General features: G+C 72.1%; 50 protein-coding genes and 1 pseudogene (2 of these 51 only partly in view). 24 read left to right on the top strand and 27 right to left on the bottom strand.

All coding sequences use genetic code 11. The annotated features are described in order from the left end of the window. Window positions 1–647, bottom strand: the 5' portion of a protein-coding gene (locus ACFUNE_RS15925; RefSeq protein ID WP_383567218.1) for a LysR family transcriptional regulator. 352 nt of this gene lie to the left of the window's left edge; the window shows 647 of its 999 coding nt (coding positions 1–647); it begins with the start codon at window positions 645–647; the stop codon falls past the left edge of the window. 70 nt (window positions 648–717) lie between these two features. Here ACFUNE_RS15925 and ACFUNE_RS15920 point away from each other — a divergent pair, with 70 nt between their 5' ends. Further along, complete coding sequence (locus ACFUNE_RS15920) at window positions 718–1,647, top strand: NAD-dependent epimerase/dehydratase family protein (RefSeq protein ID WP_383567215.1); 930 nt, start codon at window positions 718–720, stop codon at window positions 1,645–1,647. Between the two features lie 117 nt (window positions 1,648–1,764). On the opposite strand, the gene ACFUNE_RS15915 is transcribed toward ACFUNE_RS15920, so the two are convergent. The 6 genes from ACFUNE_RS15915 to ACFUNE_RS15890 form a co-directional block, all read right to left on the bottom strand. Then, window positions 1,765–2,217 (bottom strand): GNAT family N-acetyltransferase, encoded by a 453-nt coding sequence (locus ACFUNE_RS15915; RefSeq protein ID WP_383567213.1) that lies wholly within the window; start codon window positions 2,215–2,217, stop codon window positions 1,765–1,767. Between the two features lie 173 nt (window positions 2,218–2,390). Then, on the bottom strand, window positions 2,391–3,449 hold the full coding sequence (locus tag ACFUNE_RS15910; RefSeq protein WP_383567211.1) for a LacI family DNA-binding transcriptional regulator: 1,059 nt from the start codon (window positions 3,447–3,449) through the stop codon (window positions 2,391–2,393). Next, window positions 3,434–5,158 (bottom strand): glycoside hydrolase family 13 protein, encoded by a 1,725-nt coding sequence (locus tag ACFUNE_RS15905; protein ID WP_383567208.1) that lies wholly within the window; start codon window positions 5,156–5,158, stop codon window positions 3,434–3,436. Before ACFUNE_RS15905 ends, ACFUNE_RS15910 begins: the two co-directional genes overlap by 16 nt. 99 nt (window positions 5,159–5,257) lie before the next feature. Further along, on the bottom strand, window positions 5,258–6,136 hold the full coding sequence (locus ACFUNE_RS15900) for a sugar ABC transporter permease (protein WP_383567206.1): 879 nt from the start codon (window positions 6,134–6,136) through the stop codon (window positions 5,258–5,260). Continuing rightward, complete coding sequence (locus ACFUNE_RS15895) at window positions 6,133–7,149, bottom strand: carbohydrate ABC transporter permease (protein WP_383567203.1); 1,017 nt, start codon at window positions 7,147–7,149, stop codon at window positions 6,133–6,135. Before ACFUNE_RS15895 ends, ACFUNE_RS15900 begins: the two co-directional genes overlap by 4 nt. A 21-nt stretch (window positions 7,150–7,170) precedes the next feature. Further along, a complete protein-coding gene (locus ACFUNE_RS15890) occupies window positions 7,171–8,442 on the bottom strand; it encodes an extracellular solute-binding protein (RefSeq protein ID WP_383567200.1) in 1,272 nt (423 codons plus the stop codon). 360 nt (window positions 8,443–8,802) lie between these two features. Between ACFUNE_RS15890 and ACFUNE_RS15885 the strand changes: the two genes are divergently transcribed. Further along, window positions 8,803–9,846 carry a LacI family DNA-binding transcriptional regulator gene (locus ACFUNE_RS15885; protein ID WP_383567197.1) on the top strand — a complete coding sequence of 348 codons (1,044 nt, stop codon included), beginning with the start codon at window positions 8,803–8,805 and terminating at the stop codon, window positions 9,844–9,846. A gap of 91 nt (window positions 9,847–9,937) precedes the next feature. Beyond that, on the top strand, window positions 9,938–10,888 hold the full coding sequence (locus tag ACFUNE_RS15880) for a phosphatase PAP2 family protein (RefSeq protein WP_383567194.1): 951 nt from the start codon (window positions 9,938–9,940) through the stop codon (window positions 10,886–10,888). A 115-nt stretch (window positions 10,889–11,003) separates the two neighbouring features. On the opposite strand, the gene ACFUNE_RS15875 is transcribed toward ACFUNE_RS15880, so the two are convergent. Beyond that, window positions 11,004–14,000: a bifunctional [glutamine synthetase] adenylyltransferase/[glutamine synthetase]-adenylyl-L-tyrosine phosphorylase gene (locus tag ACFUNE_RS15875; protein ID WP_383567191.1), complete on the bottom strand. Its 2,997-nt coding sequence runs from the start codon at window positions 13,998–14,000 to the stop codon at window positions 11,004–11,006. A gap of 149 nt (window positions 14,001–14,149) precedes the next feature. Between ACFUNE_RS15875 and ACFUNE_RS15870 the strand changes: the two genes are divergently transcribed. Next, window positions 14,150–14,671, top strand: coding sequence for a pyridoxamine 5'-phosphate oxidase family protein (locus tag ACFUNE_RS15870; RefSeq protein ID WP_383567188.1), 522 nt, complete (start codon window positions 14,150–14,152; stop codon window positions 14,669–14,671). Window positions 14,672–14,706: 35 nt separating this feature from the next. Here the strand turns inward: ACFUNE_RS15870 and ACFUNE_RS15865 are convergent, their stop codons facing one another. The 5 genes from ACFUNE_RS15865 to glnA all read right to left on the bottom strand — a co-directional run bounded on the left by ACFUNE_RS15865 (window position 14,707) and on the right by glnA (window position 19,142). Further along, complete coding sequence (locus ACFUNE_RS15865; RefSeq protein ID WP_383567185.1) at window positions 14,707–15,498, bottom strand: putative protein N(5)-glutamine methyltransferase; 792 nt, start codon at window positions 15,496–15,498, stop codon at window positions 14,707–14,709. A gap of 393 nt (window positions 15,499–15,891) precedes the next feature. Further along, on the bottom strand, window positions 15,892–16,317 hold the full coding sequence (locus ACFUNE_RS15860; protein ID WP_383567182.1) for a spore-associated protein A: 426 nt from the start codon (window positions 16,315–16,317) through the stop codon (window positions 15,892–15,894). Between the two features lie 200 nt (window positions 16,318–16,517). Beyond that, window positions 16,518–17,003, bottom strand: coding sequence for a hypothetical protein (locus ACFUNE_RS15855; RefSeq protein WP_383567179.1), 486 nt, complete (start codon window positions 17,001–17,003; stop codon window positions 16,518–16,520). A gap of 311 nt (window positions 17,004–17,314) precedes the next feature. Further along, window positions 17,315–17,530, bottom strand: coding sequence for a DUF6243 family protein (locus ACFUNE_RS15850; RefSeq protein WP_383567176.1), 216 nt, complete (start codon window positions 17,528–17,530; stop codon window positions 17,315–17,317). Between the two features lie 250 nt (window positions 17,531–17,780). Next, window positions 17,781–19,142 carry a type I glutamate--ammonia ligase gene (gene glnA / locus ACFUNE_RS15845; RefSeq protein ID WP_383567173.1) on the bottom strand — a complete coding sequence of 454 codons (1,362 nt, stop codon included), beginning with the start codon at window positions 19,140–19,142 and terminating at the stop codon, window positions 17,781–17,783. A gap of 246 nt (window positions 19,143–19,388) precedes the next feature. On the opposite strand from glnA, the gene ACFUNE_RS15840 reads away from it, so the two are divergent. From ACFUNE_RS15840 to ACFUNE_RS15820, 5 genes are all read left to right on the top strand, one after another. Then, window positions 19,389–20,063 carry a DUF3105 domain-containing protein gene (locus ACFUNE_RS15840; protein WP_383567170.1) on the top strand — a complete coding sequence of 225 codons (675 nt, stop codon included), beginning with the start codon at window positions 19,389–19,391 and terminating at the stop codon, window positions 20,061–20,063. Continuing rightward, window positions 20,060–20,737, top strand: coding sequence for a DUF305 domain-containing protein (locus ACFUNE_RS15835; RefSeq protein WP_383567167.1), 678 nt, complete (start codon window positions 20,060–20,062; stop codon window positions 20,735–20,737). Before ACFUNE_RS15840 ends, ACFUNE_RS15835 begins: the two co-directional genes overlap by 4 nt. Before the next feature lie 123 nt (window positions 20,738–20,860). After that, window positions 20,861–21,286 carry a CBS domain-containing protein gene (locus ACFUNE_RS15830; protein WP_383567164.1) on the top strand — a complete coding sequence of 142 codons (426 nt, stop codon included), beginning with the start codon at window positions 20,861–20,863 and terminating at the stop codon, window positions 21,284–21,286. Window positions 21,287–21,397: 111 nt separating this feature from the next. Continuing rightward, window positions 21,398–22,984, top strand: a complete 1,587-nt coding sequence (locus ACFUNE_RS15825) for a multicopper oxidase family protein (protein ID WP_383567161.1) — start codon at window positions 21,398–21,400, stop codon at window positions 22,982–22,984. A gap of 91 nt (window positions 22,985–23,075) precedes the next feature. After that, window positions 23,076–24,830 (top strand): NAD+ synthase, encoded by a 1,755-nt coding sequence (locus ACFUNE_RS15820; RefSeq protein WP_383567158.1) that lies wholly within the window; start codon window positions 23,076–23,078, stop codon window positions 24,828–24,830. A 54-nt stretch (window positions 24,831–24,884) separates the two neighbouring features. Here ACFUNE_RS15820 and ACFUNE_RS15815 read toward each other — a convergent pair whose 3' ends face one another. Continuing rightward, complete coding sequence (locus ACFUNE_RS15815) at window positions 24,885–25,550, bottom strand: DNA-binding response regulator (protein ID WP_383567155.1); 666 nt, start codon at window positions 25,548–25,550, stop codon at window positions 24,885–24,887. An 86-nt stretch (window positions 25,551–25,636) separates the two neighbouring features. Here ACFUNE_RS15815 and ACFUNE_RS15810 point away from each other — a divergent pair, with 86 nt between their 5' ends. Both ACFUNE_RS15810 and ACFUNE_RS15805 read left to right on the top strand, forming a co-directional pair. Then, entirely contained in the window at window positions 25,637–26,479 is an 843-nt protein-coding gene (locus ACFUNE_RS15810; RefSeq protein WP_383567152.1) for an oxidoreductase, read from the top strand. A 140-nt stretch (window positions 26,480–26,619) separates the two neighbouring features. Further along, window positions 26,620–27,819 (top strand): MFS transporter, encoded by a 1,200-nt coding sequence (locus tag ACFUNE_RS15805; protein WP_383567149.1) that lies wholly within the window; start codon window positions 26,620–26,622, stop codon window positions 27,817–27,819. Between the two features lie 29 nt (window positions 27,820–27,848). Here ACFUNE_RS15805 and ACFUNE_RS15800 read toward each other — a convergent pair whose 3' ends face one another. From ACFUNE_RS15800 to ACFUNE_RS15780, 5 genes and pseudogenes are all read right to left on the bottom strand, one after another. Continuing rightward, a complete protein-coding gene (locus ACFUNE_RS15800; protein WP_383567146.1) occupies window positions 27,849–29,069 on the bottom strand; it encodes an MFS transporter in 1,221 nt (406 codons plus the stop codon). A 400-nt stretch (window positions 29,070–29,469) separates the two neighbouring features. After that, window positions 29,470–30,655, bottom strand: a pseudogene (locus ACFUNE_RS15795) (Cmx/CmrA family chloramphenicol efflux MFS transporter). A 317-nt stretch (window positions 30,656–30,972) separates the two neighbouring features. Beyond that, complete coding sequence (locus ACFUNE_RS15790; protein ID WP_383567143.1) at window positions 30,973–31,995, bottom strand: endonuclease/exonuclease/phosphatase family protein; 1,023 nt, start codon at window positions 31,993–31,995, stop codon at window positions 30,973–30,975. Window positions 31,996–32,162: 167 nt separating this feature from the next. Continuing rightward, the gene (locus ACFUNE_RS15785) at window positions 32,163–32,852 is read right to left on the bottom strand and encodes a TetR/AcrR family transcriptional regulator (protein ID WP_383567140.1); all 690 of its coding nucleotides are present in this window, start codon (window positions 32,850–32,852) and stop codon (window positions 32,163–32,165) included. A 134-nt stretch (window positions 32,853–32,986) separates the two neighbouring features. After that, window positions 32,987–34,594, bottom strand: a complete 1,608-nt coding sequence (locus tag ACFUNE_RS15780) for an MFS transporter (RefSeq protein WP_383567137.1) — start codon at window positions 34,592–34,594, stop codon at window positions 32,987–32,989. Window positions 34,595–34,778: 184 nt separating this feature from the next. On the opposite strand from ACFUNE_RS15780, the gene panB reads away from it, so the two are divergent. The 3 genes from panB (at window position 34,779) to ACFUNE_RS15765 (ending at window position 37,687) form a co-directional block, all read left to right on the top strand. Then, window positions 34,779–35,663, top strand: a complete 885-nt coding sequence (panB, locus tag ACFUNE_RS15775; protein ID WP_383567134.1) for a 3-methyl-2-oxobutanoate hydroxymethyltransferase — start codon at window positions 34,779–34,781, stop codon at window positions 35,661–35,663. A gap of 165 nt (window positions 35,664–35,828) precedes the next feature. Further along, window positions 35,829–36,839 (top strand): ATP-binding cassette domain-containing protein, encoded by a 1,011-nt coding sequence (locus tag ACFUNE_RS15770; protein ID WP_383567131.1) that lies wholly within the window; start codon window positions 35,829–35,831, stop codon window positions 36,837–36,839. Further along, window positions 36,836–37,687, top strand: coding sequence for an ABC transporter permease (locus ACFUNE_RS15765; RefSeq protein WP_383567128.1), 852 nt, complete (start codon window positions 36,836–36,838; stop codon window positions 37,685–37,687). The genes ACFUNE_RS15770 and ACFUNE_RS15765 overlap by 4 nt, the downstream gene beginning before the upstream one ends. Before the next feature lie 4 nt (window positions 37,688–37,691). Here ACFUNE_RS15765 and ACFUNE_RS15760 read toward each other — a convergent pair whose 3' ends face one another. Beyond that, entirely contained in the window at window positions 37,692–40,997 is a 3,306-nt protein-coding gene (locus ACFUNE_RS15760; RefSeq protein ID WP_383567125.1) for a BTAD domain-containing putative transcriptional regulator, read from the bottom strand. Window positions 40,998–41,121: 124 nt separating this feature from the next. Here ACFUNE_RS15760 and ACFUNE_RS15755 point away from each other — a divergent pair, with 124 nt between their 5' ends. Beyond that, window positions 41,122–41,934, top strand: a complete 813-nt coding sequence (locus ACFUNE_RS15755) for a site-2 protease family protein (protein WP_383567122.1) — start codon at window positions 41,122–41,124, stop codon at window positions 41,932–41,934. Here ACFUNE_RS15755 and ACFUNE_RS15750 read toward each other — a convergent pair. Both ACFUNE_RS15750 and npdG read right to left on the bottom strand, forming a co-directional pair. Beyond that, a complete protein-coding gene (locus ACFUNE_RS15750) occupies window positions 41,931–42,116 on the bottom strand; it encodes a hypothetical protein (RefSeq protein ID WP_383567120.1) in 186 nt (61 codons plus the stop codon). The genes ACFUNE_RS15755 and ACFUNE_RS15750 overlap by 4 nt on opposite strands. Before the next feature lie 78 nt (window positions 42,117–42,194). Continuing rightward, entirely contained in the window at window positions 42,195–42,905 is a 711-nt protein-coding gene (npdG, locus tag ACFUNE_RS15745) for an NADPH-dependent F420 reductase (RefSeq protein ID WP_383567117.1), read from the bottom strand. A 150-nt stretch (window positions 42,906–43,055) separates the two neighbouring features. Between npdG and ACFUNE_RS15740 the strand changes: the two genes are divergently transcribed. After that, entirely contained in the window at window positions 43,056–43,658 is a 603-nt protein-coding gene (locus ACFUNE_RS15740) for a hypothetical protein (protein ID WP_383567114.1), read from the top strand. A gap of 44 nt (window positions 43,659–43,702) precedes the next feature. On the opposite strand, the gene ACFUNE_RS15735 is transcribed toward ACFUNE_RS15740, so the two are convergent. Then, complete coding sequence (locus ACFUNE_RS15735; RefSeq protein ID WP_383567111.1) at window positions 43,703–44,320, bottom strand: TetR/AcrR family transcriptional regulator; 618 nt, start codon at window positions 44,318–44,320, stop codon at window positions 43,703–43,705. A gap of 90 nt (window positions 44,321–44,410) precedes the next feature. Between ACFUNE_RS15735 and ACFUNE_RS15730 the strand changes: the two genes are divergently transcribed. Beyond that, window positions 44,411–45,343 carry an aldo/keto reductase gene (locus tag ACFUNE_RS15730; RefSeq protein ID WP_383567108.1) on the top strand — a complete coding sequence of 311 codons (933 nt, stop codon included), beginning with the start codon at window positions 44,411–44,413 and terminating at the stop codon, window positions 45,341–45,343. A gap of 98 nt (window positions 45,344–45,441) precedes the next feature. Here the strand turns inward: ACFUNE_RS15730 and ACFUNE_RS15725 are convergent, their stop codons facing one another. Next, the gene (locus ACFUNE_RS15725; protein ID WP_383567105.1) at window positions 45,442–45,687 is read right to left on the bottom strand and encodes a hypothetical protein; all 246 of its coding nucleotides are present in this window, start codon (window positions 45,685–45,687) and stop codon (window positions 45,442–45,444) included. Between the two features lie 58 nt (window positions 45,688–45,745). Here ACFUNE_RS15725 and map point away from each other — a divergent pair, with 58 nt between their 5' ends. Both map and ACFUNE_RS15715 read left to right on the top strand, forming a co-directional pair. Beyond that, window positions 45,746–46,603 (top strand): type I methionyl aminopeptidase, encoded by an 858-nt coding sequence (gene map / locus ACFUNE_RS15720; RefSeq protein WP_383567102.1) that lies wholly within the window; start codon window positions 45,746–45,748, stop codon window positions 46,601–46,603. A gap of 168 nt (window positions 46,604–46,771) precedes the next feature. Next, on the top strand, window positions 46,772–47,434 hold the full coding sequence (locus ACFUNE_RS15715; protein WP_383567100.1) for a heme oxygenase (biliverdin-producing): 663 nt from the start codon (window positions 46,772–46,774) through the stop codon (window positions 47,432–47,434). On the opposite strand, the gene ACFUNE_RS15710 is transcribed toward ACFUNE_RS15715, so the two are convergent. The 3 genes from ACFUNE_RS15710 to ACFUNE_RS15700 form a co-directional block, all read right to left on the bottom strand. Next, entirely contained in the window at window positions 47,435–48,106 is a 672-nt protein-coding gene (locus ACFUNE_RS15710) for a PhzF family phenazine biosynthesis protein (RefSeq protein WP_383567097.1), read from the bottom strand. Window positions 48,107–48,199: 93 nt separating this feature from the next. Then, window positions 48,200–49,762 (bottom strand): HtaA domain-containing protein, encoded by a 1,563-nt coding sequence (locus ACFUNE_RS15705; RefSeq protein ID WP_383567094.1) that lies wholly within the window; start codon window positions 49,760–49,762, stop codon window positions 48,200–48,202. Between the two features lie 40 nt (window positions 49,763–49,802). Further along, on the bottom strand, window positions 49,803–51,209 hold the full coding sequence (locus tag ACFUNE_RS15700) for an HtaA domain-containing protein (RefSeq protein ID WP_383567091.1): 1,407 nt from the start codon (window positions 51,207–51,209) through the stop codon (window positions 49,803–49,805). A 132-nt stretch (window positions 51,210–51,341) separates the two neighbouring features. Between ACFUNE_RS15700 and ACFUNE_RS15695 the strand changes: the two genes are divergently transcribed. From ACFUNE_RS15695 to efeB, 5 genes are all read left to right on the top strand, one after another. Next, a complete protein-coding gene (locus ACFUNE_RS15695; protein ID WP_383567088.1) occupies window positions 51,342–52,403 on the top strand; it encodes a hemin ABC transporter substrate-binding protein in 1,062 nt (353 codons plus the stop codon). After that, window positions 52,400–53,482: a FecCD family ABC transporter permease gene (locus tag ACFUNE_RS15690; protein ID WP_383567085.1), complete on the top strand. Its 1,083-nt coding sequence runs from the start codon at window positions 52,400–52,402 to the stop codon at window positions 53,480–53,482. Before ACFUNE_RS15695 ends, ACFUNE_RS15690 begins: the two co-directional genes overlap by 4 nt. Further along, the gene (locus ACFUNE_RS15685) at window positions 53,479–54,318 is read left to right on the top strand and encodes a heme ABC transporter ATP-binding protein (protein WP_383567082.1); all 840 of its coding nucleotides are present in this window, start codon (window positions 53,479–53,481) and stop codon (window positions 54,316–54,318) included. The genes ACFUNE_RS15690 and ACFUNE_RS15685 overlap by 4 nt, the downstream gene beginning before the upstream one ends. Window positions 54,319–54,506: 188 nt before the next feature. Next, complete coding sequence (gene efeO / locus ACFUNE_RS15680; protein ID WP_383567079.1) at window positions 54,507–55,643, top strand: iron uptake system protein EfeO; 1,137 nt, start codon at window positions 54,507–54,509, stop codon at window positions 55,641–55,643. A gap of 13 nt (window positions 55,644–55,656) precedes the next feature. Next, on the top strand, window positions 55,657–56,531 hold the 5' portion of the coding sequence (efeB, locus tag ACFUNE_RS15675) for an iron uptake transporter deferrochelatase/peroxidase subunit (RefSeq protein ID WP_383567076.1). The gene runs 394 nt beyond the window's last position; 875 of the gene's 1,269 nt are visible here — the first part of the coding sequence; its start codon is at window positions 55,657–55,659; the stop codon falls past the right edge of the window.

Below are 56,531 nucleotides of genomic sequence, written 5' to 3'. Positions count from 1 at the left end.
CGCTCGGCGTAACGGCGCAGGTACGCCTCCGTCTTGAGGCAGCCGAGCACCCAGGGTTCGGCTGCCAGCTCGGCGATGTCGAGCGACCGGTGTTCGGCGAGTCGATGTCCCTCAGGCATGACGACGTGCAGGGGATCCTCCAGGATCGGGGTCCACTGCAAGCTGGAGCTCGGTCCGGGCCCGACGGGCAGCGGCCCGTCGAAGTGGTAGGCGAGTGCGATGTCCACGGAGCCTTGGCGCACAAGGGGCAGGGTGTTCTCGGGCTCGCCCTCCCTGACATGGAGCACTGCGCCCGGATGGGTGGCCGTGAGCTGGGACAGGGCGCCGGGCAGCAGGTGCCTGCCGCCGCTGGTGAAGGTGGCGACCGTGAGCTGTACGCGCCCCGTGCTGAGCCGCTCGACCTCTCGCCTTGCCTGTGCGAGCTCGGCTGCGACGGACTCGGCGGCCCCGACCATGATCCGGCCGGCCTGAGTGAGGGTGACCCCGCGCGTGCTGCGCGTCACGACCTGGGCACCGAGGCTGCGCTCCATCGCCGCCATGTGCTGGGAGACGGCGGAAGGGGTGAGGCGGAGAGCCGCTGCTGCCCCACTGAAACTGCCGTGCTCCGCCACCGCCCGCAGAACGCGGAGCCGCTGCACATCGATCAACAGTTTTCCTTAAGACGCTTCCAGCAAGCCGACACTTCTGCTGATGACGATAGGTCTCCAGGATGGGCGCATGCAAAGAATCTGCGTCATCGGCGGAAGCCGGTACTTCGGAAGGCTCCTGGTCGAGCGCCTGCACGCGGCGGGCCATCAGGTCACGGTGATCAATCGGGGTTCCACCCGCCCGCCGGCCGGTGTCGAGCACCTCGTCGTCGACCGGGGCGACGAGCCCGCCCTCGTCGCCGCGCTCGGCTCGCGCACCTTCGACGTGACCGTCGACCAGGTCTGCTACACACCGGTACAGGCCGCGATCGCCGTCCGCGCCTTCGCCGGCCGCACCCGGCGCTACGTCATGACGTCCACGATCGAGGTCTACGACCCGGCGGCCACCGGACCGACAGCCCTGCCGGCGCACACCCCGGTGCCGGAGGAGCACGTGGATCCGCGAGCCTGGCCGGTGGCCCCGGACCTGCCATGGGACGACGAGGCATACCTGGAGGCTCACTACGCCGAGGGCAAGCGCCAGGCGGAGGCGGTCTTCACCCGGGACGGCGGCTTCGCGTTCGCCTCTGTGCGCAGCGCTCATGTGCTGGGCGGCGGCGCGCAGGAGTTCACCGGCCGGCTGGCGTACTACTCCGAACGCATCGGCAAGGGTGAAGAGATCGCGGTCCACGCGGAGGCGCTGCCGACTGTGTTCATCCACTACGAGGAGCTGGCGGACCTGCTGCTGTGGGCGGCCACCGCCTCCGACTTCACGGGTCCTGTCAACGCCTGCTCCGACGGCCGGCTCGACGTGCGTGAACTGGCTGCGGTCGTCGCCGCGCAGTCCGGCGGCACGCCCGTCCACCGGACCGTCGCGGCGGGCGGAACGGCTTCGCCGTTCTCCTTCGACCGCCACTACGCCATGAGCAACACCCGGGCCAAGGAGCTGGGCTTCGCCTTCTCCCACGTCGACGACTGGCTGCCCGGCGCCGTCGGCGAGACCGCAGCGGTCACGGCATGAGGAGCCCCACCGCCATGGAGTACCGCGGCACCGCCGGCACCCCCGCCAGCGCCATCGGCCCGGGCGCCGGCCCACGCTCTTCGACACCGCCGACAGCACCACTGCCACGCCACACGCCTAGGGCGTGTCCGCGGGCTCTCCGGCGAGGTCGATGACGAACGCCACGCGGTCGAGTCCGGGTCCGTCGTAGTCCCGCCTCCTGGCCGAGGCCGTGAAGCCGAGCCGGGTGTGGAACGCCCGCGACGCGGTGTTCTCCGGGCTGGTGATGCAGTGCACGTATCGGCGGCCGTGGGACCGGGCGAGTGCGCAGAAGGACCGGTAGAGGGTTCGCCCTATGCCCTGCCCGTGCAGCGCCGGGTCGACGCCGACGAAGTGCACGTAGGCGGTGTCTGGCTCCGTCTGCGACAGGAAGCCGACCAGGAAGGCGGCGATCTCGCCGTCGCCGCGTTCGACGAGGAAGCTGGTGGTGGTGAAGTGCTGGAAGTACAGCCGGGGCAGGAGCAACGCCCGTTCCGCCGCTCCCGCTTCCCCCTTCAGACCGCCCCACCACGTGTCCAGTACGGCGAGCACGCGGGAATGGTCTTCTTCTGCCGGGCGACGAGCCCTCAGGCCGTCGGGGAGGTCATCGATCATCCGCGCATACTGCCAACCCGGGGAGCATCGTTCACGCGGCGACCGGCCGGTGGACAGCGAACGGGGCCGGGTCCCCCCTCCGGACCCGGCCCCGCCGACTGCGCGCCCGTTCAGGCGCTGCGCACCGCCGCTGTGGACCCCCGTACCACCAGCTCCGGCTGGAACACGTACTCCGTGCGCTGCACGGGGCTTCCGGCGATCTCCTCCAGCAGCGCTCCGACGGCCGCCGCCGCCATCGCCTGCACCGGCTGGCGCACCGTGGTCAGGGGCGGGTCGGTGAACGCGATGAGCTGCGAGTCGTCGAATCCGACGACGGAGACGTCGCGCGGGACGTCGAACCCTCTCCCCCGCGCCGCCCGGACCACCCCGAGCGCCATCAGGTCGCTGCCGCAGACGATGCCGGTGCAGCCCGCGTCGAGCAGCGCGCCCGCCGCGACCTGACCGCCCTCGACGCTGAACAGCGTGGAGCAGACCAGCAGTTCGGCTTCCCCGCGGTCCATGTCCAGCAGCGAGACCGCGGCGTCGACGAAGCCCTCGCGCTTGCGCCGGGAGGGCACGTAGCGCTGCGGCCCGATCGCCAGGCCGATCCGCCGGTGGCCGAGCTCCGCGAGGTGGCTGACGGCCATGCGCACGGCGGCCTGGTCGTCGGGCGAGACGAACGGGGCGCTGATGCGCTCGTTGTAGCCGTTGATCAGCACGAACGGCACGCCGCGCTCGGTGAGCGCGGCGTAGCGCGCCGGGTCGGCCGAGGTGTCGGCGTGGAGCCCGGACAGGAAGACGATGCCGCCGACGCCGCGCTCGACGAGCTGTTCGACCAGTTCGTCCTCGGTGGCGCCGCCGGGCAGCTGGGTGCAGAGCACGGGCGTGTAGCCGTGCCCGGCGAGCACCTGCTCCACGGACTGCGCGAAGGCCGGGAAGATCGGGTTGACGAGTTCGGGCGTCACCAGTCCGATCAGTCCGGCGCTGCGCTGCCGCAGCCGTACGGGACGCTCGTAGCCGAGGACGTCGAGCGCCGCGAGCACCCGCTGACGCGTGGTGCCCGCGACGCCCGGCTTCCCGTTGAGCACCCGGCTGACGGTGGCCTCGCTGACCGCGGCCTGACCGGCGATGTCGGAGAGCCGCAGCGCCGGTCCGGTCCTGGGTGCGGGGACGGTCACACCGTCCACCACACCGTGGTGTCCGCGGGCAGCTCGACGGTGTCGCCCTCGACGGTCACCGGGGCGGCGGCCAGCAGCAGGGTGCCGGGGACGGCGACGCGGACGGGTGCGCCCGTGGTGTTGACGGTGCAGACGAAGCCGGGGCGGCCGAGGGCGAGCACGCCCTCGGGGGCGTCCAGCCACTCGACGTCCGTACCGGCGCCGAGCCCCGGGTGCTCACGCCGGGCCGCGATCGCGGCGCGGTACAGCTCCAGCGTGGAGCCCTCCGCACCGGTCTGCGCCTCGACGGACAGCGCGCCCCAGCTGTCGGGCTGCGGCAGCCAGCTGCCACCGCCGCCGAAGCCGTACGAGCTGCCCTCGCGGGTCCACGGGATCGGCACGCGGCAGCCGTCGCGGAAGCCGTCCTGGCCCTCGGCGCGGAAGAACGACGGGTCCTGGCGGGCCTCGTCGGGCAGGTCGGTGACGTCGGGCAGGCCGAGCTCCTCGCCCTGGTAGACGTAGGCGGAGCCGGGCAGGGCCAGCATCAGCAGGGTGGCCGCGCGAGCCCTGCGCAGACCCAGCTCGCGGTCGCCGGGGGTACGGATCTGGGTGCCCAGGCCCGCCGGGTTGGCGAAGCGGGTGGTGTGCCGGGTGACGTCGTGGTTGGAGAGCACCCAGGTGGTGGGGGCGCCCACCGGACGCATCGCGTCGAGCGAGGAGTCGATGACGGCGCGGAGCTCGGCGGCGTCCCAGGCGGTCGACAGGTACTGGAAGTTGAAGGCCTGGTGCATCTCGTCGGGGCGCACGTAGTGGGCGGTGCGCTCGACGGTGGGGGTCCACGCCTCGGCGACGAGGATGCGCCCGCCCGTCAGCCGCCGCCCTTCCGACGAAGGCCCTTCGGCCCCCGTCGTATCGGGGTACTCGTCGAGGATGGTGCGCCAGCTGCGGTAGATCTCGTGCACACCGTCCTGGTCGAAGAACGGCATGACATCGTTGCCCAGCAGCTTCAGCTGGTCGTGCGACCCGAGGTCCGGCAGACCCTCCGCCTTGACGAGCCCGTGGGCGACATCGACACGGAAGCCGTCGACGCCCATGTCGAGCCAGAAGCGCAGGATGGAGCGGAACTCGTCGGCGACGGCCGGGTGCTCCCAGTTGAAGTCGGGCTGCTCGGGCGCGAAGAGGTGGAGGTACCACTCGCCGGGGGTGCCGTCCGGGTCGGTGGTCCGGGTCCACGCGGGGCCGCCGAAGATGGACTCCCAGTCGTTCGGCGGGAGTTCGCCGTCGGTGCCCTTTCCGGGGCGGAAGTGGTAGCGCTCGCGCAGGGCGGAACCGGGGCCCTCGGCCAGGGCGCGCTTGAACCACTCGTGCTGGTCGGAGGAGTGGTTGGGCACCAGGTCGACGATGATGCGCAGCCCCAGGCCGTGGGCCTCGCGGATCAGCGTGTCGGCGTCGAGGAGCGTGCCGAACATCGGGTCGATCGCCCGGTAGTCGGCGACGTCGTAGCCGGCGTCGGCCTGCGGCGAGGCGTAGAAGGGGCTGAGCCAGACGGCGTCGACGCCGAGGTCCCGGAGGTACGGGAGCCGGGCGGTGACGCCCGCGAGGTCGCCCATGCCGTCACCGTTGCCGTCGGCGAAGCTCCGCGGATAGACCTGGTAGATCACCGCGTCCTGCCACCAGCCGGTGCGGTGGCCCGGGGCGTCGTCGGACGTGCCGGTGGAGGGGGCAGCGAGGTGCTGGGTCATGTCGTCCCTGGGGTGTCTGGGTGGGGAGCGGCGCCGGGACCTGGTCAGGGATCCGGCGCCGCCGTGACGTGGCGGTACGGTCGTGCGGGACTGGGTGCGTCAGCCCTTGACGGCTCCGGCGGACATGCCGGTGACCAGGTGCTTCTGCGCGAAGAGGAAGACCAGCGCGGCCGGGATGGCGATGAGCACGGACGCCGCGGTCATCGGGCCCCACTGGGCTCCGTACTGGTTGACGAACTTCTGCAGTCCGCCGGCGAGCGTGAGGTTCTCGTCGCCGACCATGAAGGCGGAGGCGTAGGCCACTTCGCCCCAGGCGGTGATGAAGGAGTAGAAGGCGGTGACGGCGAGACCGGGTTTGGCCAGCGGCAGGATGAGCCGCCAGAACGTCCCGAACGGCGTCAGCCCGTCGACCTGCCCCGACTCGTCGATCTCCATCGGGATCGTGTCGAAGAAGCCCTTCATCATCCAGGCGCAGAACGGCACCGAGATGGTGAGGTAGGTGATGACGAGGCCGGCCGGCTGGTTGAGCAGCCCGATGCTCGCCATGATGTTGTAGATCGGCACGATCAGGACGGCGACCGGGAACATCTGGGTGATCAGCAGCGTCCACATCAGCCCGCGCTTGCCGGGGAAGCGGAAGCGGCTGACGGCGTAGCCCGTGGTGGCGGAGACGAAGACGCCGATGACGGTGGAGAGTCCCGCGACGATCACGGAGTTGCCGAACCAGCTCAGGAACTCGGTGTCCTTGATGAGGTTCGTGTAGTTCTCGAACGTCGTCTCTTTGAAGAAGTCCGTCGTCGTGGCGAACTTGGCGGGCTTCAGCGACGTCAGCAGGACCCACAGCACCGGGAAGACCGCGATCACCGAGGCGATGATCAGGGTGAGGTGCAGGGCCGTGGAGGCGAGCGGCGAGCGGTCGCCGCGGCGGCGGACCTTGCGGGCGCCGTGCCGTGCGGAGCTTGCGGTGGCGGTGGTCACCAGTTGTCTCCCTGCGTGCGGAGCACTCGCCGGTACACCATGGCGAAGAGCATCAGGAGTACGAGGATCAGCACGCCCCAGGTGGAGGACTGCGCGAAGTCGCGCGGGCTGATCTCGAAGGAGAATTTGTACGCCTGGGTGACCAGGATCTGGGTGGCCTCACCGGGTCCGCCGCGGGTCAGCAGGAAGATCACCGGGAACATGTTGAAGGTCCAGATGGTGGAGAGCAGGACCACCGTGGTGGACACCGGGCGCAGTCCGGGCAGCGTGATGTGGCGGAAGCGCTGCCAGGCCGTCGCGCCGTCCATCTCCGCGGCCTCGTACTGCTCCGAGGGGATCGACTGCAGGCCGCCGAGCAGGGCGACCATCATGAAGGGGACGCCGAGCCAGACGTTGACGGCGATGACGGAGAACTTGGCCCAGGTGGGGTCGTTCAGCCACGGTATGCCGTCGATCCCGGCGCCGCCGAGGATCTTGTTGAGCAGCCCGCGGTCCTCGTTGTAGAGGAAGCGCCAGGCGAACACCGAGACGAAGCCGGGGATGGCCCAGGGCAGGATCAGGGCCATGCGGTAGGCGGAGCGTCCGGCGATGCGGCGGTTCAGGATGTTGGCCAGCGCCATGCCCAGGCAGAAGGTGATGCCCACGCAGGAGACCGTCCACACCAGCGTCCAGCCGAGCGTGCCGAGGAACTGGGTACCCGTCAGCGCGTCGACGTAGTTGTCGACGCCCACGAACTCGTAGGTGGCGGGCAGTTCGTTGACACCGATGGACCGTGCGACGTTGCGCTCGTTGGCGTCGGTCAGCGACAGGTAGATGCCGCGGACCAGCGGATACCCGATGATCACGCCGATCACGATCACGACCGGGGCGACCATGGTCCAGGCGTACCAGTGGACCGACAGGGCCCGCCGGAGCTTGCTCGGTGGTGCGGATTTACCAGTACCGCGGCTCCGGCCGCGGGCGACGTCGTCGCCCGCGGCCTTCGCCACCGACTGGCTGGTGTGGACAGCCATCAGCCGGCCTGCCTTCCTGAGTTACTTCCAGCCCTTGAGGAGCTTGCGGTAGGAGTCGCCGGTCGTCGAGGCGGCCTTCTCCGGCGTGGTCTGACCGGTGAGGACCTTGGTGTACTCCGTGACGAGCGGCGCGAAGAGGCTGCCGGTCTCGGGGATCCAGGGGCGCTCGACGGCGGTCTCGACGACGGGCTTGAAGAACTGCACGATCTCGCTGTCCGCGGCCTCCTGCTTGGCGTACGCGGAGGTGCGGGTCGGCAGCAGGTTCAGCTCACCGGCGGTCTGCGCCTGGGTCTCCACCGAGGTCATGTACTCGACGAAGGCGTACGAGGCGTCCAGGTTCTTGGAGCCCGCGTAGACGGCGAGGTTGTGGCCGCCCTGCGGGGCGCCCTGTCCGGCCGTGCCGGCCGGCACCGGGGAGATGCCGAGGTTCGCCTTGTCGGTGAACTCCTTGCCGGTCAGGGTGTCGGCGACGGCCCACGGGCCGTTGATCATCATCGCGACCTTGCCGTCCTTGAACGACGACTGCATGTTCTCCCAGCCGTCGGTGGCGTCGGTCTTGGCGGCACCGGAGTCGACGAGGTCCTTGACCGTCTTGAAGGCCTTGACACCCTCGGGGTTGTTCACCGTGACCGTCTTCGACTCGGCGTCGACCAGGTCGCCGCCCTCGCCGTACAGGAAGGAGAGGAACCAGTACGCGTCGTCGCCGCGGAGGTAGAGGCCGGTCTTGCCGGTCTTGTCCTTGATCGTCTTGGAGACGGTCTTCAGGTCGGCGATGTTCTTGGGGACCTCGACACCGGCCTCCTTGAAGATCTTCTTGTTGTAGAAGATGCCCATGGAGTCGATGACCTGCGGGACCGCGTAGGTCTTGTCCTTGTACTTGGTGGACGCGGCGGCCTGCTCGAGGAAGTCGCCCTGGTCCTTCAGCGCCGCGGTGCCGTCCAGCGGGGCGAGGTAGCCGAGGTCGGCGAACTCGGGGGTCCAGGCGACCTCGGAGCGGATGACGTCCGGGGCGCCGGCGCCGGCCTGCGCGGCGTTCTTGAACTTGTTCTGCGCCTCACCGAAGGGGACGTTGACGTACTTGACGTCGACCTTCGGGTGCTTCTTCTCGAAACCCTCGGCGATCTTCTTGAAGACCTTGTCCTCGCTGCCGACGGTCGAGGTGTCCCACCAGGTCACCGTGCCGGAGAGCTCGCCCGAGCTCTTGCTGCCGCCGGACTCGTCGTCGCTTCCGCAAGCGGTCGCCGCGAGCGCCAGGGTCGCGACCAGGGCGGTGGCCGTTATGCCACGTCGCATCTGAACTCCTTCAACTGCCGTACCGCTCCGTCGCGGCGCCGGGTCGACGTGAACGTAACAAGGATGAAAGACGACCGAAAGACTTTGCGGAAGATTTCTGCAAGCACTGCTGATCGTTACATTGGCGTGTCCTCAAGGTTGCCGTCAAGCCTCTTGACGGAAGCCCTCCCACCCTGCCCATGCCTGGCCAGAGCCCGTATATCGGCGGTACGACGATCCGACCGCAACGACCAGACGGATCCCGCAAGGCCTTGCAAGATATTGCTGCCGGAGGGCCGGCGGGCGGTGGCGGGCGGGGCGGACTGCCCGAATCCCGTGCATGGTGGGCAATCCGACACGCGCCCGGTACAGTCCATTGCCATGACCGCACGGCTTGCCGATATCGCAACTCAGGCGGGGGTCAGCGAAGCGACGGTCAGCCGCGTACTGAACGGCAAGCCCGGTGTCGCTGCGGCCACCCGTGAATCCGTCCTCGCGGCGCTCGACGTCTTGGGCTACGAACGCCCTGTGCGGCTGCGCCGGCGCAGCGCCGGCCTGGTCGGGCTGATCACGCCCGAGCTGGAGAACCCGATCTTCCCCGCGCTGGCCCAGGTCATCGGGCAGGCACTCACCAGGCAGGGCTACACACCGGTGCTGGCGACGCAGACGCCGGGCGGCTCCACCGAGGACGAGCTCACCGAGATGCTCGTCGACCGCGGGGTCTCGGGCATCATCTTCGTCTCCGGCCTGCACGCCGACACCTCGGCCGACATGCAGCGCTACGAGCAACTGCGGGCCCAGGGGGTCCCCTTCGTCCTGGTCAACGGCTTCTCCCCCAAGGTGCAGGCGCCGTTCATCTCCCCCGACGACCGGGCGGCGATGCGGCTCGCGGTGACCCACCTGGTGGCCCTGGGCCACCAGCGCATCGGCCTGGCGGTCGGGCCGAAGCGCTTCGTCCCGGTGCTCCGCAAGATCGAGGGCTTCCACGCCACGATGCGGGAGCAGCTGGACCTCACCGCCGACGCCGTGGAGGAGTTGATCCAGCACTCCCTGTACACCCTGGAGGGCGGCCAGGCCGCCGCCTCGGCGCTGATGGAACGCGGCTGCACCGCCGTGGTGTGCGCCAGCGACATGATGGCGCTCGGCGCGATCCGGGCGGCCCGCAGGCTGTCCATGGACGTGCCGCGCGACCTCTCGGTGGTCGGATACGACGACTCTCCCCTCATAGCCTTCACCGATCCGCCGCTGACCACCATCCGGCAGCCGGTGACGGCGATGGGGCAGGCGGCCGTGCGCACCCTGCTGGAGGAGATCGGCGGCACGCCGGCTCCGCACAGCGAGTTCGTGTTCATGCCCGAACTGGTCGTGCGCGGTTCCACCGCTTCGGGCCCGGGCCCCTCCTCGGCGGCCCGCGCCGGTCGATAAAATTCAGAATGTGCGACCGGAACCCGACCGGAGGATCATCGGGCTGAGGGGGACGTATCTGGCAGACTCTGCGCCTATGGGTGATTCGCACGTGACCACGCAGGAAGACCGCACGGCGGCCACCCCGTCATCCGTGGCGGACGCCCCGTCGGCCTCCGGTTCGACACGAGCCCTCACCCCGTCACGCATGCGCGTCCGACGTCCCTCACTCCGTTCCCTGCGCGCCCCTCGCCGCCCGCGCCTCTGGTTCGAGATCCTGCTGATCGCGGTCAGTTACTGGCTCTACTCGCTCGTGCGCAACGCCGTACCCGAGCAGAAGGCCGCGGCCCTGCGCAACGCCGACTGGATCTGGTCCCTCGAACACACCGTGGGACTCGCCTTCGAGGAGACGGTCAACCAGGCCGTCAATTCGGTGACATGGCTGATCGTGTCGATGAACTACTACTACGCGACGCTGCACTTCGTCGTGACCATCGGTGTGCTCATCTGGCTGTTCCGCCGCCATCCCGGCCGCTACGCGGCCACCCGCCTGGCGCTCTTCGCCACGACCGCGGTGGCCCTGCTCGGCTACTACCTCTTCCCTCTGGCGCCGCCACGCCTGATGAACGGCGGCGCCTTCATCGACACGGTGATGCTGCACCAGACGTGGGGGTCGATGGCCTCGGGCAACTTCAAGCACATGTCGAACCAGTACGCGGCGATGCCGTCCATGCACATCGGCTGGTCCCTGTGGTGCGGTCTGACCATCTGCGCCCTGGCCACCGCCCCCTGGGCGCGGATCCTGGGCGCCCTGTACCCGGTGGCCACGCTCGTCGTGATCGTGTCGACGGCGAACCACTTCTGGCTGGACGCGGTGGGCGGGATGACCTGCCTGGCCTTCGGCGTGGCGGTCTCCTACGCCTGGTACGGATCGCTGCCGCACCGCCTGCCGAAGCGGGTGCAGCTCCCCGGAGCGCGACGCCTGCGCGCCCTGCGGCGATCGCCTGCCCGTGCGCCCGGCCCGAGGGACCGGGCCGGGGCCCCGAGCCCGTCCGGCGAGTGAGGACGGGGCGGGACCCTCACGCCGCCGGTGACGGCGCGGCGCTCGTCCCGCCGGCGGTCGGCCCGCAGTGCTCGTTTCACCGCCGGTCACCCCGCGGCGCTCGTCCCGCCGCCCGTCACCCCGCCGCTCCGTAGAACCGCTCCTCGACGACCGCCCGGGCCCGCCGGGTGATCCGTCGGTAGTCGTCCAGCATGTCCCCCACGTGCCCCGGTTCGTAGCCCAGGTACCGCCCCACCGCCGTCAGCTCGCGCGGGTTCGAGGGGAACGTGTCGCCGGGCCGCCCCCTCACCAGCATGACCGCGTTGCGCACCCGCGAGGCCAGCACCCACGCCTCGTCCAGCGTCTGCGCCTCCTCCGCCGGGATCAGCCCCGCCGCGCACGCCGCCGCCAGTGCCTCCCGCGTACGCGGGGTCCGCAGCCCGGGTTCGGCCCAGCCGTGCTGCATCTGCATCAGCTGCACCGTCCACTCGACGTCGCTCAGCCCGCCGCGCCCCAGCTTGGTGTGGAGCGTCGGATCGGCCCCGCGCGGCATGCGTTCCGACTCCATCCGCGCCTTGAGCCGCCGGATCTCCCGCACCGCGTCGTCCCCCAGCCCTTCCACGGGGTAGCGCAGCGGGTCGATCAGCTCGACGAAGGCGCGGCCGAGGTCCTCGTCCCCGGCCACCGGATCGGCACGCAGCAGGGCCTGGCTCTCCCAGACCAGCGACCAGCGCCGGTAGTAGGCGGCGTACGACTTCAGGGTGCGGACCAGGGGGCCGGTCTTGCCCTCCGGCCGCAGGTCGACGTCGATGAGCAGGGGCGGGTCCGCGGTCGGCAGCTCCAGCAGCCTGCGCATCTCCGTGACGACGGTGTTGGCGGCCCGGGCCGCCTCCTCGTCGCTGACCCCCTCGCGGGGTTCGTGCACGAACAGGACGTCGGCGTCGGAGCCGTAGCCCAGCTCGTGCCCGCCGAAGCGGCCCATGCCGATGACGGCGAACCGGGTCGGCAGGGTGGTGCCCCACCGCTCGCGGACGGCTGCGCGCAGCGCCCCGGAGAGCGTGGCGGCGTTCAGGTCGGTGACCGCGGAGCCGACCCGGTCGGCGAGGGCGCCCGGATCGGGTTCGGCCGGGTTCTCCTCGGTTCCGTACGAGCCGATGAGGTCGGCCGCCGTCGTGCGGAACAGCTCCCGCCGGCGCACCCCGCGCGCCACGGCGACCGCCGCCTCGGCGCCCTGCGCCCTGCCGACCGCGGCCAGGACCTCCTGCTCCAGATGGTTCCGGCTGCGCGGTTTCAGCCCCTCGGGGTCGCCGAGGATGGCGACGGCCTCGGGGGCCCGCATCAGCAGGTCGGGGGCGAGGCGTCCGGCGGACAGGACCCGGGCGAGGTTCTCGGCCGCGGCGCCCTCGTCGCGCAGGAGCCGCAGGTACCACGGGGTCTTGCCGAGCGCGTCGGACACCTGCCGGAAGCCGAGCAGCCCGGCGTCCGGATCGGCGGAGTCCGCGAACCAGCCGAGCAGCACCGGCAGGAGCGTGCGCTGGATCGCGGCCTTGCGGGAGACCCCCGATGACAGGGCCTCCAGGTGCCGCAGCGCGGCGGCGGGATCCGCGTAGCCGAGGGCTTCCAGCCGGACGACGGCGGCCTTGGCGCTGAGCCGGCTCTCGCCCGGCGCGAGCTGGGCGACCGCGTCCAGGAGCGGCCGGTAGAAGAGCTTCTCGTGCAGCCGCCGCACCACGGACGCATGACGGCGCCAGGCCCTGTTGAGCTCGCCCACCGGGTCGGTGCGCAGTCCGAGGGACCGGCCGAGCCTGCGCAGGTCGGCCTCCTCCTCGGGGACGAGGTGGGTACGGCGCAGCCGGTAGAGCTGGATGCGGTGCTCCATGGAGCGCAGGAAGCGGTAGGCCTCGTCCAGCTGCGCGGAGTCCGCCCGTCCGACGTATCCGCCGTCCGCGAGGGCCCGCAGGGCCTCCAGCGTGGAGCCGGAGTGCAGGGTGCTGTCACTGCGGCCGTGGACGAGCTGGAGGAGCTGGACGGCGAATTCGACGTCCCGGAGCCCGCCGGGGCCGAGCTTGAGCTCACGGTCGACGCGGTCGACGGGGATGTTGTCCACGACGCGGCGGCGCATCTTCTGCACGTCGCCGACGAAGTTCTCGCGCTCGGCGGCCTGCCACACCAGCGGGGACAGGGCCTCCGTGTACGCCGCTCCGAGCTCGGGGTCGCCGGCGACCGGCCGGGCCTTGAGCAGCGCCTGGAACTCCCAGGTCTTGGCCCACCGCTGGTAGTAGGCGAGGTGCGAGGACAGGGTCCGCACCAGTGGCCCGTTGCGCCCCTCGGGGCGCAGGTTGGCGTCGACGGGCCAGATGGTGCCTTCGACGGTGGTGTCGGAGCAGATCCGCATCATGTGGGCGGCGAGCCGGGTCGCGGCCTGCATCGCACCGCTCTCCTCGGCGCCGTCGACGGGCTCGCCCACGAAGATCACGTCGACGTCCGACACGTAGTTCAGCTCGTGTCCGCCGCACTTGCCCATCGCGATGACGGCAAGCCGGCACTGCGCGGCGTCGGAGGGCGCGTCGGCGCGGGCCATGGCGAGCGCCGACCTCAGGGTGGCCGTGGCCAGGTCGGCCAGCTCGGCGGCGACCTGGGCGACGTCCGTCGTCCCGCACACGTCGCGGGCCGCGATCGACAGGAGGGACCTGCGGTAGGCGACCCGCAGGGAGTCCGGATCGACCGCGTCACCGAGCATGGTCTCGAACTCGGGAATCCCGGGGTGCAGGTCGGTGGCCTCGTACGTGACCAGCACCTGCCAGTCGCGCGGGTGCCGTGCCAGATGGTCCCCGAGGGCCTCGGAAGCGCCGAGGGCCCCGAGGAGGCGGTCCCGCAGCGGTTTGGCCGTGACGAGCGTGTCCAGCAGGATCTGCCGCTCATCGGCCTCCTCGGCCTCGACGAGCCGTACGAGGCTGTGCAGGGCCAGGTCCGGGTCGGCGGTGGCGCCGAGGGCGTCGAAGAGCACCGGATCGGCGCGTACGGAGGAGAGCTCGGGCAGGTCCAGCAGCCTCTCGGCGGCGGACGGATCGGTGAAACCGTGCCGCAGCAGTCTCGTGAACGTACTGCTCCTGCGTCCCGGCACCGTCGTCATCCCGTGTCTCCTGCCCGCCGATCACACATATCCGCCCTTCGAGCCTAGCCCGTACCGATGAATCCGGAGCGGGCGCGGAGTCCAACCTGCATGGGGACGATCGAGGAGAAGGCCGCGGTCGCCCCGGGAACGTTCCTGGAGGCCGGACCATGCCGGAGCAGAACACCGCCCCCGCGACCCTGCTGGACCCGCACTACAGCAGCGAGGGCGCGACCGCCCGGCCGTGGGCGGAGGCGGTCGCGCTGCTGGAGGGCGCCGAGCTGTACTGGCTGTCCACGGTCCGCCCCGACGGCCGCCCGCACGTCACACCGCTGATCGGGCTCTGGTCGCAGGACGCGCTGCACTTCTGCACCGGGCCGTCGGAACGCAAGGCGCGCAACCTGGCCGACAACCCGGAGGTCGTGCTGACCACCGGCGCCAACCTGCTGAACGAGGGATTCGACGTGGTGGTCGAGGGCCGGGTCGCCCGGGTGACGGACGAGGCGCGGCTGATCGCGCTGGCCGAGGCCTGGGAGGCGAAGTACGGCGCGGAGTGGCACTTCGGCGTCGCGGACGGGATGTTCACCAACGGCGCGGGCGGCCGTGCGGAGGTCTTCGCGGTGACCCCCCGCACGGCCTTCGGCTTCGCCAAGGGCGACCCGTTCGGCCAGACGCGCTGGCGCTTCGCCTGACGGCCGGACGCGTCGGCGCTTCGCCCGACGGACGGCTACCGGGGTGGCCTGGTCCCGATGACGACGGTGGCGTACAGCTCCTCGGAGACGACGACGCGTGCGGTGAGCCCGCTGCTCCCCACCGTCTCCAGGGCGCGCTCGGCCTGCCGCTCGCTCGTCTCGACCAGCAGACTGCCGCCGGGGGCCAGCCACTCGGTCGCCTCCGCGACGACGCGGCGCATCACGTCGAGCCCGTCGCCCCCTCCGTCGAGCGCGACGCGCGGCTCGTGGATGCGCGCCTCCGCGGGGAGCAGCCCGACGTCCTCGGTCGGTACGTACGGCACGTTGGCGAGCAGGACGTCCACCCGTCCGCGCAGCGAGCCGGGCAGCGGGGCGAAGAGATCGCCCTCGTAGACGGTCCCGAGCGCGCCGATATTGCGCCGGGCGCAGCGTACGGCGGCGGGTTCGACATCGGCGGCGTGCAGTTCGACGTCCCGCAGCGACGAGGCGAGCGCCGTGCCCAGCGCCCCGGAGCCACAGCAGAGGTCGACCACGACGGCCGCTCCGGGGGCGAGTGCGGCGGCTTGGCCGACGAGGAACTCCGTACGCCGCCGGGGCACGAAGACACCCGGGTCCACGGCGATCCTCAGCCCGCAGAACTCGGCCCAGCCGAGCACGTGTTCAAGCGGCAGCCCGGCGGCGCGGCGCTCGGCCATGGAGGCGAGTTCGGCGGGGTCCCCCGCCGCGGAGACGAGGAGCTCGGCCTCGTCCTCGGCGAAGACGCAGCCGGCGGCGCGGAGCGTGGAGACGAGGGAGGCGAAGGTGAGCGGTGGGACGAATTCCTGCATGGTGCGGAGCCTTTCGGAAAACCGATGGGCGCTCCGCGATCGCTCAGGCCCGGTCGGCCACACGACGGCGAGGGGTGAGCGCCCAGCCTGCTGAAGCGGTAATGGGTCTCACCTCCTGGGTCGGTCCCGGTCTCGGGACGCGTCACACTACCGGAACGCCGCTGACCGCCGCACCGACGGCTGCCCGCACACTGCGTGCCGGTACCAGCTCACCACCGGGTCCCGCCCGTCACGCGCCGTACCGGCGTGAGCAGCCCGGCTGGGGACTCTTCGCTCCGACGGGCCGCTGACGAGAGGACGGGTGGGTCCGTGCAGCATGCTGCACGGACCCACCCGTCCTCATGGTCCTCGCGGGCGCGGAGCCCTCGGTGTGCCGGTCCACCGGCCCCTGGATCAGCCGCAGTTCGTCGCGTACCGGATGACGTACTGCTCCGGCGCGGGACCGATGGCGCCGGACCAGTCGATGCAGGACCCGTGGCCGTTGATGTACACGGGTCCGGCGTAGCTGGTGTACGTGCCCTGGTCGTCCACCGCCGTGCTTCCCTGCCCGGCGAGCTGGAATCCCGCGTAGATGTAGACACCCGTGCCCGCGGTGTTGCGGATGGTGACGATGCAGTTCTTCCCGGTGGCCGCGCTGTAGGTCAGGTACGTCATCCCCCGGCTGCCGACCGCCCCCGAATTGACGACGGAGTATCCCGATCCGCAGGCGCCGTTGTACGCAGCCGCCGCGGAGGCGGAGGGCGCAGCGACGAGACCGGCTCCCAGGAAGGTCATGGCGAGCGCGCCACCGGTGAACGTACGCCGCACGGAGGGACGCATGAATTCTCCTTCTGGGACGATCGGACGGCACGGGAGCCGAAGATCGAATAGGGAAGATCATCGAAGCATTCGTGAAGCGTTCGCGTCAACAACTACGCGCCCGGGCAGTGAAGTTCGGACATCCTCGCCGTAGCCGGACCGGACGCCTCACGGATCCGCATCGGCCGCGGTATCGCGCCGACCCGCCCTCGCCAGGTGGCTCACCCGCGCCGCGCCGCGCCCTCCGGCCAGACCACGTCCACGGGCACGCCGGTCCGCCTGGCCTCCTCGACCAGGTCGGCCGTCCCACCGCCCCGCCCGGACGGCGGGGCTCCGTCCCACACGGCGACGAGACGGTCCGCACGCCGCAGCAACTCGGCGTTGGCCGCCTCGTACGCGGCGCGGTCGGCACTCTCGTAGGGCAGGGTCAGCACCTCGACGGCCGTCTCGCTGAGGTGGTCGAAGACCGCGGCGTCCTCGGGCTTCACCACCGCGGAACGGTAGTCCAGGGACGGGACGACGACGACCACGCGGCCACCCATGGCGGAGACCTCCTCCGCGAAGAGTGAATCGGCTCCGGCGGCGATGCACGAGACCCCGGTGAGGTCCTCGCTGTAGGGCTTCAGCAGGTCGCGCAGCGCGGCCCGCACGAGCGGCACGCTCTCCTCGGTCAGGTCGATGTGCCCGGTCACGGCCAGCGTGGTCATACGACGCCCCTCCTCGGCTCGGCAACGGCCGCGGGCCGTTGCCGGCGCCCGCGGTGTACGGGTACGGCTGCCCCGATCGCACCCTTGCACGCCCGGGCGGCGTACGACGGGCACCTCACCGGCCGGACACCGGCATGTAGGGCCGGGGCGCGGACGAACACCTCCGCCGCACGTACCGACGGCGGCTGCCAGGTCGGTGGACACGGCTCCGACACCCGTGGACCGCGCGTCGTGGCACAGGGCAGGGCCCGGACCGCGCGTCGCGGTCCGGGCCCTGCCCTGTCACGGTGCCACCCTGCGGCGGCGGTGCGTCAGCTCTGCGCGGCGTCGTCGCCCGTCTGCCCGGCGCTCTCGGCTGCGCCCGCCTTCTCGCGCATCTTGCGCACCAGCTCAGCCTTCTGGTCGGCGGCACCCTGACGGTCGAGGTTGCGGTGCGGGCCGTTGTTCTGCCGCTCGGCGCGGGACAGCCTCTTGCGCTGGCCGCCGCCCATGCCGATGGGGTTGTTGATGTTCTTGCTCACGGTCATGGGTTCTCCAGGAATGATGTGAAGTGATCTACGGATTCATCGGTGGGGGACGGGCGCGGCGACGTCGAAGGACGTCAGCGGGGGCCCATCACGCCCTCACCCGTGAATCGGCGTCTGGAAGAACATGCTCAAGACGGTACCCGGTTCCACGGACCCCGCACACCAAGCCCTCCGGAACGGCTTCGGGCCGACGGTGTCGCACCGCCGGCCCGAAGCCACGTACCAGGGATCTGCACCCTCCGACCTGCGCCTACAGCACCGGCAGCAGGTTCTTCAGCTCGAAGGCCGTGACCTCGCTGCGGTACTCCTCCCACTCCTGCTTCTTGTTGCGCAGGAAGAAGTCGAAGACGTGCTCGCCCAGCGTCTCGGCGACCAGCTCGCTCTTCTCCATCAGTGCGATCGCCTCGCCCAGGTTCTGCGGGAGCGGCTCGATGCCCATCGCGCGGCGCTCCGAGTCGGAGAGGGCCCAGACGTCGTCGTCGGCGCCGGCCGGGAGCTCGTAGCCCTCCTCGATGCCCTTGAGGCCCGCGGCGAGCAGCACCGCGTACGTCAGGTAGGGGTTGGCGCCGGAGTCGATGGAGCGGACCTCGACGCGGGCCGAGCCGGTCTTGCCGGGCTTGTACATCGGGACGCGGATCAGCGCGGAGCGGTTGTTGTGGCCCCAGCAGATGTACGAGGGGGCCTCGCCGCCGGCGCCCGCGGCGCGGCTGGAGCCGCCCCAGATGCGCTTGTACGAGTTGACCCACTGGTTGGTCACGGCGGAGATCTCCGCTGCGTGCTTGAGCAGGCCGGCGATGAAGGAGCGGCCCACCTTGGACAGCTGGTACTCGGCGCCCGACTCGTAGAAGGCGTTGCGGTCGCCCTCGAAGAGGGAGAGGTGGGTGTGCATGCCCGAGCCCGGGTACTCCGAGAACGGCTTCGGCATGAAGGTGGCCTGCACGCCCTGCTCCAGCGCGACCTGCTTCATGACCAGGCGGAAGGTCATGATGTTGTCGGCGGTGGAGAGCGCGTCCGCGTAACGGAGGTCGATCTCCTGCTGGCCGGGGGCGCCCTCGTGGTGGCTGAACTCGACCGAGATGCCCATCGATTCGAGCATGGTGATCGCCTGGCGGCGGAAGTCCATGCCGACGTTCTGCGGGGTGTGGTCGAAGTAGCCGGAGCTGTCGGCCGGGGTGGGGCGGCTGCCGTCGACGGGCTTGTTCTTCAGCAGGAAGAACTCGATCTCCGGGTGGGTGTAGAAGGTGAAGCCGAGGTCGGAGGTCTTCGCCAGGATGCGCTTGAGGACGAAGCGGGGGTCCGCGAAGGAGGGCGAGCCGTCCGGCATCAGGATGTCGCAGAACATCCGCGCGGTCCCCGGGGCCTCCGCGCGCCACGGAAGGATCTGGAACGTGCCGGGGTCCGGCTTCGCGATCATGTCCGACTCGTATACACGGGCGAAGCCCTCGATCGCCGAGCCATCGAAGCCGATGCCCTCGTCGAAGGCCTGCTCCAGCTCGGCCGGGGCCACGGCTACGGACTTGAGGTAACCGAGAACATCGGTGAACCACAGCCGTACGAAGCGGATGTCGCGCTCCTCAAGCGTCCTGAGGACGAATTCCTGCTGCTTGTCCATAGCCACATCCTTGCAGTTCAGACGGTCCGTGCACCACCGCCCGGGGTAGGGGAGACACCTCAGTATCACGACCCGGGATTTCACCCAGATTACGCACACGGTGTGAGAGAGAGCACGCGGCCACCCACTACGATCGGCGCCCATGGTGTGCAAGGACCGCAGCCGCTCCGCCACGGCCCTCCGCGCACGGGTTCACCCCGCTCCGCTCCTGTCCCTCACGACCCCTTGGCAGAAGGACCCGACGTCATGAGCTTCGACCGCAGGACCCGCATAGAGCAGATGCGCAGCGCCGACCGTGCACGCGACCGCCGCAACCGGGTCGTCGCCATAGGCGTGAGCGCCGTCGTGGTCGCCGGCCTGCTGGGATTCGGCTCCTACATGCTCCTGGAGAAGTCCGAGGCGAAGGAGAAGACCGGGGAGAGCCAGGCCCAGGACTCCAAGCAGACCGAGCAGGAGAAGAAGAAGCTCGCCACCGAGCCGATCGAGGGCGAGAAGACGTGGGACGCGGCGAAGCTGACCCGCGACCACGTCACGACCGAGGTGACGTACCCGATGAAGCCGCCGGTCGGCGGGAACCACAATCCGGCCTGGCTGAACTGTGACGGCGTCGTATACGAAAAGGCCGTCCCGGACGTCAACGCGGTGCACGCCCTGGAGCACGGCGCGGTCTGGGTGACCCACAGCGAGAAGGCCTCGGGGGAGGACGTCGGCAAGCTGGCGTCGCGGGTCAAGGGCACCCCGTACTCCCTGATGTCCCCGTACGAGGGACAGGCCGGGGCGATCATGCTCAGCGCCTGGGGCAAGCAGGTCACGGTGGACAGTGCGGACGACCCGCGGGTGGCCCGGTTCTTCGCGAAGTACGTCCAGGGCGCGCAGACTCCCGAGCCCGGCGCCCCCTGCACCGGCGGGGTCGACGGGTGAGCCCGGCGCTCGGCCGGCGTACACGGTGGGTGGCGGGCTCCGCCGTGGCCCTCGCCCTGCTGTTCGCGGGCGCGGCGACGGTCGCCTCCGCCCGGGGGGACGGGGCCCCGCCGGCCTCCCGGACGCCCTCCGCGGAATCCGCGGACGCGGGCTTCGCGCGGGACATGGCCGTCCACCACCAGCAGGCCGTGGAGATGTCCTTCATCGTGCGGGACGGGACGCGGGACGAAGACGTACGGCGTCTCGCGTACGACATCGCCAACACGCAGGCCAACCAGCGGGGCATGCTGCTCGGCTGGCTCGACCTGTGGGAGCTGCCGAAGACCGCCCCGGACGGTCGGGGCCCCATGGCATGGATGCCCGGCCCCCACAGCGGCCACGACATGCGCGGCATGGACGGCATGGACCACGACGGTGCCCTCATGCCCGGCATGGCGACCAGGACCGAGCTGGGACAGCTCCGCGAGGCCCGTGGCAAGCAGGCCGAGATCCTCTTCCTGCAGCTGATGACCGACCACCACAAGGCGGGCGTCGACATGGCCCGCGGCTGCGCCCGGGAGTGCACCGTGCCGGCGGAGAAGCGCCTGGCCCAGGGCATGGTCGAGGCCCAGCAGTCCGAGCTGGACCTGATGGCGGACATGCTCGCGGCCCGGGGCGCCCCGCCCCGCCCCTGAGCGCGGGATCTGCCCGGCGTACGCCCGAACGGGTGACAGCACTCGCGTGCGCCGGGCAGGCCGCCGACGATGGAAGGACTCGGGGCCGTACAGCAGTGCCCACCGGCACGCAGGAGGCAACCCATGACGACGGCCAAGGACATCATGCACACCGGGGCCCAGTGGATCCCCGCCCACGAGACGCTCGACCGTGCCGCCCAGATGATGCGGGACCACAAGGTCGGGGCGCTCCCCGTCTCCGCCGACGGCGAGCAGGACCGGATGGTCGGGATCATCACCGACCGCGACATCGTGATCGGGTGCGTGGCCACGGGGCACGATCCGTCGAAGGTGACGGCGGGCGAGCTCTGTGACGGCACTCCCCGCTGGATCGAGTCGACGGCGGACGTCGGCGCGGTGCTCGAGGAGATGCAGAGCCACCGGATCCGCCGGCTCCCGGTGGTCGAGGACAAGAAGCTGATCGGCATGATCAGCGAGGCGGACCTGGCCCTGCACCTCTCGGACGAGCAGGTCGCCGGCTGGGCGGAGAAGGTCTACGCCCGCGCCTGACCACCACCCCACTCCCCCGCGCCCGGCCCGGTACCCCTCGTACGCACGAGGGCGCCGGGCTGTCGGGTGTCGGGCCGCACGCTTATACCCGACCCGGGTACGGTGCGCAATATGTCTGAAATGCCCAGTCGCCGCACCGTACTCGGCTCCACCCTCGCCCTGGCGGGCACGGCGGCCCTCGCCACCCGGTCCTACGCCGCCCCGCACCGCACCCCCTCCCCCGCACGGGCCGCCGACACCTACGTCGCCCCCGACGGTCCGGAGGTCGTGGACGCCGAGGCCAAGCGGGGCACCGGCCCCCTGCGGAAGGTCTCGCTCACCGCCAGCGCCTCCAGCCTCGACCTGGGCGAGGGCCTCACGGTCCCCACCTGGTCCTACGGCGACCGGCTGCCCGGCCAGGCCGTCCGGGTCACGGCGGGCGACCACCTGGAGCTCACCCTCGCCAACCACCTGACGCAGTCGACCTCCATGCACTGGCACGGCCTCGCGCTGCGCAACGACATGGACGGCGTCCCCGGCCTCACCCAGAAGGCGATCGAACCCGGCGCCGAGTTCACCTACCGCTTCGCCGTCTCCCACCCGGGCACGCACTGGATCCACCCGCACTCGGGCGTCCAGCTCGACCGCGGGCTGTACGCCCCCCTGATCGTCGAGGACCCCAGGGAACCCCTCGCCTACGACAAGGAGTGGGTGGTCGTCCTCGACGACTGGCTCGACGGGGTGGAGGGCTCCACCCCCGACGCGGTCCTCGACGAACTGACCAAGGGCCGGGGCAGCAGCCACGACGCCGCGGGCCACGAGTCGAGGGCGGGCCACAAGGCCAGAGCGGGCCGCCGACGTTCGGCGGCCGCCGACGGCGACGCCCCCTCCCGGCTCATGGTGGGCGCGAGCAGCGATCTGCTGGGCGGGCACGCCGGCGACGTCGCGTATCCGCACTACCTGGTCAACGGCCGCCGGGCGGGCGACCCTTCGGTCTTCGAGGCCAGGCCCGGGGACCGTATCCGGCTGCGCGTCATCAACGCGGGCGGGGACACGGCGTTCCGGCTGGCGCTCGGCGGCCACCGGATGACCGTGACGCACACGGACGGCTACCCCGTGCGGCACACCGAGACCGACACCCTGCTGCTGGCGATGGGCGAGCGGTACGACGTGCTGGTGACGGCCGGGGACGGGGTGTTCCCCCTCACCGCGCTCGCCGAGGGCAAGGACGCGCAGGCGCTGGCCGTGCTCAGGACGGCGTCGGGCGAGATCCCGCCCGCCGACGCCCGGCCCTCCGAGCTGGACGGCGAGCTCGTCACCGCCGACAAGCTGGTGGCGGACGAGTCGGTGGCCCTGGCGGACCGCGAGCCCGACCGGACCGTGCGCATGACGCTGACGGGCTCCATGGACGCGTACGACTGGGGCTTCGACGGCAAGGCGTACGCCCCGACGGCGCGGCAGCCCGTGAAGGCCGGGGAGCGCGTGCGGCTGGTCTTCACCAACCGCACCTCGATGTGGCACCCGATCCACCTGCACGGCCACACGTTCGCCCTGGCGGGTACGGCCCTCGGCGCCCGCAAGGACACCGCGGCGGTCCTCCCGGGCCGCTCGCTGACGGTGGACCTGGACGCCGACAACCCCGGTCTGTGGATGCTGCACTGCCACAACGTCTACCACGCCGAGGCAGGGATGATGACGGTGCTCGGCTACCTCCGCTGAGCGGCCGGGGGCGGCTTCCCCGGGTGACGGCGCGGCAGGCGGACCACGGCTTCCCGGGACATCGCGTCAGTCAGACGATTACACTGGTTCCGTGCCTCAACTACGTCTCGCACTGAACCAGATCGACGCGACCGTCGGTGACATCTCCGGCAACTCCGAGTCGGTCGTCCACTGGACCCGGCACGCCGCCGAGCAGGGCGCCCACCTCGTGGCGTTCCCGGAGATGGTCCTGACCGGCTACCCCGTCGAGGACCTGGCCCTGCGCTCGTCCTTCGTCGAGGCGTCGCGGGAGGCTCTGCGCGCGCTCGCCTCCCGCCTCGCCCGCGAGGGCTTCGGCGAACTGCCCGTCGTCGTCGGCTACCTGGACCGCTCGGAGCACACCGCCGCGCGCTACGGGCAGCCCGCGGGGTCCCCGCGCAACGCCGCGGCGGTGCTGCACCGCGGCCGGATCGCGCTGAACTTCGCCAAGCACCACCTGCCCAACTACGGCGTCTTCGACGAGTTCCGGTACTTCGTGCCCGGCGACTCGATGCCCGTCGTGCGGGTGCACGGCATCGACGTGGCGCTCGCGATCTGCGAGGACCTCTGGCAGGACGGCGGCCGCGTCCCGGCCGCCCGCGCCGCCGGGGCGGGACTGCTGCTGTCCATCAACGCCTCCCCGTACGAGCGCGACAAGGACGACACCCGGCTGGAGCTGGTCCGCAAACGGGCACAGGAGGCCGGCTGCACGACGGCGTACCTGGCGATGATCGGCGGCCAGGACGAGCTCGTCTTCGACGGGGACTCGATCGTCGTCGACTCGGCGGGCGAAGTCATCGCCCGTGCCCCCCAGTTCGCCGAGGGCAGCGTGATCCTCGACCTCGATCTGCCGGCCGCCGCGGCCGGGGCGCCGTCCGGGGTCGTCAACGACGGGCTGCGGATCGACCACGTGGTCCTGAGCGAGGATCCGCTCCCCGCCTACCCGCCGGAGCTCGCCGGCGGCTACGCGGAACGGCTGGACGACGACGAGGAGCTGTACTCGGCTCTGGTGGTGGGCCTGCGCGCGTACGCCGCGAAGAACGGTTTCAGCAGCGTCCTGATCGGGCTCTCGGGCGGCATCGACTCGGCGCTCGTCGCTGCGATCGCCTGCGACGCGCTGGGCGCCCCGCAGGTCTACGGCGTCTCGATGCCGTCGAAGTACTCCTCGGACCACTCCAAGGGCGACGCGGCCGAGCTGGCGAGGCGTACGGGGCTGAACTTCCGCACCGTACCGATCGAGCCGATGTTCGACGCGTACATGGGGTCGCTGGGGCTCACCGGACTGGCCGAGGAGAACCTCCAGTCGCGGCTTCGCGGCACGATGCTGATGGCCCTCTCCAACCAGGAGGGCCAGATCGTGCTGGCCCCGGGCAACAAGTCCGAGCTGGCGGTGGGCTACTCCACGCTGTACGGGGACTCCGTCGGCGCGTACGGACCGATCAAGGACGTGTACAAGACGTCGGTCTTCCGCCTCGCGAGGTGGCGCAACCGCGCCGCCGAGGAGCGCGGGCAGGTCCCGCCCATCCCGGAGGCCTCGATCACCAAGCCGCCGAGTGCCGAACTGCGCCCGGACCAGGTGGACACGGACTCGCTGCCCGACTACGACGTGCTGGACCGGATCCTGGAGCTGTACGTCGACCGGGACCAGGGCCGGGACGCGATCGTGGCGGCCGGCTTCGACGACGCCCTGGTGACGAAGACCCTGCGGATGGTGGACGCGGCGGAGTACAAGCGGCGGCAGTACCCGCCGGGCACGAAGATCTCGCCGAAGGGCTTCGGGAAGGACCGCAGGCTGCCGATCACCAACCAGTGGCGCGAGTCGAGCTGACGCGGGAACCATGGGAGGGAAGCGCAGGCCCGCGCGCTCACGGGACACCACGGGTCAGCGGGACAGCCCCAGTTCACCCGCGCGCAGACCGGCCTGGAAGCGGGAGCCGGCATCGAGGGTGGCCATCAGCTCGGCCACGCGCCGCCGGTAGGTGCGGAGTGAGAGACCGAGCCGCCCGGCCGCCGACCGGTCGGTGAGCCCCGAGCCGAGGGCTTCGAGGATCGTGCGGCCGGCGGCGTCCAGGTGGGGCACGTCGCCGCGCAGCAGGGTGTCGAGGTCGACGGCGCTGTCCCAGATCGCCTCGCAGAGCGAGTGGACGCCGTCGACCAGATTCCTCGACGTCGTCACGGTGAACTCGCGCCCCGAGGGGGTCTCCCCGCCGGCGAGGATCATGATCCGCCGGTCGATGAGGATGGTCTCGTGCGGCAGTGGTGAACCGCTGATGCGGACGAGGGCCCCCTTGCTCCGCACCAGCCCCAGGTGCGCGCGGGCCTCCTCCTCGACGAGCGCGAGCGGACTGAGCAGCTTGCGCACGGTGAAGGCCGGGGAATCCGCCGCGCGCATCCGGCTCACGACCGCTGCCCGGGCCGCCGGCTGGGACCAGGTCCTGAGGTCGCGGGCGGCGCACAGGAAGTCCGTGGAGACGGACTCGAACAGATGGCCGGCGCGGGCGATCAGCTCCGCGTCCCCCCGGACAGAGAACACCTCTTCGTTCCGCACCCCTCCAGTCTGCCAGGCGCCCCTCCGTCTGGCAGCAAGCTGCCAGGAGCTCGCCGGGGACCACGGGGGCGGCCAGCATGGAGCCCATGACGATCAAGACGTACTCCCTCGGCGGGGACCTGACCATCGACCGGCTCGGCTTCGGCGCGATGCGCCTGGCCACGGGCACCCTCCACGGCCCGGCGCGCGCCCCGGAGAACGGCGTCGCGGTCCTGCGGCGCGCCGTGGAGCTGGGCGTGAACCACATCGACACGGCGGGTTTCTACGCAGCCGGCGCGGTGCGGGCCAACGAGCTGATCCGTACGGCGCTGGCCCCCTACCGCGACGACCTGGTGATCGCGACGAAGGTCGGCCCGCTGCCCGGACCGGACGGTGTGCCGAGCGGTCAGGCGGCGCCCGGCCTGCTGCGCGGCCTGGTCGAGGCGGATCTGCGCTCCCTCGGGCTGGACCGGCTCGACCTGGTGTATCTGCGGGTGGGCGGGATGACCGGGCCGGGTGGCGAGTCGGTCTCCGAGCGGTTCGCCGTCCTGGCCGGGCTCCGGGAGGAGGGGCTGATCCGCCACCTGGGCGTCAGCAACGTCGACGCCGCCCAGTTCGCCGAGGCCAGGGCGGTCGCGCCCGTCGTGGCGGTGCAGAACCGGTACGCCGATGACATGGGGATGCTCAAGGAGTGCGAGGAGTCGGGTGCCGCCTTCGTGCCCTACTTCCCGCTCGGCGGTGGCATCGGCCCGCTCGGCTCGGCACGGCGCGACAAGGTCGCCGCGCGTCTCGGCGCCACCTCGGCGCAGGTCGCGCTCGCGGCGCTGCTGGCGGGATCGCCGTCGGTGCTGGCGATCCCGGGCACCGGTTCCCTCGACCACCTGGAGGAGAACCTCGCGGCCGGCGACCTCGTACTGAGCGACGAGGACCTGTCCGAACTCCGCGGCTGACCCGCCGACCGGCCGCCGTCGATCGCCGCACCGGCTCCCCGGGGCCGTAGGGCATCTGCCCGATGCCGCCGCCCCGCCTCAGTCGGCAGCATGGCCGGGAAGGCGCTTCCGCCGGGAGCGCGGGTCCCGGGGAGTGCAGGGTGGCGCTGGGCGCGGTGGTACGGGACCGGACGGCTCTGCTGTGCCTCACGGGGCTCCTGGTGTCCGGCTTCGGTACGTCCGCGATGTGGCTGACCGCCGGGATCTGGGTCAAGTCGCTCACCGGGTCGGACAGTCTGGCCGCCCTGACGGTCTGTGCGATGTGGGCACCGGTCCTCGCGGGCCCCGCCCTCGGAGCGGTCGCCGACCGGGTGCCCCGCCGAGCCCTGCTGGTCACCGTGAACCTGGTGATGGCGGGGTTGGTGGCCTCGCTGCTCCTCGTGGGCCCGGACGACCGGATCGGCGCCCTCTTCGCCGTCCTGCTCGTCTACGGCGCGAGTGGCGTCCTCCTCGACGCGGCGGAGGCGGCCCTGGTCGCGCACGCGGTCGACACGAGGCTGCTGGGTGACTTCAACGGCCTTCGTACGACGGTGAACGAGGGCATGAAGCTGCTCGCGCCCCTCGCGGGCGCCGGGCTCTTCACCCGGTACGGCGCGGGCCCGGTGGTGGTGCTGGACGCGGTGACGTTCGCCCTGGCCGCTCTGGTCTTCGCGCGGCTGCGGGTACGGGAGCCGGCCCGCGGCCGGAAGGCGGCACGGCGGGGCGGCACGGCGGCGGGTGTACGGCTGCTGCGCGGATCGGCGGTCCTGCGGCCCCTGGTGTGCGCCGGGGCGCTGACGATGCTGCTCGCGGGGCTCAACGGGGCGTCGGTGTACGCCGTCGTGGAGGACACCCTGGGCCGTTCACCGGCGTACGCCGGGGTGCTGTACGCCTTCCAGGGCGCGGGCTCCGTGGCGATCGGCCTGCTGGCAGGTCCCCTGCTCCGGCGGCTGCCCGAGCGGACCTTCGCGGCGGCGGGGATCGCGGTGTTCGCGGTGGCGGTCGGGGTGCGGGCGGTCGGCGGCGGGCCGGTGGCACTCGCGGCGAGCGTGGCCATCGGCGCGGGCCTGCCGTGCGTGCTGATCGCCGCGATGACCGCGGTGCAGCGGGAGGCCCCGGACGCGGTGCTCGGCCGCACCGCGGCCGCGGCCAACTCGCTGATGACGGTGCCGAACGCGCTGGCCCTGGCGGGCGGCGCGGGGCTGGTCGCCGTGGTGAGCGTCCAGGTCCTGCTGCCGGCGGCGGCAGTGGCAGGACTGCTCACGGCCGCACGGCTCGGCGGGCGCCGGAGGAAGCACGGAGCCGGGCCGGCTGGGGCGTAGGACGCCCGCCGGCCCGGCTCCGTAGCGCCTCAGCTCTCGTACGCGTGGGCGTCCGCGTGCTCCCGGGTCTCCGCGCGGGCGCCGGACGCCACCACGCGCGAGGTGCCGGGTGCCCGGTCCAGCGTCCCCGCCGTGACCGCCACGGCGAGGCCGGCCACGGCCAGCACCGCGCCGACCAGGGCCGGGGAGGTCCAGCCCCAGCCTGCCGAGATGGCGACCCCGCCGAGCCAGGCCCCGCCCGCGTTGGCGAGGTTGAAGGCGGAGTGGTTGGAGGCGGAAGCGAGGGTGGGGGCGTCCTTGGCCTTGTTCATCACGAGCATCTGCAGCGGCGTGGTCGTCATGAAGCCGATGCCGCCGAGGAGGACCACCATGACCAGGGCCGCCCACTGCACGTGGGCGGTGAAGGGGAAGACGACGAGGACGACGGCCAGGGCCCCGAGCGAACCGTAGAGGGTGGGACGGAGCGCGCGGTCGGTCAGCGGTCCCGCGGCCAGCGCACCGAGGGTCATCCCGATGCCGAACAGTGCGAGGACGAGCGTCACCGAGGACTCGCCGAAGCCCATCGCCTCGGTCGTCATCGACGAGAGGTAGGAGTAGACGGCGAAGACGCCCGCGAAGCCGAGGACGGCGGTGAGCAGGCCGAGTACGACCTGCCGGTTGCCGAGCGCGCTCAGCTCACGGCGTACGTTCTGGTGCGCCTCGACGGGGATCTGCGGCACGAGGCGGGCGAGCGCGGCCATGGCGGCCAGGCCGATCACCGCGACCACCATGAACGTGGCGCGCCAGCCGAGGTGCTGTCCCAGCAGGGTGGCCGCGGGCACACCGACGATGTTGGCCACGGTCAGGCCCAGGAACATCGTGGCCACCGCGCGGGCCTGGCGGCCGTCCGGCACGAGACGGGCGGCGACGACCGCGCCGACGCCGAAGAAGGCGCCGTGCGGCAGTCCCGCAAGCACCCGGCCGGCCAGCAGCCAGCCGAAGTCGGGGGCGAAGGCGGAAGCGAGGTTGCCGACGGTGAAGAGGGCCATCAGCAGCAGGAGCATCCGCTTGCGCGGGATCCTGGAGCCGAGACCGGTGAGCAGCGGGGCACCGAGGACGACGCCGATCGCGTACGCCGAGACGAGGTAACCGGCGGTGGGTACGGACGTTCCCAGATCGTCCGCGACGTTGGGCAGCAGCCCCATCATCACGAACTCGGTGGTGCCGATGCCGAAGGCGCTCACTGCGAGGGCGAGCAGGGCCAGGGGCATGGAGGTGACCTTTCGGGCGGGGGCCGCCCGGACCGTGGGGTCCGGGTGACGGCGGTGTGTGTGCGGGAGCGTCGGCTTCGTTGCCGGAACGGGTTATGTACCCCGTCGGAACAAAGTCTCTCAGACGTTTTATGCCCGGACGTGAACAAGCCGTTGCGCCGGGGTGTGATGTGGGCGTCACTCGGTGGGTCGGACCTCTCCGCGGCCTCCTCAGGACCTCGCACCCGCGCGACCTCTTCTTCCCGCCCCCTGGGCCCTTCCGTGGCCCCGCGGCACACTGTCCTGCCCACCCAACTGGCCACGGGCAGGGCGCTGGTGGCCTTCAGCGCCGTACTGCGGAGCCGGTGCGACGGTGACGGCGCGGAGGGCCCGGCCGCTCCCGCAGGCCGGGCCCTCGCCGTCACCTCTCCGGCGCCGGACGCCCCCGCGCGCCGAGGGACGCCCGGACGGCGCCGGAGGACGCCACCAGCGCTCCCGTGCCCGCGAGGGCCAGGCACATCAGCAGGACGCTCACCCAGACCGGGGCGCGGAAGCCGAAGCCCGCACCGAGGGCGAGGCCGCCCAGCCAGGGGCCCGCCGCTGCGCCCACGTTGAAGGCCGCCGTCGCGAAGGAGCCCGCCAGCGTCGGGGCGTCCGGGGCCGCGCGGAAGACCCGGGTGATCAGCGCCGTACCCGTACCGAAGGCCAACGCCCCCTGGACCAGGACGAGGACGAGCGCCGCCACCGGGTGTCCGGCGGTCAGGGCCAGGGCCACCCAGCCGGCCGCCAGCGCGGCCGTGCCGAACCCGATGACCGCGTCCGGGCGGGCGTCGGCCAGACGTCCCGCCAGGGTGACCCCCGCGAACGAGCCGGCCCCGAACAGCGCGAGCACCACGGGAACCCACCCCGCACCGAACCCGGTGACCCGGGTGACCAGCGGCTCCAGGTAGGAGAACGTGCAGAAGGTCGCCCCCTGCACGAGCGCCATCACCGACAGGGTCAGCAGCAGCCGGGGCCGGGCGAGGGCGCGCAGCTCACTCCTCGCGCTCACCTGCGGTACGCCCTCGGGCAGGCCGCCCGGCACGGCCGCCCACAGAGCGACGGCAGCGGGTACGGAGACGAGGGCCACGGCCCAGAACGCCGAGCGCCAGCACCAGAGTTCACCGAGCACAGCCCCTGCGGGGACCCCCACCACGCACGCGACGGTGACCCCGCCGACGACCACGGCGGTGGCCCGCGCCCGCTGGTGCGGGCCGGCCAGGGCCAGGGCGGTGACCAGCGCCACCGCCCAGAAACCTGCATTGGCCAGCGCCCCGGCGACCCGGGTCGCGAGCAGCACCCCGTAGCTGGAGGTCAGTGCGCCGACGACATGGACGGCGGAGAAGACACCGAGGAGGAACAGCAGCGCCCCGCGCCTGGGCCAGGCGCGGGGCGGTGAGCGGCGCGCCGACCACCATCCCGACCGCGAAGGCCGAGGTCAGCAGCCCGGCGGCGCCGAGCGACACGTGCAGGTCACCGGCGATGCCCGAGAGCAGGCCGGACAGCATGAACTCCGATGTGCCCTGGGCGAAGACCGCCAGGCCGAGCACGTACACAGCGAATGGCATGAGAAGGAGACCCCTTGTGCGGAACCGTCGGAGGAGACGAGCGGTGTGCAGGGGATGCGGGCCGTGCCCGTCGTCACACGCGAGGCGTGAGGACGGCGACACGGCGGAATGCCCGGAGTACTCACGGACATGGGAGCCGGCCCGCACCACCGCCGAGGATCCGGCGGTGGCCGACGGCGCGACGGGAGGGCCCGGTGACCGCTGGGGTCAGAGGCTCTCGGCGTCGGTGACCGGCCACCGGCGAACCGGCGGCCGGAGTCTGTCGGACTCGGGGCTGGACATGGGTGGGAGCGTACCGCGTCGGCCGGCCCGGCGGCTCACAACTGCACGCGGGCCGCGATCGGGAGGTGGTCGCTGTCCGTGGCGGGGAGGGTCCAGGAGGCGAGGGGTTCGACGCCGCGCACCATGATCTGGTCGATCCGCGCCATCGGGAACGACGCCGGCCAGCTGAAGCCGAAGCCGTCGCCCGCGGCGCCCTGGGTGGAACGCATCTGGGCGGTGACCGCCTTCAGGGAGCGGTCGTTCATCGTGCCGTTCAGGTCGCCGAGCAGGACCACCCGCTCGATCGGTTCGTCGGCGATCGCCTCGCCCAGCGCGTCGGCGCTGTCGTCCCGCTGGTTGGCGGTGAAGCCCGCGTTCAGCTTGACCCGTACGGAGGGGAGGTGGGCGACGTACACCTTGACCCGGCCCTCGGGGGTGGTGACGGTGGCGCGCATCGCGCGGGTCCAGCCCAGCTTGATGTCGACGGGGCTGGAGTCCGTCACCGGGTACTTGCTCCACAGGCCCACGGTTCCCTGGACGGAGTGGTGCGGATAGGCGCCGGCGAGCGCGTCCTCGTACGCCGCCACCTTGCCGCCGGGCAGCTCCTGCAGGGCCACGATGTCCGCGCCGGAGCCCGCGACCTGCTGGGCGGTGCCCGCGGGGTCGGGGTTTCCCGCGTTGACGTTGTGCGTGGCGACGGTGAGGTCGCCGCCGGCGCCCGACTTGTCGGCGAACAGCAGGCCGCCGAAGAGGTTGAGCCAGACCGCCACCGGCAGGATCAGCGCGATGAGCGCGGTCGCCGAACGCCGCACCAGGCCGAGGATCAGCAGCACGGGCACGAGCAGGCCGAACCAGGGCAGGAACGTCTCGATGAGGCTGCCCAGGTTGCCGATGGCGTTCGGGATCTCCGCGTGGAAGACCAGCACCACGGTCAGGAGGACCGAGCAGAGCGCCAAAATGATGCCGCGCCGCCAGATGCCCGGGTCCGAGCCGAGTCTGTGACGCAGGGCCCGCAGGCGGGAGCCCGGCTGCGGACCCGCGCCGGCGTTCTCGGTGTCCGTCCTGTACGCCTGCACCATTGCGCTCGTCCTCACTGCCTTGCCGTACACATCACCGCGCTCCCCGACCCTAGGCGATGGGTGACGCCGTTCCCGCCGCCGACGACGGCCTTACTGCCATCAGGACGACGGATGCGGTACGGCGGGTTCCGGGCCGGCGGGTGGTTGTGAGGCTTGTGACAGAACGATCACACAGGAGCGGTCGTCGGTTCCACAGCTGTGACCTGCTGATTCACCGAGCGTGGCGCGAGGCCCTGGAGGAGGGTCCCGATGATGCGGTCGGCGAGGTCCTCCGGCAGGGGGGCGTCCGGGCGGTGGACGGTGCGGACGAGCATGGGCCCCAGGAAGAGGTCGTCCATGAGCTCCACGTCGAGGTCGTCGCGGAGTTCCCCCGCGTCCACCGCCCGCTGCACGGCGGCCAGCATGGCGACGCGCCGCGGGGCGATGACGGTGCTCTGGTACTCGGTCCAGAGCCTGGGGTGTTTCTTCATCTGCACGAACACGTTGTGCAGGAGGGCGGAGGAGCGCTGGGCGAGACCGCGCGTACGCATGGACTCCAGCAGTACGCGCAGGTCGTCCAGGCCGGCGGTGCCGGAGACGGTGGGGTCGGCGGGCTCGATGTCGCGCAGCACGTCGACGAAGAGCTCCTCCTTGCCGTTCCAGCGCCGGTAGATGGTGGCCTTGCCGACGCCGGCGGTCCGGGCGATGCGCTCGATGGAGAGGCCGTCCAGGGTCTCGCCGGCCTCCAGCAGCTCCACGACGGCGTCGAGGATCGCCCGCTCGACGGCCGCGCTCCGGGGGCGGCCCCGACGGGGCTCCGGCCCCTGACCGGGCGGTCGCGCCGGGTCCTGCGCCGGGTTCTGTGCCGCCTGCCGCACCTGGGCCGCCTCTCGCTGCGCCGTCCGCCGTTCACTCTTCGCCGTACGTATCGATTCTCGCCGACCGGCCGGGGGCGGAGCGACTCCCCCGGCCGGAGCGGTGGATCAGCGACTCCCCCGGCCGGAACGGTGGATCAGGACCGGTGGGCCGGTTCCCCCTCGGGCCGGGCCTGATCCGGGACCCCGGGGCCGGCCGGCGGCCTGCCGGGCAGGAACGCGGCCACCACCGCGGCGCCGACCAGTGCGACCGCCGCCGAGCCGAGCGCGGTGACGTGCATGGCACCGATGAACGCGTCGTTCGCCGCCGCGATCAGCGGCTTGCCCGCAGGGCCCATCGTCCGTGCGACACCGAGTGTCGCCTCGATGGACTCGCCCGCGACGTCCCGCGCGGCGGCCGGCACCCCGGCCAGGTGGCCCTCGATGTCACCCCGGTACACCGTGGAGAGGACCGAGCCGAGCACGGCGATCCCGAGCGCCCCGCCGACCTGGCGGAACGTGTTGTTGATGGCGGACCCCGAGCCGGCCCGCTCGCGCGGCAGTGCCTGCATCACGGCGACGGTGACCGGCGGCATGATGTGCGCCATGCCGGTGCCCTGGACGAAGAAGACCAGGCACAGCACCCACAGCGGGGTGTCGGCCCCGAACAGCGCGAACGCCGCGAGGCCCGCGGCGACGAGCAGCATGCCGACGGTGCAGACCGCACGGGCCCCGAAGCGGTCGACGACCAGACGGGCGCGCGGCGAGAAGATCATCTGCGCGGCGGCGAGCGGCAGGATCAGCAGCCCGGACTCCAGCGCGGTGTAGCCGCGCACGCTCTGCAGGTAGAAGGCGGAGAAGAAGGTGACGCCCATCAGCGCGAAGAAGACCAGCGCGATGGCGGCGACGGCGGCGGAGAAGGCGGGCTTGCGGAAGTAGGAGATGTCGATGGACGGGTGGCTGCTGCGCTTCTCGTGCCAGACGAAGCCCACCAGTACCAGCAGGCCGCCGACCAGCGGCGCGAGGACGGTGACGTCGGTGAGGGAGGCGAGCTCGCCGCCGCGGATGATGCCGTAGACCAGCAGGACCAGGCCGACGATCGACAGGACGACCCCGAGCGGGTCGACGCGGCCGGGGTCGGGGTCCCGGGAGTCGGGGACGAGGACGGCCATCGCGATGAGCGCGATGATCACCACGGGCACGTTGACCAGGAAGATCGAGCCCCACCAGAAGTGCTCCAGGAGCGCCCCGCCGGTGATCGGGCCGATCGCGATGCCGAGGCCGACGCCGCCGGCCCAGATACCGATGGCCTTGGGCTGCTCGTCGCGCTCGAAGACGTTCATCAGGACGGCGAGGGTGGCGGGCATGACGAACGCCGCACCGAAGCCCATCAGGGCGCGCCAGGTGATGAGCTCGCCGGGCGAGGAGGAGAAGGCGGCCAGGGCCGAGCCGAGGCCGAAGACGAGGATGCCGGCCAGCAGGACCTTCTTGCGGCCGATGCGGTCGCCCAGGAGCCCGGCGGTGAAGAGCAGCCCGGCGAAGACGAGCGTGTAGGAGTTGATCGCCCACTCGAGCTCGCTCTGGGTGGCGCCGATGCCGGTCGGCGCGGGGCTGGCGATCGTCTTGACCGCGACGTTCAGGATCGAGTTGTCCAGAACGACGATGAGCAGGCTGAACATGAGGACGCCGAGAATGGCCCAGCGGCGGCGGTGGACCGCTTCCGGGACACGGGGCGCGGCGACGGGAGCGCCGGACGGTATGGGCATGGCGACGACTCTAGTGGACTTCCAATACGAGACCGTCTCGTATTGTAAAGACTTTACCCGTCCGCCCCGCACCGTTCACGGCGTCCGGTGGGCCCACTTCACGGGAACGGTCGCGGGATGCCACCATGGAAGGGATCCGGGGACGCCGTCAGGGCGCCTCGAGATGACGAAGGAGCCGTTGGCCATGTCGCTTCAGGCTGCGCAGAATTCCGCCACACCCCCCGCGGGCCCCACTCCCGGCGCCGGTAAGGCCCTCTACGGGGGCACGAGCACCCGCCGCATCACCGTCCACGACATCGCCGCCGCCAGTGAGCGCGGCGAGAAGTGGCCCATGCTCACCGCCTACGACGCGATGACCGCGTCCGTCTTCGACGAGGCCGGCATCCCGGTCATGCTCGTCGGTGACTCCATGGGCAACTGCCACCTCGGCTACGAGACCACCGTGCCCGTCACGATGGACGAGATGACCATCCTCTCGGCCGCCGTCGTACGGGGCACCCGGCGCGCCCTCATCGTGGCCGACCTGCCCTTCGGGGCGTACCAGGAGGGCCCGGTCCAGGCCCTGCGCAACGCCACCAGGCTGATCAAGGACGCCGGCGTGGGCGCGGTCAAGCTGGAGGGCGGCGAGCGCTCCCACGAGCAGATCCGCCTCCTGGTCGAGGCCGGCATCCCGGTCATGGGCCACATCGGCCTGACCCCGCAGTCCGTCAACGCCATGGGCTACCGGGTGCAGGGCCGCGGCGAGGAGGCCGCGCAGCAGCTGCTGCGTGACGCGAAGGCGGTGCAGGACGCGGGAGCGTTCGCCGTCGTCCTGGAGCTCGTGCCGGCCGAGCTGGCCGCGGAGGTCACCCGCACCCTGCACATCCCCACGGTCGGCATCGGCGCCGGCCCCGACACGGACGCGCAGGTGCTGGTCTACACCGACATGGTCGGCCTGACCGGCGGCAAGGTGCCGCGCTTCACCAAGCAGTACGCGAACCTGCGTCAGGTGATGACCGACGCCGCCAGGGCGTACGCCGACGACGTCGTCGGCGGTACGTTCCCGGCCGCGGAGCACACCTTCCACTGACGCCCCTCAGACCACTGCCGCACCACCGACAGCCCGCCGACTTCCCCCATCGGCGGGCTGTCGCCCGTCCGCGGGGACTCCGCCGACAGAACCGCCGCTCCGCTGTCGGCCCGCTGTCAGCGATATGTCGGTGACTTGTCGGTGGCGGCTGGTCTGATGGTGTCCATGACGCAAAACGACAAGAACCTCAGGGGCGGCAAGAACGCCGTCGAGGTACGGGGGCTGGTCAAGCACTACGGCACGACCAAGGCGCTGGACGGCGTGGACCTCGACGTGCGCGAGGGCACCGTCCTCGGCGTGCTCGGTCCCAACGGTGCCGGAAAGACCACCCTCGTACGCTGCCTGTCCACCCTGATCCTGCCCGACGCCGGGCACGCGGTCGTGGCGGGCTACGACGTGGTGAAGCAGCCCCGCCAGCTGCGCCGCACCATAGGCCTGACCGGGCAGTACGCCTCGGTCGACGAGAAGCTCTCCGGCTGGGAGAACCTCTACATGATCGGGCGGCTGCTCGACCTGCCGCGCAAGAAGGCACGGTCACGCGCCGACGAACTGCTGGAGCGCTTCTCCCTCACCGACGCGGCGAGGAAGGCCGCGATGGACTACTCCGGCGGCATGCGGCGGCGGCTGGACCTGGCCGCCTCCATGATCGGCAGCCCGGCCGTCCTCTACCTCGACGAGCCGACCACAGGGCTCGACCCCCGTACCCGCAACGAGGTCTGGGACGAGGTGCAGCGCATGGTCGCGGAGGGGGCGACCGTGCTGCTCACCACCCAGTACATGGAAGAGGCCGAACAGCTCGCCAGCGAGCTCACCGTCATCGACCACGGCAGGATCATCGCCCGGGGCGGTGTCGACGAGCTCAAGGCCAAGGTCGGCGGCCGCACCCTGCAGATCCGGCCCTCCGACCCGTCCGAACTGGCCGCGATGGCGCAGGCGCTGCGGGAGGCCGGCCTCGACGGCGTCGCCGGCGCCCAGGCGGTCCCCGACGAGGGACTCCTCTACGTACCGATCCTCAGTGACGCACAGCTGACCGCCGTCATCGGGCTGCTCGGCACCCGCGGCTTCTCGCTCGCCCACGTCTCCACCGCGCTGCCCAGTCTGGACGAGGTGTTCCTGGCCATCACGGGCGACAAGGCCACCGTCACCGACACGATTCCCCAGGAGGTCGCGGCATGAGCACGACGACTCTGACGCCCGCCCCCACCGACGCGGCCGCACCGGCCGGGAAGCTCCACGACGAGGGCCGGATCGGGCTGCGGAACAACCTGCGCCACATCGGGGCACTCGTGCGGCGCAACCTGCTCCAGATCAAGAAGGATCCGGAGTCGATGTTCGACGCGCTCCTGATGCCGATCATCTTCACGCTGCTGTTCGTGTACGTGTTCGGCGGCTCGGTCGGCGGCAGCATGGGCGGCGGCCGGCAGGAGTACCTCAACTACCTGATCCCCGGTCTCATGGCGATGATGGGCATGAACATCGCCATGGCGGTCGGTTCCGGTGTCAACGACGACTTCCGCAAGGGCGTCATGGACCGGTTCCGCACGATGCCGATCGCCCGCTCCTCCGTGCTCATCGCGAAGATCGTGGTCGAGCTCGGCCGGATGATGGTCGCCACCCTGATCCTCCTGGGCATGGGCTTCGCGCTCGGCATGCAGCTCCAGGAGTCGGTGCTCGGGCTGATCGGCGCGATCGCCCTCTCGGCCGCGTTCGGCGCCGCCATCATGTGGATCTTCATCCTGCTCGGACTGACCATGAAGACGGCCCAGGCCGTCCAGGGAATGGGGATGCTCGTGCTGATGCCGCTCCAGTTCGGTTCGTCCATCTTCGCGCCGACGAAGACCATGCCCGGCTGGCTCCAGACGTTCACCGACTACAACCCGCTGTCCAACCTGGCCGACGCCGCCCGCGCCCTGATGATGGGCGGCCCGCTCGCCCACTCCGTCTGGGTGACGCTCGGCTGGACCGTGGTCATCACCGCGGTGATGGCACCGCTCGCCGTGTCCAAGTTCCGCAAGGCGTCCTGACCTCTCAGTCCCGGTACGCCTCGACGAGGGCGGTGGCCTCCTCCATGGAGAGGCCGCCGCCCTCTGCGTATGCCGCCTCGTAGGCGGCGTCCCCGAGGACACCGCGGGCCAGCTCCACCGCCGAGGCGCAGTCGACGCGCTCCATCGATGTCGGCACGTGCGCGTCAGGCAGCGACGCCCGCCCGGCACCCAGCAGCCGTGCCGCGAGAGCGGCCCCGCGCTCCTCGCCGAGGCCGCCCAGCGCGCGTGCCACGGTGAACAGGTAAAGCACGTGCATGTCCGGCGCCACCATCCGCGACAACCGGTCGTCGGCCCGCAGCAGTGCCTCCCGGCCCAGGACAAGGGCGTCCGCGTACCGCCCGTCCTGGTTGTCCAGCCAGGCCAGTCCGCCCGTCACGAACGCCTCGAAGACGCCTACGGACTGCGACCTGAAGTCCCTCTGCAGCACGGCGAGATGTTCGCGGGCCTCGGAGGTACGGCCGGTCGCGCCCAGGGCGAAGGCGAGGAAGAACCGGGCGAACGCCGTCGCCTCGTGCGCCATGTTGCGCCCCTCGTCGAGCACGTCCCGGAGGATCGTCTCGCCCTCCGGCACGCGCCCCAGCTCGACGAGAGCGGCCGCGTAGCGGGTACGGAGCACCAGCACCTGGGCACGGGCGTCCAGCTTCTCCGCATAGCCGATCGCGGCCCGGTAGTCCTCGGCGGCCCGGGCGTGCTCGCCCGCCTTCTCGTTGGCCTCGCCGCGGGCGGACAGCGCCTCCGCCGCACCCCAGTCGTCGCCCAGCCGGCCGAAGATCTCCAGGCTCTCGTCGGCGTCCGCATGAGCCTCACCCGCCCAGTCGGCACGGTTGGCCAGCACGTTGGCACGCATCTGGAGCACGGAGGCCAGCTCCCACTCGAATCCGAGACCTCGTGCGGTACGCACCGTCTCGTCCAGCAGCCCGCGGACGTCCGGGACCTCCCCGGTGAGCATGACGGCGAAGAACCAGAGCGTGCCCAGGCTGCGGCAGGTCTGGGGCTGGCCCGGGCGGTAGGTGGTGGCGATGATCCGCAGACGGGCCATGTCGCCCTCGTTCGCCCAGAAGTCCATCGCGTGGTCCATGTTGGCCATCCGGAGCAGCGCCACCTGGCGCCGGGCCTCCTGGAGCAGCTCGGGGCCCATCGGCGGCGGCGCGTCGGTGCAGCGTTCGGTGATCGAGGGCGCGGTGTCGGCGGGCGCGGCGAACGGGTCGGGGCCGAGCGCGGAGACCGCCTCGGCCCATTGCAGGGCGTCGCTGCGCAGATCACGCATCTGCCAGTACCAGGCGAGCGAGAGCACCATGCTGAGCGACTCCTGCTCGTCGCCGGCGGCGACGGCGTGCCGCAGGGCCGTGCGCAGGTTCTCGTACTCGCGCTGGAGCAGTGCGAGGGCGGCGAGCTGTCCGGCGCCGCGGAGTTCGGGGTCGGTGGTGCGGGCCAGCTCCCGGTAGAAGGCGAGGTGCTGCCGTTCGACGACGTCCCTCTCCCCCGCCTCGACGAGCCGTTCCGCGGCGTACTCCCCGACGGTCTCCAGGAGGCGGTAGCGCATGCGGCCGTCCACGGCCGGGGCGGCGACGACGAGGGACTTGTCGACGAGCGAGCCGAGCACCCCCGCGACGTCGTACGCGCTCTGCGGCCGGTTCGCACAGACCGCCTCGGCCGCGTCGAGGGTGCAGCCGCCGGAGAAGACCGACAGCCGGCGCAGCGCGGTGCGTTCGTCCTCGTCCAGGAGGTCCCAGGACCAGTCGACGACCGCCCGCAGGGTCTGCTGGCGCGGCAGCACGGTTCGGCTGCCGTTGGTCAGCAGCCGGAAGCGGTCGTCGAGGCGGTCGGCGATCTGGCGGGGGGTGAGCATGCGCAGCCGGGCGGCGGCGAGTTCGATCGCGAGCGGCAGCCCGTCCAGGCGACGGCAGATCTCGGCGGCGGCCTCCGCCGTCCGTTCGTCCGCGTCGACCCGGAAGCCGGAGAGTGCGGCGGCCCCCCGCTCGGCGAGCAGGCGCAGCGCGGTCGGATCGGGCAGCGGGTCCACCGGCCGGACGAACTCCCCCGGTACGCCGAGGGGTTCACGGCTGGTCGCGAGGACGGTGAGGCCGGGGCAGTGGGCCAGCAGATGGTCGGCGAGGGCCGCGGCCGCCTCGATGAGGTGCTCGCAGTTGTCCAGGAGCAGCAGCATGTTGCGCCCGGCACAGTGTTCGGTGAGCCGGGCCAGCGGTTCTCCGGCGCTGCGCTCCGCCACCCGGAGCTCCTCGGCGCCCGCCCCGCGCAGCACGGTCCCGCGGCCGCCGAGCGCGGTGAGGACCGCCTCCGGCACCGCTTCGGGATCGTCGACCGGCGCGAGCTCCGCCAGCCAGACGCCGTCCGGCCAGGCGGCCGGACCGGCGGATTCGGCCGCCTCCTGGGACAGCCTCGTCTTCCCCGCGCCGCCGGGGCCCAGGAGGGTGACCAGCCGGGCGCGGGTCAGGTCCTCACGCAGGTCGGCGATGTCCGCCTCACGTCCGACGAAGCTCGTGAGCCTGGCCCGCAGATTGCCCGGCCGGGCGGCGGGGGCTGGGGCGGGCGGCGGCGGCGCGGGCACGTCCTCCCGCAGCAGCTCCGCGTGCAGCGCACGCAGTGCGGGGCCCGGATCGGTGCCGAGCCGGTCGGCAAGCAGCATGCGCACCTCGTCGTAGGCCGCGAGTGCCTGGGCGGTGCGTCCGGCGTCCCGCAGCGCCCGGACACGGAGGGCCTGCAGGGGCTCGTCCAGGGGGTGGTCGGCGCAGAGCCCGGCGAGTTCGGGCAGGGCGTCCTCGGCGCGGCCCTGCGCGAGGACGGCCTCGGTCCGGGTGCGCCGGGCGTCCAGGCGCCTGGCCTCCCAGCGGGCCGCCGCCACGGAGCGGTCCGGCAGATCGGCGAGGGCGGGCCCGCGCCACAGGGCGAGCGCCTCGCCGAGGACGCTGTCGGCCTTCGCCGCGTCGCCCTCCTCCAGCGCCCGGGAGCCCTCCCCCACGAGCCGCTCGAAGCGGTGGAGGTCCACGGCGTCCGGGTCGGCGGCGAGACGGTAGCCGCTCGTGGCCGACTCGACCGCGTCCCGGCCCAGCGCACGCCTGAGCCGGCCGACCAGCGCCTGCAGGGCACCGAGGGCGTCGGCGGGCGGATCGCCGTCCCACACCTCGTCGACGAGCACCCCGGCGGGGACCGTGTGCCCGGGGCGCAGGGCGAGCACGGTGAGCAGGGCGCGCAGCCGCGCCCCGCCGAGGGCGACGGGCGTGCCGTCCGCGCGGAGGGCGAGGGTGGTACCGAGGATGCCGTAGTGCACGCGCCCATTGTCCGTGACGGCACCGCCTTCCGAGGAACTACCACCCGGCTCCGGGACGTTCTCGCCGTGTCACCCGTACTGTCGGGGGCTCCAGCCGCCGTCCAGCCCCTCAGGAGTACCGCAGATGACCACCGCGTTCCGCCGCCCCAGCGACCGGCGGGTGAGCCCCGTCTTCCTCGGGATCGCCGCCGTCACGGCAGTCTCCGGCTGGGCGGTGTGGACGGACTTCGCCGAGCAGACCGGCTTCGCGGTCTTCCTCTTCGTCACCGCGGCGTGGATCGTCTCACTCTGCCTCCACGAGTACGCGCACGCCCGCACCGCGCTGCACAGCGGGGACATCACGGTCGGGGCGAAGGGGTATCTCACCCTCAACCCGCTCAAGTACACCCACGCCCTGCTGAGCATCGTGCTGCCCGTGCTGTTCGTGATCATGGGCGGCATCGGTCTGCCGGGCGGGGCGGTCTACATCGAGCGGGGCCGTATCACCGGGCGCTGGAAGCACAGCCTGATCTCGGCAGCCGGTCCCCTCACGAACGTCCTGTTCGCCGTCGTCTGCACGGCGCCGTTCTGGCTGGGCGGGCTGGACGGCGTCCCGCTGTCCTTCCGGCTCGCGCTCGCGTTCCTGGCGCTGCTCCAGGTGACGGCGGCCATCCTGAACTTCCTGCCGGTCCCGGGGCTCGACGGCTACGGCGTGATCGAGCCGTGGCTCTCCTACAAGGTCCGGCGCCAGGTGGAGCCGTTCGCGCCCTTCGGGCTCATCGCGGTCTTCGCGCTCCTGTGGATCCCGGAGGTCAACGGGGTCTTCTTCGACGCGGTGGACGCGCTGCTGCGGGGCCTGGGCGTCAGCGAGGTCGAGACGTACTGCGGCCTCGACACCTACCGCTTCTGGCAGGAGTGGTTCGGCGACCGGGACCCGGGCTGCGCCCTGATCCGCTAGAGGGCCTCGGCGCGGGACTCCGCCCGGTGCCTGCGCAGGTAGAACAGCGCCATGTTCGAGGAGAGGCCGACCAGCAGCACCCATACGACACCCAGCAGGATGCCGCCCTGGACGAAGGAGACCACGGCTGCGGCGACGGCGAGGACGCAGACGACGAGGGAGTAGAGAGCGAGGCGGGGCATGAGGGCTGGTGCTCCTGTCCGGGGGTGGTGCGGTCCCGTCCAGTGTCCCTCATGCCCGATTCGGCTCCCTGCACGGGCTCACACGTCGGTGGTGCGCAGCCCCGCGTGTGCCTTGTAGCGGCGGTTGACGGAGATCAGGTTCGCGACCAGCGACTCGACCTGGTGCGCGTTGCGGAGCCGGCCGGCGAAGATGCCCCGCATGCCGGGGATCCTGCTCGCGAGGGCCTGCACGGTGTCGGTGTCGGCGCGGGCCTCGCCCAGCACCAGCACGTCGGTGTCGATCTCCTCGATCGCCTCGTCCTGGAGGAGCACCGCCGAGAGGTGGTGGAAGGCGGCGGTCACCCGGGAGTCCGGCAGCAGGGCGGCGGCCTGCTCAGCGGCGCTGCCCTCCTCGGGCTTCAGGGCGTAGGCGCCCTTCTTGTCGAAGCCGAGCGGGTTGACGCAGTCGACGACGAGCTTTCCGGCGAGCTCCTCGCGCAGCGATTCGAGCGTCTTGGCGTGGCCGTCCCAGGGCACGGCGACGATCACGATGTCGCTGCGGCGCGCGCACTCCGCGTTGTCCGCGCCCTCGACGCCGTGACCCAGCTCGGCGGCGGCGGCCTCGGCACGGTCCGCGGCGCGCGAGCCGATGACCACCTTCTGTCCCGCGCGGGCGAACCGGTAGGCGAGACCGCGTCCCTGAGGGCCGGTTCCGCCGAGTACACCCACGGTCAGGCCGGACACGTCGGGGAGGTCCCAGGGGTCCTTGGCGGGGGGCTTGGGGGCGTTTCCACTGTCGTTCGTAGTCATGGCGCCGACCCTACTGCCAGGTAGGGAGGCGGTATCCGCGCTTCCGCGCTCTGCGACGCGTGCCACGGAACGGGGGACCGCGGATCCCGTTCGGGTGGATTACCCCGGTCGGGCAGTCACCGGGGCCAGGTGGAGGCATGATGCCGGGCCATGGATGCCGTACGAGTCGCGTTGCTGCGTGAGGTGCTCGCCGGGACGGAGTGGCCGGCCGCGGCCCGGGGTTTCGCCCGGACCCTGCGGGCGTCGGTCGTCCCGCAGGGCGGCGGGCTGCTGCTGGTGGGGACCGAGGTCTACGAGCCGTGGCACATGGCCGCGCACCTGGTGGACGAGTCCACCTGGTCGGGCCTGCCGCAGCTGCGGCCCACGCTCGTACGCCACCGGGTGGAGCCGGACGACCCGGCGCACCTGGCCGTCGGGCTGGGCCGGATCGAGGCGGCCGGGCGCGGCGAGACGCTGCTCGTGGTGGCACCGGAGCGGCCGGACGGAGGGCTGCTCGAACGCGTGCATGACGCGCGCCGTGCGGGGGCGACGGTCCTGTCACTGGACGGCGGCGACCCCGAGGTGCGGGGTCTCGCCCACGAGGCGCTGACGGTCTCCGACGAGGACGACGTCGACCTGGACACGGTGCAGCACCTGGTCAGCGCGGCGGCCGGGGAGAACGGCTCCCCGTCCCCCCGGGGCCGCCGCACCTTCCGCGACCGCCTCTCCCGCCTGGCCGACCAGCTGACCGCCCCGCCGCCGGCCCGGTGGTGACGGGTCCCGTAGGCGCGGGGCAGGCCTTCCCCGCGCCGGGCGGGTCAGAGGCGGCGTTCCGGGGCGGCCAGCGCGTCGGCGACGAGGTCGAGGTGGCGCGCCGTCCGCTCGGGCTCGATGCCCGCCACCGCGGCGAGGGAGACGCCGAGGAGAAGCGTGGTGACGTCGTCGGCGTCGACGTCCGTGCGCAGCGATCCGTCGTCCGCCCCGGCCCTCAGCAGCGTCGCCACGGCTTCGGTGATGCGCTCGCGGGTGGGGAGCAGGGGGGCCGTCCTCCCTGCGGTGGGGCCGACACGCGGATCCTTGTGCATCGCGTGCTTGGTCGCGGAGAAGGCGATGTAGCGGTCCATCCACGCGCGGAGCGCGGCCCGCGGGGCCAGCTCGTCGAGGAGGGCGGGCGCGGCGGCGGCCACCGCGTCCAGCTCGTTCGCGTAGACCGCTTCCACCAGCGCGTCGCGGGTCGGGAAGTTGCGGTAGAGGGTGGCGATCCCGACGCCCGCCTGCCGGGCGACGGTCTCCAGCGCCACCGGTCCCGCAGCGGAGGTGAAGGCGGCCCGGGCCGCCTGGATGATCTTGTCGCGGTTGCGGCGTGCGTCGGTCCGGGCGGCACGTGGTGTGCCGGATTCCGGGGAGGCAGGGTCGCCGGCTGCGCGCGGAACCATAGTGGAGGATTCCTCCGCTTCCTGTTACGGTCGTAGAAGTGGAGGATTCCTCCACTCGACCCCAGCTTCCCACATCCGAGGACGGACCCCTTGACCTCCCCCGCCTCCCCCCTGCCCTCCTCACCGGCCACCGCCTCCGGCGCCCCGCGCGCCGGAGGGGCCGGCCGACTCGGCGACCGCACCGTCTCGCGTATCGGCTACGGCGCGATGCAGCTCCACCGGATGGCCGAGGACCGCGCCGGCGCGCTGGCCCTCCTGCGCCGCGTGGTCGAGCTCGGCATCGACCACATCGACACCGCGCAGTTCTACGGCAACGGCTACTCCAACGACCTGATCCGCGAAGCGATCCGTCCCCAGGACGGCGTCACCGTGGTCAGCAAGGTCGGCGCCACCCCCGACCCCGGCGGCCCCGCACCGATGCGCTACGCCCAGCACCCCGCCGAGCTCCGCGCCGACGTCGAGACCAACCTCAAGAGCCTCGGCCTGGACCGGATCCCCCTCGTCAACCTGCGCCGCGCCACCACGTCGGGCTTCGGGCTGTCCGCCGGCCCCGACCAGATCGTCGACCTCGACGACCAGCTCGCCGAGATGGAGGCCCTGCGCGACGAGGGCAAGATCGGTGCGATCGGCCTGAGCACCATCGGCCTCGACGACCTGCGGCGGGCCCTCCCGGTGGGGATCGCCTGCGTCCAGAACGCCTACAGTCTGCTGGCGCGCGAGGACGAGGAGCTGGTGCGGACCTGCACCGTCCACGGCATCGCCTGGGTGCCCTACTTCCCCCTCGGCAGCGCCTTCCCCGGCCTCCCCAAGGTCAACGAGCACCCCGTCGTACAGGACGTCGCCCGCTCCCTCGGCGCCACTCCCGCCCAGATCGGGCTGGCCTGGCTCCTCCACCACACCCCGGGCACCCTGCTGATCCCGGGCACCGCCGACGTGTCCCACCTCGAAGCGAACGTCGCCGCGGGCGCCGTCACACTCGACGCCGAGGCCCTCGCCGCCCTGGACGCGATCCACACCGGCTGACCAGGACGACGCCGGAGCCGGGGGCGGCCGGGACCGGAGCGGGCGACAGGCACCCGCCACCCGCCCCGGCGCGATCCGCCGGGCGTCCCCGGCCCCGGTCAGCCCGGGCGGCCCGGCGTCCCGCCCTCCGACCCCTCCGTGCGGTCGTGCCACTTCGGGTCGTTCTCCCACTCCAGGTTCCGCTCACGCGCCGTGTCCATCGCGCGCTGCGCCTCCCCCGGCGTGGTGTACGGGCCGAAGCGGTCCTTCCCCGGGCACTCGGGGCCTTCCTCGACCTTCTTGTGCTCCAGGCAGTAGTACCATTCGCCCGGTTTGCCCACCGTGCGCTTCTTGAACAGGGCCATTGCGGGATCCTTTCCTCGTTGCCATGGTGCCCCGAGGACGCTGGTTAGACTCGCTGACATGTCTGGCCAGTCGCTTCTCGTACCAGGGGAGATCACTCCCGTCCGCTCCGTCCCCGGAAGGATCCGGCGCCCCGAGTACGTGGGGAAGCCCGCCCCCACGCCGTACACCGGGCCGGAGGTCCAGGACTCCGACACCGTGGAGCGCATGCGGATCGCGGGCCGCATCGCGGCGCAGGCGATGGAGGAGGCCGCCAAGCACATCGCCCCGGGGGTCACCACGGACGAACTCGACCGGATCGCCCACGAGTTCATGGTGGACCACGGGGCCTACCCGTCGACCCTGGGCTACCGGGGCTTCCCGAAGTCGCTCTGCACCTCGCTCAACGAGGTCATCTGCCACGGCATCCCGGACTCCACCGTGCTCCGCGACGGCGACATCGTGAACCTCGACGTCACCGCGTACATCGACGGCGTGCACGGCGACAACAACGCCACCTACCTCTGCGGCGACGTCGACGAGGAGTCCCGCCTCCTCGTGGAGCGCACCCGGGAGTCGCTGAACCGCGCCGTCAAGGCGGTGCGCCCCGGCCGGCAGATCAATGTGATCGGGCGCGTCATCGAGTCGTACGCGAAGCGGTTCGGCTACGGGGTGGTACGTGACTTCACCGGGCACGGGATCAACTCCTCGTTCCACTCCGGCCTGATCATCCCGCACTACGACAGCCCGCACGCGACGACCGTGATGCAGCCGGGGATGACCTTCACCATCGAGCCGATGCTGACGCTGGGGACCCACGACTACGACATGTGGGACGACGGCTGGACCGTGGTGACGAAGGACCGGAAGCGGACCGCGCAGTTCGAGCACACACTGGTGGTGACCGAGACCGGGGCGGAGATCCTGACGCTTCCGTAGGGTCCCCGCCGGACGGCCGCCTTACCGACAGGCAGTCGGGAACCTGTTGACTTAGGTAAGCCTAAGCAGGAGGATCGGCGTATCGGTGCGCGGCGGCGTGCACAGCTGCCGCCGGTATGCATGTTTCTGTCCGGACTTCCCGTCCCCCTCGGTCCCCGGAGGCCCGCCTTGGACTCGACCGCCACCACCCCCTTCTCCACCCTCATCCGCACCGCTTCGCACGAGCAGCACACGGAGGCCGAGTCATCGACCTTCATGAGCGACATGCTCGGCGGCCGGCTCGGGGTGGACGCGTACGCGCGCTACACCGAGCAGCTGTGGTTCGTCTACCGGGCGCTGGAGGACGGTGCGGAGACCCTGGGCACGGACCCGGTCGCCGGGCCGTTCGTCCAGCCCGAGCTGATGCGCACGGCCGAGCTGGAGCGCGACCTCGCCCATCTGCGGGGCGAGGGGTGGCGCGACGGCCTGGAGCCGCTGCCGGCCACCGCCGCGTACGCCGCGCGGGTCGCCGAGTGCGCCCGGGACTGGCCCGCCGGATACATAGCGCACCACTACACGCGTTACCTCGGGGACCTCTCGGGCGGCCAGATCATCCGCGGCACCGCGGAGAAGACCTGGGGCTTCGAGCGCAAGGGCGACGGGGTGCGGTTCTACGTGTTCGAGCAGATCTCCAACCCGGCCGCCTTCAAGCGGGACTACCGGGAGCTGCTGGACGCGGTGAACGCCGACGACCTGGAGAAGCAGCGCATCATCGACGAGTGCAAGCGCGCCTTCGCGCTGAACACGGCCGTCTTCCGCGAGCTCGGTGAGGTCTTCCCGCTCAGCGCGTGATCAGGACGTGACCACCAGAAGGACGCGGCCCCCGACCTCCATCGTGCCGTCCGGCGCGGGTGCGGTGAGGATCTGGGAGCCGCGTCCTTGTGTGATGTTGAGGGCCCGGCCGAGCTCCGCGCTCAGCAGCATGGCCGCGGCGCCGGTCGCCTCGTCCTCGTCGATGCCGTCGTCGCGCCGGGGGAAGGCGCGCGCCCGCACACGGCCGGCGGCCTCGTCCTCCCAGGCCCAGACGTAGAGCCAGCCCTCGCCGGGCGGCGGCCCCGTCAGCGCCTCGACCTCCGCGGCCGAGGCGTACCGCTCCAGCGCCCTCTCCGGCGCCCACTCCGGGCGGGCCGTGATCCAGGTGAACTCGCCGTCCTGGCGCGCCGTCACGTCGCCGACGGGCAGCTCCAGGACCTCCAGGTCGAGCAGCCAGGCTGCTCCGACGAGGGGGTGCCCGGCGAACGGCAGCCGCAGCCCGGGGGTGCGGATGTCGACGGTGCCGCGCTCCGGGTCGTCCACGAACACCGTCTCGCTGAAGCCGAGCTTCCTTGCGAGCGCCTGCCTGGACTCGTTGTCGGGATACCTGCGTCCGTCGCGCACGACGCCCAGCGCGTTGCCGTGGCGGCCGTCCGGTCCGCAGAACACACGCAGTACGTCGATGCCTTCGGGTACGTCGAAGTCGTTCACATGCGCATTCAAGCACCGCGCGGGGTGTCCCGACGCCACGAGGGCCGCACCGGCACGCTGTGCCGGTGCGGCCCTCGTGGAGCGGGGACGGGATCAGACGGTACGGCGACGGCGCGCGGCGATCACCACACCGGCGCCCGCCGCGACGACGACGCCGGAGGCGGCGATCAGCGCACCGGCCGGCAGGCCCGATCCGGTGGAGGCGAGGGAACTCGAACCACCCACGGTCCCGCCGCCGACCGTGCCGCCGGACATGGTCCCGCTGCCGCCGGTGCCGCCCGAACCGCCGGTGCTGCCTGATCCGCCGCTGCCTCCCGGGAGTTCGGCGTTCTCGTCGAGGGCGACGGAGACGGTCAGGGCGTCGAGCGGGGTGCCCTTGGCGTACATGCCGCCGAACGCCTCGGTGCCGTCCGCGGTCAGGGTGGCGGGGACGGCGGAGAGGGTCACCACGCCTCCCTTGGCGGCGAGTTCACCGCTGGGGAGCTTCAGATCGGCGACGGCGAGGCCGGTGCGGGTGGTGACCTTCCTGGTTGCGCGGTCCTTGCTGGTGACGTCGGCGACCAGGGTTCCGGCGCCGTCCTTCACCTGGACCTCGAGTCCGGTGAGGGAGAGGTCGAGTGTGTAGGCGTCGCCCTCCTTGTGGCCCAGGAAGCGGACCGTGCCGTCGAATTCGGCCTCCAGGGTCTGCTCCTCGGCGTCGAAGCTGCCCGTCGCGTCGGGGAAGCGGTAGCCCGCGGCCGACGCGGTGGCGCCGCCCGTCGTCTCGACCTTGCCGTTCGCGACGGGACCGGTGACGTAGGAGCGGAAGGACTCCTTGACGCCCCAGTCCAGGGTGCCGTCGACGACCTCGCCCTGTTCGGCCGCCGGGGTGGTGGCCGACACGGAGGGGTTCGGGGAGGCCGGGGTGGTGGGCTTGCCCGTGGGGGTGGCCGTCGGCTTGCCGGTGGGTTCCTTCGTAGGCTCCTTGGTCGGCTCCTCGGTCGGCTCCTGGGTGGGCTCCTTCGTCGGTTCCTTCGTCGGCTCCTCGGTCGGGGGCGTCGTGACCGACTTGACCGACAGGGTGGCCGGGTCGAGGACCTCGCCCTCCGCGTACATGCCGTTGAAAGCAGCCGATCCGGTCTTCGTCAGCTTCGAGGGGATGTCCTTGAAGACCATCGCGCCGCCCTCGCCCTGACCGGGCCGGACCGCCGACAGGTCGAGCTCGGCGAACGCGACGTCGTCCTGGGTGCCCTGCGGGGTCTTGAGGTCGACGGTGACGGCGCCGGCCGTGCCGCTCGTCGAGACCTTCACGTCGGAGAGGGTGATGTCGAGGGCGCCACCGTGGGCGTTGAAGTTGACGCTGCCGTCGAAGGCCGTGTCGGTGCCGTGGGTGGTGGTGTCGTAGGTCCCCGTGCCGTTGCCGAAGGTGAAGACCCCGTTGCCCGCCGCCTGGGTGGCGCCGTCCTCGACGGTGATCGTGCCGGCGCCGCCGATGTATCTGCGGAAGGACTCCTTGAAGCCCCAGTCGAGCGTGCCGTCCGTCAGCTCCACGGTGGCTGCGGGAGCGGCGGCCGGGGCCGCGCTGTCGGCCGCGAGGGCGGGGAGGGCGAACGTCGCGCCGAGGGCGGCCGCGGTGGCGACGGCCGCGGCGAGGGCTATGGGTCGGTTGGCTGCCATGACAGTGACTCCTGGGGAACGTAAGTGATGAGAGGGGTGGTCAGGTGTTCCGTGCCGTACGGCGGCGACGGGCCGCGTACAGGACGGCGGCGACGGCCGCGATCAGCACGGCCCCGCCCCCGACGGCAAGAGAGGTACGGGAGCCGGACTCCGCTGCCGCCGGCTCGGCGGCGGCAGGGGTCACGGCGGACTGTGCCGCGGGCGCTCCGGACGGTTCGGCCCCGCTGCCCAGGTCGGGCAGCGCGGGCATTTCCGCCTTCGGGTCGACGGCGACGGCGAGGGAGACCGGGTCCATCGCGGTGCCGGCCTTGTAGAGGGAGCCGAAAGCCTTGGCCCCGGCGGCGGTGAGGGTCGCGGGGGCCTCGGCGAGGACGGCGAGACCGTCCTGGGGAGCGAGGCCCCCGGCGGCGAAGGTGACGAGCGGAACGGCCTTGTCGGTGGCGCCGTCGCTGGTGACGTCCGCCAGGAGCGTGCCCTTGCCGGAGGCCACCCGCGCGGCGAAGCCGGCGAGTTCCAGGTCCAGGCCGTCCGCTCCGGTGAAGCGGACGCTGCCGGCGAAGGCGGCGTCCAGCTCCTTCCTCCCGGCGTCGTACGTGCCCTTGCCCCGCGGGAAGCGGAAGACGGCCCCGCCGTCCTGGGCGCCGTCGGCGAGGGTCCACCTGCCCCGGCCGATGGAGCCGGTGACGTACTCGCGGAAGGTGCGGCGCACGCCCCAGTCCACGGCGGCGTCCTCGAAGCGGCCCGCGCTCTCCTTCTTCTTCGCGGCGGAGGGCGAAACGGAGGCCGACGGCTTCGACGGCTCGGACGGCTTCGCGGCTGCCGGTGCCTCCGTGTCGACGGAGAGACTGACCGGGTCCAGCGGCGTTCCGGCCGCGTAGTAGCCGGCGAAGGCGCTCGCCCCCTGCGAAGTGAGCGTCGCCGGGACGCTGTCAAGGCCGACGGGCGTGGAGCCGCCCCTCATGTTGATCCCGGCGAGGCCGAGGGTGGCCAGCGGCACCTGGGACCTCGTGGTGACGCGGCCGCTTCCCCGCTCCTTGCTGGCCATGTCGGCGTGGAGCGTCCCTCCGCCTCCCGAGATCCTGACCGTGGGGCGGCTGATGGTGAGGTCGAGCTCGTTGCCGCCGCCGGCCTGCCGGTGGCCCACGAAGTGGACCCCGCCGGAGAACGCGGCCCGGAAGGCGCCGCTCGCCGGGTCGTAGGAGCCGGTGGCCGAGTGGAAGCGGAACTGGCTCCCGCCGACCGTCGCGGCCCCGCCGGTCAGGCTCCAGCTGCCCTGGGCGATGGGCCCGGTGACGTAGCTCTGGAAGGAGGACTTGATACCCCAGTCCAGCCGGCCGCCCTGCACCGTGCGGCTCGCCGCCTGCGCGGCGGAGGCGGGGAGCAACGCTCCGAACAGCACCGCGAGAAGCGCGACGGCGAGCGCGCGGACGGAAAGGGACGACGGCATGGGGCCCTCCGGGCTGATGATGAAGTAAGGCTAGCCTAAGCTTAGTGAGGTGAGGCTAACCTAATATCACTTCAGCGTGCGCCGGAACCCCTCCGGCACCTCGCGCCCTCAAGACCCCAGGACGGTGCACCCGTGCGTCTCCCCCAGCACTCCGCCGCGGCGGGCCGAAGAGCCGTACGACGGCGGGCAGGACGGCTCGGAACGCTGGCCGCCGTGACACTCGCGGCGGCCCTGACCGGATGCGGCCCGGGAACGCCCGCCGGGCGGACGGCGAGCACGCGGTCCGCCGCCGCGACGGCGGACGCCGTGGAGCCGCTGGCGGGGGTCCCCGAGAAGCGGCTGCCCGTCACCGTGCCCTCGGCGGACGGCAAGGACGTCACCGTCACCTCCGCGGACCGGATCGTCCCGCTCACCGGATCGCTCAGCGAGATCGTGTTCACGCTCGGATTCGGCGAGCAGGTGGTGGCCCGCGACATCACCGCCACCTTCGAACAGGCCGAGAAGCTCCCGGTCGTGACCCGCGCTCATGACGTCTCGGCCGAGAGCGTGCTGTCCCTGCGGCCCACCGTCGTCCTCGCGGACACCACGACGGGCCCCGCCGAGGCCGTCGCCCAGATCCGTGACGCCGGGATCGCCCTGGTCGTCGTCGAGCCGGCGAAGGATCTCGCCGATGTCGGCCGCAGGATCGCCACCGTGGCCGCGGCCCTGGGTGCGAAGTCCGCGGGAGACGAACTCAGGACGCGAACGGAGTCCCGCATCGCCGCCGTGCGGAGGACCGTTCCCGCACGCCGGGAGGACGGCGGGCCACGCGTCGCCTTCCTCTACCTGCGTGGCTCGGCCTCCGTCTATCTGCTGGGCGGCCGGGAGTCCGGGGCCGGTTCGCTGCTCGAAGCGGCGGGAGCCGTCGACGCCGGCAAGGCCTCCGGACTGACGAAGGACTTCACGGCCATCACCAGCGAGGCGCTCGCGAAGGCCGCACCGGACGTGATCCTGGTGATGACCAAGGGCCTCGACTCGGTGGGCGGCGTCGACGGGCTGGTGAAGATCCCGGGGGTCGCGGAGACGCCCGCCGGGATGGACCGCCGGATCGTCTCGATCGACGACGGGGTGCTGCTGAACTACGGGCCGCGCACCGACCGGGTACTGGCCGAACTCGTGGACCAGCTCTACCCGGAGGGCGTGGAGGGCACGTGACGACCGCCTCGTACGAAGAGTCCGCCACCAGGGCGGAGCGCGCCCCGGCGAGGCGCGGGAGGGCGTTCGTCCTGACCGTCGCCCTGTCCGCCGCGCTGCTCGTCGGCTGTCTGCTCTCCGCCGGGCTCGGCGCCTACGGCATTCCGCTCGGCGACGTCCTCTCCTCCCTCCAGCACCGCGCCGGCCTCGGCGGGCAGGCCCTGGACCGGGTCGGCGAGAGCGTGCTGTGGAACGTGCGCCTGCCGAGGGTCGCCTTGGCCCTGCTCGTCGGCTCCTCCCTCGGCTGCGCGGGCGCGCTGATGCAGGGGGTGTTCGGCAATCCGCTGGCCGAGCCCGGCGTCATCGGGATCTCCGCGGGCGCGGCGGTCGGGGCCGTCGCCTCGATCGCGCTCGGGCTGACCTTCCTCGGCAACTGGACGATCACCGTCTGCGCGTTCGTCTCCGGTCTCGCCACGGTCCTGCTCGTGTACGTGCTCTCCCGCTCGGGCGGCCGGACCGAGGTGGTGACGCTGATCCTCACCGGCATCGCCGTCAACGCCTTCGCGGGCGCCCTGATCGGCCTCTTCATCTTCTTCGCCGACAACGCGCAGATCACCCAGATCACCTTCTGGCAGCTCGGTTCGCTCTCCCAGGCGACCTGGCCGAAGGTGCTCGCCGTGCTGCCGTGCGCGGCGCTGGGGCTGCTGGTCGCCCCGCTCCACGCCAGGAAGCTGGATCTGCTCGCGCTCGGCGAGCGGCCCGCCCGGCACCTGGGCGTCGACGTCGAGCGGCTGCGGATCGTGCTCGTCCTCGTGGTGGCGCTGCTGACCGCCGCGGCGGTCGCCGTCGCCGGGATCATCTCCTTCGTGGGGCTGCTCGTCCCGCATCTGCTGCGGATGGCGAACGGCCCGGGACACCGCTTCCTCGTCCCGGGCAGCGCGCTCGGCGGTGCGCTGGTGCTGGTGGCGGGCGATCTCGCCGCCCGCACCGTCGCCGACCCCGCCGAGCTCCCGCTCGGCGTGCTGACCGCGCTCCTCGGCAGCCCGTTCTTCTTCTGGCTCCTGCGCAGGACCCGCCGCAGACAGGGTGGTTGGGCATGAATCCGTTCAAGGCACTTCTCACGGCCCGCGGCCGGGAGCTGCCCTCCCCCGCCGCTCCGGGCTCCGCCGCCGCCGAGGCGGCCGGGGTGGGCGTCCGGCTGGGCGGACGGCCGGTCCTCGACTCCGTCGAGCTGACCGTCCGGGCGGGCGAGGTGCTCGCCCTCGTCGGACCGAACGGCGCCGGGAAGTCCACGCTGCTGGCGGCGCTGGCCGTGGACCTGCCCGTGGACGGCGGCGAGGTACGCGTCGACGGCCGGCCGGCCACGTCCTGGTCCCCCGCCGAACTGGCCCTGCGCCGGGCGGTGCTGCCGCAGTCCGCCGCGCTCGCCTTCCCGTTCCCGGTCGAGGACGTCGTACGGATGGGCCGGGCACCCTGGGCGGGGACGGCCCGCGAGGACGAGGACGACGCCGCGGTCGCGGCGGCGATGGCCGCGACCGAGGTCACGGAGTTCGCCGCCCGCCCCTTCTCCGCGCTGTCCGGCGGCGAACGCGCCCGTGTCGCCCTGGCACGGGTGCTCGCGCAGCGCGCCCCCCTGCTGCTTCTGGACGAGCCCACGGCCGCGCTGGACCTGCGCCACCAGGAACTGGTGCTGCGGATCTGCCGCGAGCGGGCCGCCGCCGGGGACGCGGTGGTCGTGGTGCTGCACGACCTCGGCCTCGCGGCGGCGTACGCGGACCGGGCCGTGGTGCTGCACGGCGGACGTTTGGCGGCGGCCGGGCCGCCCGCCGAGGTGTTCACCGACGCGTTGCTCGGCGAGGTGTACCGGCAGCCGGTCGAGGTGTTCCCGCACCCGCGGACCGGGGTGCCGCTCGTCGTACCGAAAAGGCTTGCTTGACCCGCTTTTGACCTTCCTGTGGGTTCCCCATGAGTCAGCCGTGATCCGGCCGTTTCCGCCCCCTCGGAGTGAGACCTGAATCACGCGAAAGACGGGTGTCGGTGAGGTAAGGCACAGTTAAGTTAGGGCCGCCTCACCTCCTGTCGTCCGCACCGTTCCCCGCCCTTTTGACTCTTGTGGAGCCCCGCATGCGAGCCCTTCGTACCTCCGTCGTCACCGCTGTCGCCACGGTGGCCGCACTGACCGCCGTCACGGGCTGCGCCGAGAAGAGCGACGGCAAGGGCGACGGAGCCGTCCAGGTCGTCGCCAAGGACGACTCGTGCACGGTGTCGTCCAAGAAGATCCCGGCGGGCCACGTCGAACTCGCCGTGGAGAACAAGGGGTCCAAGGTCACCGAGGTCTACGTCCTGTTCCCGGACGACCGGATCGTCACCGAGCGCGAGAACATCGGGCCGGGCACCAAGGCGAAGATCACGGCCGAGATCAAGGCCGGCACGTACGAGGTCGCCTGCAAGCCCGGCATGAAGGGCAAGGGCATCCGCCAGACGGTCGAGGTCACCGGGGGCAAGGCGGCGGCGCGCAGCCCCGAGATGGACGAGGCCGTCGCCGGATACCGCACCTACGTGCAGGCCCAGGCCGACGAGACGCTGCCGAAGGTGAAGGTCTTCACGGACGCCGTCGCCGCGGGCGACATCGAGGCCGCGAAGAAGGCGTACGCCGGCTCACGCATCGGCTGGGAGCGCACCGAACCGGTCGCCGAGTCCTTCGGTGACATCGACCCGAAGGTCGACGTCCGCGAGGACGGCCTGGAGGACGGCCAGAAGTGGACCGGCTGGCACCGCCTGGAGAAGGCGCTGTGGCAGGACAAGAAGCTGGGCGCCGAGGAGAAGGCGCTCGCGCCCACCCTCTACACGGACCTGCTGGACTGGCAGAAGCGGGTAGGCCGGGCCGACATCACCCCGACCTCGATGGCCAACGGCGCCAAGGAGCTCCTCGACGAGGTCGCCACCGGCAAGGTCACGGGCGAGGAGGAGCGCTACAGCCACACCGACCTCGTCGACTTCAAGGCGAACGTCGAGGGCGCGGAGAAGTCCTACGCCCTCCTGAAGCCGATCGCGTCGAAGAACGACGCGGCGCTGACCACCTCGCTCGACAAGCAGTTCGCTGCGCTGAACACGCTGCTGGACAAGTACCGCGCGGACAAGGACTCCTACGACTTCACCTCCTACGACAAGGTCGGCAAGGCGGACCGCAAGGAGCTCTCGGACGCCGTCAACGCGCTCGCCGAGCCGCTGTCCAAGCTGGCCGCCACGGTCACGAAGTAGCAGGGGCCGGACCATGACGGAGACCGAGGACACGGGCGGGGGCGCCGACCGCTCCCCCGCCCCCTCCCGCCGTGCCCTGCTCGGCTGGGGCGGTGCCGGACTGGCGCTGGGCGCCGCCGCGGCGGGCGGCGCGGTGGCCGCCGTGCGCTCCGGCGGGAGCCCGGAACCGGCGTCCGACAGCGGCGCGGCGGTGCCCTTCCACGGGACGCATCAGGCGGGTATCGCCACCGCCGTGCAGGACAGGCTCCACTTCGCCGCCTTCGACGTGACGACGGAGGACCGGGCCGAACTGGTCGCACTGCTCAAGGAGTGGACCCGGGCCGCCGAGCGGATGACGGCCGGACGGGCCGTGGGCGAAGGGGCGTACGGAGGACCGGCGCAGGCCCCGCCGGACGACACGGGCGAGGCGCTGGGCCTGCGGCCGTCCCGGCTGACGCTCACCCTCGGATTCGGCCCCTCCCTGTTCGCCGGCGGCCGTTTCGGCCTGTCCGGGCGGCGGCCCGAAGCGCTGGTGGACCTGCCGAAGTTCCCCGGTGACAATCTCGACGCCGCCCGCAGCGGCGGCGATCTGTGCGTCCAGGCGTGCGCGGACGACCCGCAGGTCGCGGTGCACGCCATCCGGAACCTCGCCAGGATCGGGATGGGGCGCACCGCCGTCCGCTGGTCGCAGCTGGGGTTCGGCAAGACGTCCTCGACGACCCCGGGCGCCCAGACCCCGCGCAACATGATGGGTTTCAAGGACGGCACCCGGAACATCTCGGGCACGGACGACGCCGCCCTGAGGAAGCACGTGTGGGCGGACGGGACGGACGGCGCCGGCTGGATGGCCGGGGGGTCGTACCTGGTCGCCCGGCGCATCCGGATGCACATCGAGACGTGGGACCGGGC

The organism is Streptomyces sp. NPDC057287, from assembly GCF_042667905.1.
Taxonomy (GTDB): domain Bacteria; phylum Actinomycetota; class Actinomycetes; order Streptomycetales; family Streptomycetaceae; genus Streptomyces.
The sequence above is the reverse complement of the archived record's forward strand: the minus strand, read 5'-3'. Positions and strand labels throughout refer to the sequence as shown.

Excerpts from the sequence above, each read along its gene's own strand:
- ACFUNE_RS15920 (WP_383567215.1), top strand. The coding sequence starts at position 718 with ATGCAAAGAATCTGCGTCATCGGCGGAAGCCGGTACTTCGGAAGGCTC.
- ACFUNE_RS15905 (WP_383567208.1), bottom strand. The coding sequence starts at position 5,158 with ATGACCCAGCACCTCGCTGCCCCCTCCACCGGCACGTCCGACGACGCC.
- ACFUNE_RS15895 (WP_383567203.1), bottom strand. The coding sequence starts at position 7,149 with ATGGCTGTCCACACCAGCCAGTCGGTGGCGAAGGCCGCGGGCGACGAC.
- ACFUNE_RS15890 (WP_383567200.1), bottom strand. The coding sequence starts at position 8,442 with ATGCGACGTGGCATAACGGCCACCGCCCTGGTCGCGACCCTGGCGCTC.
- ACFUNE_RS15885 (WP_383567197.1), top strand. The coding sequence starts at position 8,803 with ATGACCGCACGGCTTGCCGATATCGCAACTCAGGCGGGGGTCAGCGAA.
- ACFUNE_RS15875 (WP_383567191.1), bottom strand. The coding sequence starts at position 14,000 with ATGACGACGGTGCCGGGACGCAGGAGCAGTACGTTCACGAGACTGCTG.
- ACFUNE_RS15870 (WP_383567188.1), top strand. The coding sequence starts at position 14,150 with ATGCCGGAGCAGAACACCGCCCCCGCGACCCTGCTGGACCCGCACTAC.
- ACFUNE_RS15865 (WP_383567185.1), bottom strand. The coding sequence starts at position 15,498 with ATGCAGGAATTCGTCCCACCGCTCACCTTCGCCTCCCTCGTCTCCACG.
- ACFUNE_RS15860 (WP_383567182.1), bottom strand. The coding sequence starts at position 16,317 with ATGCGTCCCTCCGTGCGGCGTACGTTCACCGGTGGCGCGCTCGCCATG.
- ACFUNE_RS15855 (WP_383567179.1), bottom strand. The coding sequence starts at position 17,003 with ATGACCACGCTGGCCGTGACCGGGCACATCGACCTGACCGAGGAGAGC.
- ACFUNE_RS15850 (WP_383567176.1), bottom strand. The coding sequence starts at position 17,530 with ATGACCGTGAGCAAGAACATCAACAACCCCATCGGCATGGGCGGCGGC.
- glnA (WP_383567173.1), bottom strand. The coding sequence starts at position 19,142 with ATGGACAAGCAGCAGGAATTCGTCCTCAGGACGCTTGAGGAGCGCGAC.
- ACFUNE_RS15840 (WP_383567170.1), top strand. The coding sequence starts at position 19,389 with ATGAGCTTCGACCGCAGGACCCGCATAGAGCAGATGCGCAGCGCCGAC.
- ACFUNE_RS15830 (WP_383567164.1), top strand. The coding sequence starts at position 20,861 with ATGACGACGGCCAAGGACATCATGCACACCGGGGCCCAGTGGATCCCC.
- ACFUNE_RS15825 (WP_383567161.1), top strand. The coding sequence starts at position 21,398 with ATGTCTGAAATGCCCAGTCGCCGCACCGTACTCGGCTCCACCCTCGCC.
- ACFUNE_RS15810 (WP_383567152.1), top strand. The coding sequence starts at position 25,637 with ATGACGATCAAGACGTACTCCCTCGGCGGGGACCTGACCATCGACCGG.
- ACFUNE_RS15800 (WP_383567146.1), bottom strand. The coding sequence starts at position 29,069 with ATGCCCCTGGCCCTGCTCGCCCTCGCAGTGAGCGCCTTCGGCATCGGC.
- ACFUNE_RS15790 (WP_383567143.1), bottom strand. The coding sequence starts at position 31,995 with ATGGTGCAGGCGTACAGGACGGACACCGAGAACGCCGGCGCGGGTCCG.
- ACFUNE_RS15780 (WP_383567137.1), bottom strand. The coding sequence starts at position 34,594 with ATGCCCATACCGTCCGGCGCTCCCGTCGCCGCGCCCCGTGTCCCGGAA.
- panB (WP_383567134.1), top strand. The coding sequence starts at position 34,779 with ATGTCGCTTCAGGCTGCGCAGAATTCCGCCACACCCCCCGCGGGCCCC.
- ACFUNE_RS15770 (WP_383567131.1), top strand. The coding sequence starts at position 35,829 with ATGACGCAAAACGACAAGAACCTCAGGGGCGGCAAGAACGCCGTCGAG.
- ACFUNE_RS15765 (WP_383567128.1), top strand. The coding sequence starts at position 36,836 with ATGAGCACGACGACTCTGACGCCCGCCCCCACCGACGCGGCCGCACCG.
- ACFUNE_RS15755 (WP_383567122.1), top strand. The coding sequence starts at position 41,122 with ATGACCACCGCGTTCCGCCGCCCCAGCGACCGGCGGGTGAGCCCCGTC.
- ACFUNE_RS15750 (WP_383567120.1), bottom strand. The coding sequence starts at position 42,116 with ATGCCCCGCCTCGCTCTCTACTCCCTCGTCGTCTGCGTCCTCGCCGTC.
- npdG (WP_383567117.1), bottom strand. The coding sequence starts at position 42,905 with ATGACTACGAACGACAGTGGAAACGCCCCCAAGCCCCCCGCCAAGGAC.
- ACFUNE_RS15740 (WP_383567114.1), top strand. The coding sequence starts at position 43,056 with ATGGATGCCGTACGAGTCGCGTTGCTGCGTGAGGTGCTCGCCGGGACG.
- ACFUNE_RS15735 (WP_383567111.1), bottom strand. The coding sequence starts at position 44,320 with ATGGTTCCGCGCGCAGCCGGCGACCCTGCCTCCCCGGAATCCGGCACA.
- ACFUNE_RS15725 (WP_383567105.1), bottom strand. The coding sequence starts at position 45,687 with ATGGCCCTGTTCAAGAAGCGCACGGTGGGCAAACCGGGCGAATGGTAC.
- map (WP_383567102.1), top strand. The coding sequence starts at position 45,746 with ATGTCTGGCCAGTCGCTTCTCGTACCAGGGGAGATCACTCCCGTCCGC.
- ACFUNE_RS15705 (WP_383567094.1), bottom strand. The coding sequence starts at position 49,762 with ATGGCAGCCAACCGACCCATAGCCCTCGCCGCGGCCGTCGCCACCGCG.
- ACFUNE_RS15700 (WP_383567091.1), bottom strand. The coding sequence starts at position 51,209 with ATGCCGTCGTCCCTTTCCGTCCGCGCGCTCGCCGTCGCGCTTCTCGCG.
- ACFUNE_RS15685 (WP_383567082.1), top strand. The coding sequence starts at position 53,479 with ATGAATCCGTTCAAGGCACTTCTCACGGCCCGCGGCCGGGAGCTGCCC.
- efeO (WP_383567079.1), top strand. The coding sequence starts at position 54,507 with ATGCGAGCCCTTCGTACCTCCGTCGTCACCGCTGTCGCCACGGTGGCC.